Here is a 57,671-nt window from a genome sequence, read left to right as displayed (position 1 = left end):
CGTTCGAGGCGTAGGTACCGGCCCCAATTACCGGCGAGTCGCCGACCCGCCCGTAGCGTTTATTAGTGCGCCCGCCGGTGGAAGTGCCGGCCGAGATATTGCCGGCACGGTCGAGCACCACCGCACCGACAGTGCCGAAGGCGGTTTCCGGCTGCTCAACAGCGGCGACCTGGCCGGGGTTTTCGGCGCGTTTTTTCAACAGCGCCGCGCGCCGCGCCGGGGTCTGGTAATAGAGGGGGTCGGCCAGTGCCAGACCCTGTTCGGCGGCAAACCAATCGGCACCTTCACCGTGAATCAGCACATTCTCCGTGCGCTCCATCACCGCACGGGCGGCAGTGATGGGATTGCGGATACGCGAGGAGCCGGCAACGGCACCGGCATCCATAGTATCACCGCGCATAATGGACGCATCGTGGCGGGCATTGCCGTGAGTGTCGAGCGCGGCACCGCGACCGGCGTTAAACAGCGGCGAATCCTCCAGCACCTTCAGCGCCGCCTCTATCGCCTCGGGCCCGTCGCCGCCGCGACTGAGCACCGCGGCACCGGCCTCCAGCGCGGCACTGAGCCCGGCGCGATACTGCGCCTCCAGCGACGCCGGCAACTCCACTCGCGGCTTGACTCCCGCCCCGCCGTGCACGGCGATTACCCAGTCGGGCTGTTTGCCTACTGCCGGTGTCTGGACGGCACCCTTGGCGGCCGGTGCGGCGCTGGCGGTAAAGACCGGGGCCGCGCTAACGACGCCGACAACACACAGAACAAACGCTCGAAAAAAGCGCATGATTTCTCTCCTCTGGTTTATTCGATCCTCGGATTTATTCGACTAACTGCCCTGCCGCGACGGCCATCTGCCGGTTACTGTGCTCGGCACCGGGTACGATATCGAGCTGCCAGCCGAAGGCGACACCGAGTTCATCGGCCTTGGCGCGGGCGCGCTCAAAAAACACATGCCCGCGTTCAAAGCGATTCTCTCCCTGGCGCATGGCCTCCGGCGTGCGGCGCAGACTGCTGTGGGCGATATCGATATCGCGATCGCCGAGCAGTACGGTCACATCTCTTTGCAACGCCGCCTTCAGGGCCGCTTCACTGACACCCGCGCCCAGCAGACCATAAGGGTAAGGTTCTTGGGTATCCGGTAGAGTGTACCAGCCGGCGTTGGCGGGAATAAACCGTTTTACCCGCGCCTCGGGTTTGTAAAACAGAAACCGGTGCACAAATTGCGAACCGGCGGAATGCCCGTAGAGAGTGTAGTGGGTCTGATCGCTATTCAGTGCGTCGACCACCCGGGTAAACAGCGGCTCAATGGCCGAGAATGACCACAGCGCCTCATCCCGGCGCCGCTGCCGGGTCTCGTCGCTGAATACATAGCCGAGATTGTAACCGGTGGCGCCGTCAAAATGCTGCCGGGAAAACTCCGGTACTATGGCGATAAAACGGTTTGCCTCGGCAACCGGCGCCCACTCCTCCATATAGCGATCGCCGTCGCGGCCGGTGCCGTGCATGACAATGGCAATGGGCAGTGTCGCGGCCTCGGCCCCGGTGGGGATATAAGTCCAGACCGGGATCGCCGGTCCCTTCCACTCGGTAAATGTAAAGCGGCCCTTGCCGCCGTCGAGCCAGTCGGTAAAGTGCCACGCCGGGGGTTCAACGGGGACAGCGGTGGACGGTTCAGTGGACAGCTGAGGGGAATGTTCTTTAGCAGTCTCGGCGACCGGCGCGCCGGTAACCGTCTCGCCGCTTTTTTCACAGCCGCTCAATACCAATATCAGGACCAGGACAACATACTGACAACGTTTAAACCGATGCATAAAAGACAAAATATCAGCTACCTCCATCAGCGAAATGCCCGCCGAAGGCGGGCGATCGGGGTTGTGTGTGTGGTGGTGTTAAAAATCAGTGCGTATCTGCAAGTAGAACTCTCGCCCCCGCAACGAGTGTACGGAGGTGTAAAAACCGCGCGACTGGTCGGCCAGCGGCGGCGCCTCATCGGTCAGGTTGTTGACGCCCAGGCGGATGCGCGTGGTGCGATCCTCTACTGTGCTGAAGCGCGCACGAAAGTCAACATAGGCATTGAAACGAGTCTGGCTGTCGACTTCGAAGAAGTCAATTTCACCGTCGCCGTCGATATCGGTATCGTCAACGCTGGTATCGAAGAAACCGGACACATAGCGCGCGCTGGCGGCAGCGCTCCAGGGCCCTTTGCGCCAGGTGAGCGAGGCGGAGCCGCGCCACTCCGGATTGCCGTCGACCTCGACCTGATCCACCGACAACGAGGAAAACTCAGCGGCAAAGCGCGGGTCGTTAACCAGATCCACCAGTTCCTCACTGCGAAAAACATCCAGCTTCTCAAGCTTCGACACATCGACCCGAAAGTTAAACGAGCCCGCCCGCTCGGTCTCGATACGCGCCGCCAGACCGATATCGATACCCTCGGCCTCCTGGCGGTCGAGGTTGATAAACGGATTATTGACGAACAATACCTGGCCGGCAACGGGCACCTGTGCATTGGGGTTGGCAGCGTTGTATTCATCGAACCGCACTTGATCATCGGCGGTAACTGGGGCGCGAATCACATTGGGATTGCTGCCGCCTTCCAGGCGGCGCACAAAATCCACCGCCAGGCCCTCCTGTACACCGAAGACATCGATCACGTCAGTCTGTTCGAAACGCCAGAAGTCGAGCGTAAAATCCAGTTTGTCCAGCCACTCGGGCTCAAACCACGCGGTCGCGTCCAGCGCCAGTCCGAACACCAAGGTCTCGGTATCCTCGGGCTTGAGGTCCGGATTGGAAATCCGCACCGAGCGCAAATTGGCGTTGCCGGTGTCCTCGGGATTACCGATCGCCTCGTCGCGTACGAAATCCACAAAACCGTCGTCGAGACGACTGGTATCGCCGCGGTTGAGCTGAATCAAATTGGGAGCACGGAAACCTTCAGAGTAGGCCGCCCGCAGGTTTAAACCGCGGATGGGAAAATACGACAGCGCGATTTTCGGCGTCGCCACCGACTCGTCGATATCGTCAAAATGCTCGGCGCGCACCGCCAATTGCAGATTGACTTCATTGCTGACCAGCCCGCCCGACGGCGCCACCAGCGGTATCAGGGTCTCGGCAAAGGCCGCCAGCACATTGCGATCGGCATCGGAGTCGGCCGTGGGGCTGACACCGACAATATCGGAGACGCCGCTGCCGTTGCCGTCGAACTGCAAGGTGCCGTCAATACGCGGGTCGCGGTCTTCGTCATAGGCTTCGTTGCGAAAATCCACCCCGAAGGCCGCGCCCGCATCGCCGGCCCAAGTGCTGAAAAGGTTGGCGTTGCTGACCCGGAAATCCGCTGTCAACAGCGACGTCATACCCTCGCCTTGCACAGTCACCTGCACCGCCCGCAACTGTTCGGCGGTGTTGGCATTGGAGCCGAACGGATTCAGCGCATCCGGAGTGGAGCGCGCCAGCGCCTCGTTCAGCAGCGTTTTGGACATGCGGTTTTCGCGATCTTCGGTTCTGTTTTCGCTGTAGCCGAGCGCACTCTCCCAATCCCAGTCGCCAAAATCGCCGCGGGCGCCGCCGAGTACCCGAAAGGTATCGGACTTCGTTTCAATAATACGCGGGCCGCCGGCCTGGGGGCGCCAGTTGCGGATCAACAGCTCATAACCCTCATCGGGCACATCACCGTCTGCGAGTTCGTCCAGGCGCCGCTCGGTACCGAGCGCACCGAACGGATTATAAAAATTAGTGCGCGGCACCACGATACCGTCGGACAGGCTCACCGGGCTGGCCGCGCGCTGGGCTTCGGTCTCGGAGCGGTAATACAACACCTCGGCGAACCCCTGAACGCCGTTGTCGAAATCGTGCTCGACCATGGTATAGAGATTGAGGCGATCGGCATCGGAGATCAACTGGCGCCCGCGGGCCGTGCGGGAATCGACGGCGATCTCCAACCCGCGACCGAAGCTGTCCAGCGGCTGCAGGCCGTTGAAATCATAGCGCAGTTGAGTCGGCAGGCTGCGTTCACCGATGGCCATGCAACCGTCGACCGTCTCGCCGATTGCTATCCGCGAGCGCCCGTTAAAATCGCAGGGTTGAATATGGAAGGTGCCGCCCCTGGTGAGATTTACCTCATCCGGGTCCAATCCCAGCTCTGCAGCCCTGACGGGATCGAGATTGACATCCACGTCTTCAAATATGCCCGACTCGCGGTCGAACGAACTGATTACCTCGAAAGTGCCAAGCGGTGAATTGCTTGACGTATTCCTGAAGTCTGATGACTCCGCATAGGGCGAATCGCCCAACAGCGCGCGCTTATCGACATTGCTGAACTGGGGGCCGAGTTCATTGGCGTAAACACCGTCGCGGGTATAGAAAGAACCCACCGTAATGGCCCGGGTGCGGCCGCCGTTAAAATCGAAGCCGAACGCAAAGTCCATCGATAACTCATCGGAATTGGTGCCCTCGAGTTGGTCATACCTGACGGTAAAGCGCGATTGTTCGAGGTCCGGCGAGAGAATCGTGTTGACCACCCCCGCGGTGGCGTCGGCGCCGTAGAGCGCCGAGGCGCCGTCCCTGAGCACCTCCACCCGCTCGATAGCGGCGGCGGGAAACGCATTGACGTTAGTGACCTGGCGCGGCACCGAACCGACATCCTGATTGATACCGTGGGCGGTAATGCGGCGGCCGTTCAACAGAATCAGCGTATTGCCGGTGCCCAGGCCGCGCAGATTGACGGTGGCGACATCGCCGCGCGCATCGTTGGGCCCGTCGGAGGAATCGTTGATTTCAAACGAACCGGCTTGCGGCAGATTCGACAGAATATCACCGGTGCCGTTTTCGCCCAGTGCGGCCAGGTCGTCGCGCGACAACGTCGTCACGGCGATGGCGCCGGAGTCGGAAGCGCCTTCAATACGGCTGCCGGTCACCGTGATCTGCTCCATCACCTCCAGCGCCTGGGTGCTGTCGCCATCATCATCGATGACGACCGGGATGGAGCGCAGTTCAGTCGCCGGTGCGGCGGCACCATCGCGTGTCGAGGTGATGGTCAGGGCGCCGCTGGCATCGCGGGAAGACTTCAGGCCGGTGCCGCCGAGCAGTTTGGCCAGCGCCTCTTCCGGCGCCATAGCGCCTTGCACCGCCGGTGCGGTTTTACCGTCGACCAGTTCCGCCGGCACCACCAACACAATGCGCGATTGCTCGGAATACAGCACCAGCGCCCTCGCCAGCGACTGCGCCTTGATATCGAAGGTCGTTGTTTGTGCCTCCCCCGCACTGCTGCTCTGCGCCTGCGCCTGCGCCTGCGCCGGCAGGCCGAACACCGATGTTGCAACAACCGCCGCAACAATCCCGGATGCCCCCAATGCTTTTCTCAGACTCATACCGCTAGGTTCGTTCATATCGCTCCCCGTATCTCATTGTTGTGGTAGCCGGGCACGCCTCTCAGAACGCCGGCTTTTTACGGGTATGACGTGCAGAAACGCGGATTATCCAGAATCGCGGTATTTTTTATTTTTTTCGATTGGGCGGCGGGCGACCGGCCACTAGCGAACCCGGTGCAACACGACCCGATCGTCATCGGAGTAGTCGGCGCGGATCGGTTGCGAGGCGGTGAGACCGGCAATAAACCGGTCGACAGCGTCGGCGCCGAAGGAGGCGGTCACGCGGATATGTTCGAGATCGGACGAGGCGAAGACAATCTGCCGGTCATTGTAGCGGTTGGCATCGGCGGCGATCTCCGCCAGGCTCGCGTTCTCGTAGCTGAGCCAGCCCCGCCGCCAGGCGGCGGCGGTATCCGGCTCGACAGCGGTCCGGGTCTGCTCGGCGGTGCCGATCAACGCCACCACCTGCTCTCCGGCCCGCAGTACCTGCGCCGCCGACACCGGCTCAACCGGTTGTGTGGCCGATTTTGTGGTAGGGGGCCGCAGTACCTCGACCACACCTTCCAACACCGCCACCCGCACCTGCTGCGGTCCGTGCCGGACATCAAACTTGGTACCCACCACCCGCACCAGGCGATCGCCGACGACCACCAGGAACGGCCGCTCGGGATCGGCAACCACATCGAAGAACGCCTCGCCCTCCAACAGCGTGACACGCCGCGTTGTCTCGGAAAAATCCGTCTCGATCTTGGAGCGACCGCCGAGAACCACAGTGCTGCCGTCGGGCAACTGCAGGTCGCGCGTCTGTGCCACCCGGGTCTCAAATGCCGGCGTCGCCTCCAGCGGCCACTGCGTCGTCAGCAACAGCGCAACCATCAGGACGGCAGCCAGCGCCGCCACCGGTGCCAGCGCCGGGGTGCGCAGGCGCCGGGCTGCAGGCGGCGGCACGGCAGGCGCTGCAGTATTGATATCAGTGCTGGCATCCATACCGATATCAACGCCGGCATCAGCGCCGGCATCAATCTCGATATCGGCAAGCGCCTCGACCAGGGTCAGGTCCCCCATCAGTTGCTCGTAATCGCGATAGGCCTTGGCGTGCGCCGGATCGGCGCTCACCCAGGCCTCAAAATCCACCAGGCGCACCGGATCGACAGCACCGGAGTGCAGGTAGAGGACCCAACCGCGGGCTATTGCTTCAATGCTGTCACTATCTTCCATAACACCACCCATATCGTCTCTATACTGTCAATCGGACGTTTATGAAATTTGTTTTAGCGCCCTGGCCAGAGTTGCCAGTGCGGTGTCCAGTTGTCGGTAAACATCACCGTAAGACCAGCCCGTCTCCTCGGTGATCTGCTTGAAGGTGTAACCGCGATAGCGGTGCAGGCTGAGCACCACCTTCTGTTTGTGCGGCAGCCGGTCAATGGCGCGCCGAACCCGGTCGAAACGCCGCTTCTCTAGTAAGACGCGTTCAGGGGACAACTCATCCAATTTTAGCTCGGAAGACTGCGCCAGTACCGACTGGGCATACTTCAGGTGACTTTTGTCCTTGCGCTTCTGGTCGAGCACGATATTGCGCGCGGTAGTAAACAAAAACGCGCGCGGGTTGAGCACCGCATCCGGATCGTCCAGACTCACGTAACGGGTGAAGGCCGCCTGGGCGACATCTTCCGGGTCCGGGGGACCCGGCCCGAAAGTGCGGCGCACGTGTGCGCAGAGTTCCTGCCAGAAATGGCGATACAGCTCGTCGAAAGTGAGAACCTCCGGCGCGGCAGTGCAGGCACCCGCAGGCAGTTTCCCCTTCGACGATACTTTAGTCATGGTAAGCTACTCGACACGCTCTACTCGATGCACCCAAGCGCAACGGCTTTTGTTATGCGCTGGTTCTCTTCAATTATCGGGCTTGTTCGGTCACCGGCTTATTCAATTGCCGGGCTTCTCGAATAGACCACTGCGCTTCTCAGCCAATTAACCTCTCAATCAATTAATGCCCCAACCATTGGGCTTTTCGTTTATTGAGCTGTTCAATTGCTGGGCTGTTCAACCGGTGATCTTAACGATTGCAAAGCTCTTCGTTCACTAACTTACTGTAATTTTTAGTAAGTGGTATCACTTGGGTCACGCGCTCGACCCACGGTCCGGCGGACCGACTGGCACGTCTAGCTGAATATATGGTATAGACGCCATTGCCGATCTGCAATAGCGGCTATAAATTCAACACCCGTTTGACAAAGGGAATGGTGAGGCGGCGCTGCTCCGCCAGGGAGGCGTCATCCAGGCGGTTGAGGCAATAGAACAACTCATTGGTATCCCGGGGGGCGCGGTGCAGAATGTACTGGGCCACCTCATCGCTCAAATCCAGCCCGCGGGCGGCGGCGCGTGCCTGCAGCGCTGCCTGCTTGTCGTCATCGCTCATCCCCGTCACCTGGAACGCCACGCCGGAACGCAAACGCGAGGCCAGGTCCGCCAGTTCCACCGGCAACTCGGCAAGACTGCAATGCGCCGCCGCCAGCAGACAGTTGCGCTGGTCGTGCAGGCGATTGAACAAATGGAACAGCGCCCGCTCCCACTGGGCTTGACCGGCCACCGCCTGCAAACCGTCGAGACACAGCAAATCCACACTTTCGAGGCCCTCGAGCAGAGCTTGCGGCGTAAAGCCGACCATCTCGCGCAGAGGTAAATACTGGGCCGTCAGCCCCCGGAAGTGACAGGCGTGACAGGCAGCCTGCAGAAGGTGGGTAAGGCCGACCCCCGCACCACCCCAAAGATAGACATAAGTCTCCCCGCCCTCACCCTGTGCCTGGCCCCTTAAGGTTTTGACCACCTGGGCGTTGCCGGTATTGGGGCGGGTATAGAAATTATCGAAGGTGGCATCGTCGTTTAGCGACACCCCCAGGGACAATTGTCGTGGCGGACAATTTTTCACCTCCGTTGCCGTCACCGGGCACCGGGCCCCGCCCAGCGGTAGCGCAAGGGGTTGTGGATGCTGCCCCGCGGCCCCAGTTGCCAGGGCATCGCCGTGCCGGGCTCGGCGGTGCCGGGCTGGGCGGTGCCGGCACCTGGCGTGATAACAGCATCGCTCGGTACCAGTTGCCGGTCCAGTGCCAGCGCATTGAGCAACAGCCCCAGATCGCCGTCGGTGTAGAGGTGCAGCAACAGGTCGTCACCGCGCACTGCCGCCAGGTGCGCGCGGCGCACCACGGCGAGCTTCTGCAGATAATCCAACACCCGCACGTAGCGGGTGAAATCGGCAACCCCGGTCAACTGCATGACTACAGCGCCCGAGTCGTCGTCGCCCGGCACTATCGCATACATGCCGGCCAGGTGATCCGCCACTTGGTTGACGCCTGCGGCGATCACGGTGTCGAGCGCAAAACCGACGCTGTCGAACAGCCGGCTCTGCCCTTTGTGCAGCAACAGCCAGGTAGCCCGCCATTCACCCTGGGAGGTGCGACTGTAACGCCCCACCAGCACCGCATCGGACTGGTAGCGCCGGGAGGCGGCCAGAATCCTGTCCTCCGCCAGGCGCCAGGCCGCCTCGCCGGGCAGCGCTACGCGGTCTTCGAGGTCCAGCAACGGCGCCAGCAGCGGTAAACCGCGCCGCGCGGCCGCGGCGTTGAGCGCATCCAGGGCCTGCGGATCATCCGCAGGGCCCGCCAGGTGGCGGCCCTGGCCCGCACCATCCACCACCATCCACACCAGCAGGCTGGGCCGGTTGGCCGGCCACACCGGCAGGCTCGCCTGCCGCAACAGTCGCTCCACACCCTGGGGTGAAAATTTCAGGATCAGGCGGCTGGCCGGCACCTCCTTATCGTCAATCGTCAAGGTCTCATCGGTGGAGGCGTATTGAAACTGGTAGACATACTTTTGCGCCCGGCGCATGCCGTCAATCACCGCCTGCGCCTGCAATGCGCTCAGCGTGCCGGATATACGTACGACCACCTCGGCCAGACCGTCGGTAGCGGCTTGCGCCCGCTCGCGGGAACTTTGCGAGGCAACCAGCGTTTCCGTCTGGTAGAGGTCGACGAGTTGCTCCGCCCGCCCGAAAGCACTCGCCAGGCACGCCACCAGCGCGACAGCAGCCAGCCACCGGCGCCGCCAACCCTCTGCCTTTTCAAAACTGGCCTTTTTGTTAAAACCAGCCTTTTTGTTAAAACCAGCCTTTGTGCTAAAACCGGCCTTTGCAAAAACGTATGTGTAGAACAAATTGATTCCGAAACGGGCGGGCAGGTGCCGCCGCGTTCATTCCCCCAGTGGTATCGCCGTAAGGCCGGACATTGTAAACAGGCTGGCCGCCAGACACTAGTGCGCTGCCTCACACTTGCGTGCGCCGGACCGGATATGGCACGGATCGCCGGCCCCTCCCCGCCGGGCTAATAGGGCCTGTCTACACTAACTGAGTTAGTGTAGACAGGCCCTAGTTCGCTGTGCGCGACCTTGGTAGAATACGCGCCTTTGCCGACCCACCCACCCCCGCAACGAGTTCACTTATGACCGATTCCAAGCCGTCGCTGAGCTACAAGGACGCCGGTGTCGATATCGACGCCGGCAACGCCCTGGTAGACCGTATCAAAGACGTCGCCAAACGCACCCGCCGCCCGGAGGTGCTGGCCGGACTGGGTGGCTTTGGCGCCCTCTGTGCCCTGCCCGGCGGCTACCGGGAACCGGTGCTGGTGTCCGGTACCGACGGGGTCGGCACTAAGCTGCGCCTGGCCATGGACCTTAATCTGCACGCCACCATCGGCATCGACCTGGTGGCCATGTGCGTTAACGACCTGGTGGTGGCCGGCGCCGAGCCGCTGTTCTTCCTCGACTATTACGCCACCGGCCAGCTCAATGTCGAAGTCGCCGCCGCGGTGGTGAGCGGTATCGGTGCGGGCTGCGAGCAGGCGGGCTGCGCCCTGGTGGGCGGCGAGACGGCCGAAATGCCGGGGATGTACACGGGCGAGGACTACGATCTGGCCGGCTTCTGCGTGGGCGTGGTGGAAAAGTCCGAGATTCTCGACGGCAGCCGGGTGGCAGCCGGCGACGCGCTGATCGGCCTGGCCTCGAGCGGTCCCCACTCCAACGGCTACTCACTGGTTCGCAAAATCATCGAGGTCAGCGGCGCCGACCTGAACCAGCCACTGGCCGGCCGGACCCTGGGCCAGACCCTGCTGGAACCGACCCGAATTTACGTCAAACCGCTGCTGCAACTGCTGCAACACAGCCAAGTCAATGCCCTCTCCCATATCACCGGCGGCGGCCTGCTGGAGAACCTGCCGCGGGTGCTGCCCGCCGGTACCAAGGCGGTAATCGATACCCGCGCCTGGGCGCAGCCGGCGGTTTTCGACTGGCTGCAGCAACAGGGCAATGTGGCCGCGCGGGAGATGTACCGCACCTTTAACTGCGGTATCGGCATGGTGGTGTGCGTGCCGGCCGACACCGTCGAACAGGCCCTCGACTTGCTAAATGACGCTGGTGAGACCGCGCTGCTGATCGGCAGTGTCGCCACCGCCGCGCCCGCTGACGAACAGGTGGAATTGATCGGGGCGCAGGCACGCCTATGACCGCGATGACCGCCGGCACCACCAACGTCGTGGTGCTGATTTCCGGCAGCGGCACCAACCTGCAAGCACTGATTGACGCCCGCGACCGGGGCGTCCTCAACGCCGAACTCTGCGCCGTTATCAGCAACAGACCTGACGCCTATGGATTGCAGCGGGCCGAGCGCGCCGCTATTGCAACCGAGGTGCTGGACCACACGGCCTTTGCCAGCCGCGACGCCTTCGACGCCGCCATGGCGGCCCTGATCGACGGCTACCGGCCGGATCTGGTGGTACTGGCCGGGTTTATGCGCATCCTGACCCCCGCTTTCGTTCAGCGCTACGCGGGCCGCATGCTCAATATTCACCCATCGCTGCTGCCCAAATACCAGGGTCTGCACACCCACCGCCGGGCCCTGGAGGCCGGCGACCGGGAGCACGGCGTCACCGTGCATTTCGTCACCGAAGAACTGGACGGCGGGCCGGCGGTGATTCAGGCCCGGGTGCCGGTGCGCCCGGGCGACACCGTGGAGACCCTCGCCAACCGGGTCCGGCAGCAGGAACATATTATCTACCCGATGGCGGTGCAGTGGTTCAGCGCTGCCCGCCTGCGCATGGCAGACAACCGAAGTTGGCTGGACGGTGAACCTTTACCCCGGCATGGCTATCTAATCGATAACACGGGATAATGGTCGCGCAGGCTCCCGGCCACACAGGCGCGGCCGGCTTTACGGGACGAGACGGTATTAATGATTGATATTGGACTACCCAGCTTTGAACGTTTAATCAGGTGCGCGGGCCTCGCCTGCCTGGGTCTCGCCGTTATGTGGCCCGCCGCGACCGGCGCCACCACCGGCCTGCTACCGAAAAATTTCACGGCCAAATATGAAGCCAGCTTCAAAGGCGTGCCGATTACCGCGGTGCGCTCGCTGAAAACCCTGGACAACGGCTTGCAGGAATTGCGGTTTTCCGCCGATTCCTGGCTCGCCAATATCGACGAATTCAGCCACTTCCGCTGGAATGAACAGGGCCAGGTGGTGCCGAAGAACTACGAATATCACCGCGAAGGTCTGGGCCGCGACCGCCACGCCATCCTCAGCTTCAACTGGGAGGACAAACGGGTCGTCAACAACGTACAGAACAAACCCTGGACCATGGACCTGCCGGCAGAGGCACTGGACAAACTCAGCTACCAGATTCAATTGCGCCGCGATCTGTTGAATAACAAACAGTCCGGACGCTATATCGTAGCCGACGGCGGCAAGATCAAACACTACCTGTTCGAAGTGGTCGGCGAAGAGGTATTACAGACACCGGTCGGGCGGCTGCACACCATAAAAGTAAAACGCGTACGAGAAAAGAGCAACAAACGCATCACGCATCTGTGGCTTGCCAAAGACTGGAATCTGTTGGTGGTGCGCATCAGCCAACAGGAAAAAGACGGTAAACCCTACGAAATTATTCTTGCCAAGGCCAAGATCGACGGCGAAGCGGTAAAAGGATTTTAGTGCCTTTAACGACTGCATCAACTACATCAACTACAGACGCAGACCTCCCAACGCCTGCATAAAAACAAAAACGCTCGGCCACACACAGGCCTAACAGTTCACTCAACCCGGGAAAATACCCATGAATATCAGTGCAAAAAAAGTGGCCAGCATCCACTACACCTTAACCAATGATGCCGGTGAGGTGCTGGACACCTCCAAAGACCAGGAACCGCTCGCCTACCTCCACGGCGCACAAAACCTGGTGCCTGGCCTGGAAAAAGAACTGGAGGGCAAAGCAGTCGGCGACAAGCTGGATGTGGTGGTGGAACCCGCGGAAGGCTACGGCGAAAAAGACCCGCAGTTGATTCAGGCGGTGCCGCGCACCATGTTCGGCGGCACTGACAATATCGAAGTGGGTATGGCGTTTCACGCCGAAACGCAACACGGCCGGCAGACGGTTGAAGTGGTCGAGGTCGACGGCGACAACGTCACCGTTGACGGCAATCACCCGCTGGCCGGCGTGCGGCTCAATTTTGCCGTGGAGGTGACCGATATCCGCGAGGCCACTGAGGAAGAACTACAACACGGCCATGTGCACAGCGCCGGTGGTTGCGGGCATTCCCATTAACCGATTCATTGCCATGAACATCAGCATAGACTGTTAAAAGGCGTGCCTTGTCGGAGCTGATCGAGCCCTTAAAGACCGAGCCCTTAAAGACATCGGGGCCGGTCGAAAAGACGCAGCAGGCATTCACAGCTGACGGCCTGTAACGCCGTATACTCGTCCTGGTTCAGGTGAAAGCGAGCGGCCCCAAAGCACAAAGAATGAGAGCACGCTGTGTCCGATGGTCTTAACACGACCGAACCCGCAGCGTGGTGTTCCGCTGGGTACACCATAATTCAATTACCAATCCCTCGCTCTCGATTGAACTCTGACTCCCACCAACTTTGAGACCGGGCCAAATGCCTCAGCCACCATAATATTGCCGCTAACAGCGTTATAGGTGATGCCATTCGGCGATTGTACACGCCGGCTGGCTTTGAGAATGCGCGAATTACCACTGGGACGAATCATGTGAAGAGTGCCTTCACCAATATTGGTTGCGTAAATTCTGTTCTTGCTGTATTCAAGATGCCCGATGGCGAAACCAGACGCCGCGGGCAAAGCGGTAATCAAGAGCTGATTTCCATGTTGATCAATCTTTACGACAGCACCATCAGAAGTGTTTGCCACGTACAAATTTTTATCTCCATCAATGGTAATACCCACTGGCGCATTCAAATAGACGCCGGCAGAAAACACCAGGGTATTTCCCTTTGAGTCAATTTTTAGAATAGTGTCCCCGCCACTGCCACCAACACCAAAATGCGCGACATAAAGATTACCTTCGGTATCGGATGTAATGCCGGACGGCCCTTCGAGTACTGTCGCAAAATCAGACACCTCACCGGCGGGTGATATTTTACTGACTTTCGCGGCAGAGTAGTTAGTGACATAAAGACTGCCGTCTGCGGTTTGAGTGATATCTATTGGTCCCTGAAAACCATCCGCAAAAGTGGTAACCACGCCACTATCGGAAATTCTGTAAATACGGGAGCCGCCGAATCCGGCTGCAGCGTATATTGTGCCGTCATCGACAGCGTGAATTCCATCAAAAGTTAGTACAGCAAGCGGCAGATCATTTTTTGCACCTGCACAAGTCGCCGCAGTGAATAAAAAGCATATAGCGGCAGCAAAAGACTTTGGTATAAACATGACAACCTCGACCTAAACACGATGAGAGGGCACTAAGCTTCCTTTGAACACAAACGCCTGCTCAAGCACTTTGTGTTAAAACCGGATATTGGTGGGATAAAACACCGGGATTCAGGGACGAAATGCCGCAGCTTCGGGAAACAGCTCTACCAGAGGGCTAATGACAACACCCTCGAGACATTAGATGAAGCCAACCGTGTCACCAGTCTGCCAGGGGTGGATCTCAACATCTGTAAACGGCAAAGTTTATATAGGTTAAGCAGGATAGGAAGTAATCGCTAGCACCACAATTATTATGCTACTATCAGCCGCCATGTTGTCTCTTAACGTAAAACGTCTCGCCATAATGTTTGGGCTTTGGGTTGGTTTCGGCGCCCTGCACTTAATGTTTGTTCGTTTTGATTACATACGAGCCGCCGCTTCTAACGCTGCACCATTACTCACGGATTTGCTGCACTATCTCCCAACCTATGCCAGTTGGTCGATTATCTGTTATTTCGTCTATAGCCTGAGCGAATGGTTGTTACTCAAGAAGAAACTGCATTACCTGACCATGACCTTTATTGTCGGTTTAGTTTTGTGGTTGCCTGCTTTCTTTTATATCGACGCCACCATCGCCTACTGGCTGGGCATCAGGGAACATGAAAGCATGGCAAACGTCCTGGCCACTTTGAGCTACCAGATGATATTTTTCTACACAACCATATACATCTTAATGTGTGGGTTTTGCCTGGCGGCATCTCTATATCACTACTCCAAAAGAATACTAATCGAAAAGCTAAAGGCGGAAAAAAGAGCAGCCGAGCAACAGTCTTATCTCTCCAACCTGCAGGTACGGGCCCTGCAATCACAATTGAGCCCTCATTTTCTTTTCAATTCGCTGGGTTCAATCAGTGCGTTGGCACGCATGGACAATAGAGAAGCTGTAGTCACCGCGATAGCGAGCCTGGGAGATTTGCTGCGCTTCGCTGTCGAAGCAAACAGCCGAACCACCATTACGTTACAGGAGGAAATCGCTTTTGTGAGAAACTATGTCGCCCTGCAAGCGCTGCGCTTCATCGATCGCTTTGAATTCGACATCACTGCCCCGAGCTTTGCTTTGAGCATACCTACCCCCCCTTTCGCCATACAACTACTGGTGGAGAATGCCTTTCTCCACAGCGTCAGTCTCGACGCAGACTTCGCCCGCATCCACGTGGACATTAGAGCTGCAGATGCTTTACACGTTAACATCAATGTGATCAATACACCCACAATCGGAGGCGGGTCGAAAAAAGGATTGGGGTCAGGCCTTAACAATCTCAAAGAACGCCTGACTGTACTTTACGGTGAATACGCCAGCTTGACACAACGCCATACCGCTCAATGCCATGAGGTGACCTTACGACTTCCTATGCGAGGTAACAATGACTAAATTGCGTGCCGTTATTATTGACGATGAACCTCTGGCAAGACTAAATATTAGCGACGCGCTCGGGGCGTTCCCCGAGATATCCGTTGTCGGCGAGTTTTCCAATGGCGACATACCCTCGGAGACACTGGCGATCTTAATGCCAGATATCCTGTTTCTTGATATCGAAATGCCAACAGTTAATGGTATTGAGTTAGCCTCCCGCATTCTGGCAACACACCAGCATACGGCTATCATTTTTGTCACCGCTTATGACAAGTATGCGGTTCAGGCATTTGATCTTCATGCCATCGACTACCTTCTCAAACCCTTTGATTCTCCACGCTTCGCGCAGGCGGTAGAGCGGGCAAAAACCAATCTGTCTCTGATTAGTCCGTATTTGGCCGCCGAGCAGCTAAAGCAGTTAACACACTCACCCTACATCACTCGACTGATTATCAAGACAACGGGGTCCGTAAGAGTCATTGCGGTTGATGATATTCGCTGGCTGCGCTCTTCAGGCAATTACGTCGAGGTACATCACCGGGAAGGCATGCATCTCCATCGTACAACACTGGCATTTATTGAAAAACACATCGACAACTCGATCTTTTGTAAAGTTCACCGCACTGCAATTGTCCGCCTGGGCGAAATAAAAGAGATTAAGGTCTCGGATCATAACAAATACAGCATTGTCCTGCACAGCGGCGACAATGTACCACTGAGCAAGGTTTACCGAGAGAAGCTTATGCTGAAACTAACCGGCATCAGTATGGTGTGACAGAGAGCTTACCCGCCAATTGAGAATCGTGATGTTCGAATTTCTGCGGTTACGACAGTTAACCCTTAATCCGGGCGTTGACGCTTATAGGCACTCAAAACCCGCCTGACGCCCTCGTCCATATCCATATTGGCCTTAAAGGCTGACAGTAGTGGAAAATTATCCAGCCCAAGCGAGGTTCTCGACAGCCAGCGCGTTAGCACATACAGATAGGGATCGGCAACACTACGACAAGGACCAAAGACATAGGGACCGGTAAAATGATCATCGGTGAGATCGAAAAGACGCAGCAGTCGCTCACAGCCGACGGCTTGCAATACCGCATGCTCGTCCTGGTCCGGATGAAAACGGGCGGGCCAAAAGTACGGGGCGAAGGCACCATGCAGCTCCGTAGCATAGAATGACAGTGTTTCCAACAGTTTGGCTCTGCCAAAATTGTCTCTCGCAGGCAAAGGAAAGTACTCCGGTCTTTGCGCGTCAACATAAGTCAATAGTGCGGTGGTCTCTGTCAGGACCTTGCCATCGTCAAATATCGCCGCCGGTACTTTTCCGAGTGGGCTCACCTGCAGATACTCCAGGCGGTTGTTATCGCCGCCGGCAAGTACCTTGACCTGGTAGCTGAATTCAGCCCACTCCAGGGCAATATGCACAGCCAGGGCACTGGTTTCTGACATCGAGTAAAGTGTCAGCACAGGTTTCTCCCAAAACAAAATTATCACTGTTACTAAGGTTATTCGATGATGTCAAAAAGCTCTTTCAAATCTCTGCACGTTTCAGATTCCAGCGTCTGGCAGAAAGTCGATATTTATAAAAATCAATAACTTAGCTTATCTATCGGCTCAAGAATTACTCTGCTTCCGGGCATATGAAAGACCTCCATCCATGAAACGACGACGATGGGCAACACCCAAGGCAACTGCGATGCTGTCCCATGACCAAAATCATCGAGCCGATCGCCCATCCGGATGACACTAAACCGTATCGCTTACGCTCGCGGTTGAACTACCCGTCCGGTTTTGATCGTGTCGATACGGCCTGTGTATCTGTCATTCGCGGTCGCGGCGAGGAATTGCTGCACACCGTCGAAGTCGATCATGAGTTATTGGTCATTCCGACCCGGCCCTTGCGGGTTTCCGTTTCGGCAATACCGGCTGATACTTTTATATTGCGGGTCTGCCCTTACACCGTGTGCCTGTTGCAATCGGGATTGAAGTTCGATTTCGATTATGCCCGATGCGAAGAGCTGCTACTGATCGAGGTGGAATCGAGCTGGTTTTCAAGCGTGAGGGCGCGCTGCGTATCCGGTGATCTGAACATAAGCGGACCCATAGACACCATTCTTCATCCGGATATCCCTCCGCTGATCCATTCCATTGAGCGGCATTTGACTTTTCCGCAATGTCCACATGAACCTTATGTGGAAATGCTGGCGGAGTTGTTAATCGCAAGAATCCTGTGGTATCTCCAAAATACCGGCCCGCAGATTATGTCGAGTAGCGGGCTGACTAATGGCAATCTCCACACTGTTTTGATGAGGATCGAAGATCAGTTGGACCAATGCATCCTGGTGAGTGACCTGGCGCGATCGGTGTCCATGCCCCCGGCCCGCTTTACCCGCGCCTTCAAGGCAACGCTCGGACTGTCGCCACAACGCTATATACTTCAACGGCGCGTGCTGCGCGTTCAGGACTTGCTTGAGGACACACAAATGACCCTGGCAGATGCGGCTTTGGAAGCGGGTTTCTCCAGCCAGGCGCATATGACTGCCATGTTTGCGCGCCAGTTTGGCATCACCCCCGGCGAGTACCGCAAACACCTGGGGTCAAAAGCGGGCTAGGACAGCACTAGTCTAAATTCAGCGGGTGTGGTCCCCATGCGTTGCGAAAACAACGTAGTCATATGCGCCTGGCTGGAAAACCCGGCTGCAAAAGCAATTTCCGCCAGCGACATTTTCGATTTTCTCAGCAGCATCTCGGCGCGAGTCAGACGCCGGTCGATGACCCACTGGTAGGGAGAACGCCCGGTGCGCGCTTTGAAGGCTCGCGAAAAGCTGTGTTCGCTCATATCGACCAGCCTGGCGAGTGATTTCATACGCAGATTGGTTTCGATATTGCTATCGACATACTGGCATATGAGATCGTAGTGTCGGTCGGATAGGAGAGCGGGTTTGACGGTCTTGGCCCGACTTCGACGACCGGCGGCGAGGGACAAGATGCGTGATGTCAATATCATCAGATTGGCATCGATAAAAAGCGAGCCGCGCAGGAGCCGGCGGTTGGCTTCCGCCCAGCACTCCTTGACGACTTGTTTGACAATGGCATCTGTGTGCGCATCACTCAACAGTGACTCAATTGACGGGCCAGACAGGCCGAGGTCGGTGGCAGCGTTATCGAAATAACTTGTCGGAATCCCAAGCCCCATGATTCGATGATCAAGATACACATCATAGTCGGCTTTGGTCTCGGGCGGCACGATAACAAACCCTCCCCGCGGCATAGGCATTTCGCGTTTGCCGACACCGAGGTCTGCACTGGCCAGCACGGGACTGCCAATATTGAGCTGTAAATTGTAGGTTGAGGTCGCCTCGTCCGGAAAACAACCTTCCGGTTGCTGAGTGAGAAACATGCCGATAGTGTCTTTTCCTTCTAACAGGCGTGCCTCGCGCAGATAAACCCCGTACACGCGTCGATAGAAGGCGAGGTAATCATCCAAGCCGCTTTTTTTTCCGCTCACGTTTAAATAGGCATAAAAAGATTAGGGAAAAGGCGTAAACAGCGCACCCGCTGATTACCACTACGCAATAACCCTGTTATTGGATCAGTGCCCGGACGCACGCCCGGTCGCACCGGCAGCCTAAATATGCGCCAGCAGCGTGTCGGTGACGATAAAACCCAGCGTCATACACACCACTAGCAGGGCTCCCGTGAGTCTGGGCGGCGCCGGCAGTGGCAGGTCCCACCACCGGCAGGCCGCGCCGATCGCCAGGCCCAGGGCGATGCCCAGCCCCGCCATCACGATGACTTTCCTCTGGTTTCACCGGTAGGACCGCCGCAATGGGCACGCTGAACATTTGCCCGGTGAACCGCCAGGCGATCGATCACCCCATAACCCAGGGTCATGGCCACCACCAACAGTGCCCCTATCAGCACCGGTGGCGCCGGCAGCGGTATCGCCGCGAGGCGGCAGACAATGCCGATAAGAAAAGCCAGTGCGAAGCCCAGAAGGGTCTTGGTGTTCATCGTGCAATCTCCTCAGTTTTCAGATTTTGGATCTGATGACGCTGGGACGGGTGCCAACCAATGCTCCACGTTTGGGGTATCATCGGTAATATGAAATTGTTTTATAACCTCTTGAATATCTTTGTCGTGATGAGACACGCGCTCATGCTGGCGCAGATGCTCAGCCCAACTCGGCACTAAAAACCACTCTATCCAACGCTGCGGCGACCCCGCGTCCTGGTACACGCCCCATTGGTAGGCGCCGTCCCGATAACGACCCTCGCCCAGTTGGTAAATGGTTTGGAGAAAGTCGGCCTGGGTGGCAGGATCAATCATATAGGTAATGGTCACCATCACCGGACCGCGATCAGGCACCGCATCCACAGCGGTATCGACCACCGGCGCCGGCCAGTGAGCCGACGGCGAGAGATCAAACTCTTCGGCCTGGCCCAGACGCACACGCCACGTCACAGCAATTGCCGCCAGCGCGCCGATCGCGGCGGCCAGCAATGCTGCGGGCACCGAAGTGAGATTCGCCACCTGGCCCCAGAGCGCCGAACCGGCAGCCATGGCGCCGAAAAACACCATCAGGTATATCGCCAGGCCCCGCGCGCGAACCCAATTCGGCAGCGCCGTCTGCGCTGAGACATTCAAGCTGGTCAGCACGATAATCCAGCCGAAACCACCCAGCAGCGCTGCGCCGGCCGCGGCTATAGGCAGAGTGACCGTGGCCAGCACCGCCATGGCAAACGCCGTTACGGCTGTGCCGAGAGCTGCGAGTTGATGAGAATTAAACGTCGACTTGACACCGGGCAGTAAAAGCGCGCCCGCCACCGCGCCCGTTCCGACAGCACCCAGTAATATGCCGTAGAGCTCAGCGCCCCCGCCCGGCAGTCCGCGCGCCACCAAAGGCAGCAGTGACCAGTACGCACTGGCAAACAGGAAGAAAGCCAGTGCTCGCACCAGCGTCGATTTCAGTGGCGCATTGTGGGCCGCGTGTCGAAGACCTGTGAGCATGGCCGCTATCATCGGTTCCGGCGGCAGAGTGCGCGCTGTGGCGGGTGCTGGCCGCCAAATGAAAAGCGCCAGGATAATCACCACATGGCTGGCGGCATTCAGCACAAAAGGCGCAGACAGGCCGATGCCGGTAATCAGAAAGCCCGCCAGTGCCGGGCCAATGGCGCGGCTGATATTGATGCCCATGGAATTGAGCGCAATTGCCGGTGTCAGGTGCCTGCGCGGCACCAGTTCCGGCACCACGGACTGCCAGGCGGGGCCGAGAAATGCCGCTCCGGTGCCGATCAGAAAGGTAAAAGCGATCAACAGACCTGGGCTCATGCGTTGCAGCGCTACCAGCGTCGCCAGCCCGACCGCTACCAGTAGCAGCAAGATATTGATCGTGATTAGCAAGGTGCGTTTGTCAAACCGGTCGGCCAGCGTGCCGGCCAGCAATGCGAACAGAAACACAGGCAGCGTGGTGGCGGTTTGCACCAGAGACACAGTTGCCGGTGAAGGGTCAAGCGTGGTCATAAGCCAACCGGCACCAACGTCATGCATCCATGTGCCGATATTGGAAACCAGCGTCGCTGTCCACAACAGGGCGAAGGCAGCGTGGCCAAAAGGCGCCCAGGCCGATACAGTCGGGCTGGGCGCCGGTGAGCTGGAAGCCTGATTCATAACGGCTTAACCCGATGGACTCTTAACCCGATGGACTCTCAACCCGATGGACCCTGCAGATGCGCTTCGAGCAACCACAGCGATTTATCCAGCAGGCGTGACGCTGCGGTAAACAAATCGGCGGTATCCGCGTCGCCAAGATCAGCACTCTGATCAATGGCGTCGCGCAAGCGATTGCCAAGTGCGGCGAAGCGCTCGGCAAGCGCCGCCAAGTGCGCGCCACCATCGGTGATATCCTTGGGGTAAGCCGACAAGGTGGTGCCGGCAACTACACTCTGTGCGATACCGTCGGGCGCGCCTCCCAGCGTCGCGATGCGTTCGGCAATAGTGTCGATTTCGTCGTCGAGCGGTGTCACAAAGCTGTCAAACAGCTCATGCAGTGCAATAAACTGCTCGCCCTTGACGTTCCAATGAGCCTGCTTGACTGCGAGTCTCACATCCAGCGCGTCGGTCAGCGCCGCCTGCAGAATGCGGATAACTTGCCGGCGGACATCCGCCGCCAGCCCGTGGCGGGTTTCGTAGATCATGATGGCTCTCCTTACAGGTTTATCACGGTGTCAGATTTAAGGGCGCTAAAACACGAAACAGGAACAACCGTGCGCCCCCCAAAACGCGTCGGCCGCGGTGGGTCGGGCCGGCGCGCCACTGCGATGACTGTGTAGCGCGCAAGCGTGATGCAGATCGGTACGGTGTGCCTGTGCATCGGTCTGCCGATAAGTGCCGCCCCGGAGACCCGCCGGTGACCAGTCCGGGGACACCGGCAACGGCGGCGGCGAAAGGCTGGAATAATCATCCGCCGCATAGACAATGCGACCATCGACAAGTGTCAGCACCGAGACTATGGAGCGAATATCCTCGGTGGCAACACCAAAGTAATCATCAGACAACACCGCTAAATCAGCGTAGCTGCCGGGACTCAGCCTGCCCTTGACACGCTGCTCGCCCGAGAACCAGGCCGAGCCGGCTGTCCACAGATACAAGGCCGTTTCGCGATCCAGGCGCCTGCTCTCGGGGTAGAGTGTCAGGCCGCCGAGGGTTTTGCCCGATACCAGCCAGTACAAGGAGACCCAGGGATCATAGCTGGCGACCCGCGTGGCGTCGGTACCAGCGCCAACCGGCACACCGCGCTCGAGCATGGCTGCGACCGGCGGCGTGGCCTCGGCTGCCGTTGCACCGTAGCGCTCGACAAAATACTCACCTTGAAAAGCCATACGGTGCTGAATCGCGATACCGCCGCCCAATGCCTGAATACGCTCGATATTGCGCACGCTGATGGTTTCAGCATGGTCAATAATGAAACGTGTCTGCAAGGGTTGCCGGCCATGCACGCGCTCGAATACCGTCAGGAAGCGCTCGATGCTTTCGTCATAGGTGGCATGGATACGAAATGGCCAGGCATTATCTGCAAGCAGGCTCACCACTTTTTCAAGTTCGTCTTCCATGGCGGGGCGCAAATCAGGCCGGGGCTGCAAAAAGTTTTCGAAATCAGCCGCCGACCAGACCAGGTTCTCACCCGCGCCGTTCATACGCAGGTAGGCATCGCCGGCGCCCGGCTCCGTCATTGCCACCCAGCGCTCATAGTCGGACAATTCGGTGCCGGCCTTTTGCGCAAACAGGTTGTAGGCGATGCGCACAGTTAATTCATCTCTATCGTGCAGCTGCTGAATGACCTCATAGTCCTGCGGGTAGTTCTGACCGCCGCCTCCCGCGTCAATAACACTGGTAATACCCAGCCTGTTCATCTCGCGCATATAGTGACGGGTGGAATTCAACTGGTCGGCCAGCGGTAAAGCCGGCGCCTGCCCGAGGGTGGAATAAAGAATCAGGGCGGACGGTTTTGCCAGTAGCAGGCCAGTGGGATTGCCGCTCGGATCCCGCTCTATGACACCCCCCGGCGGGTCAGGGGTGTCACGGTTGAATCCCAGGGCATGCAGTGCCGCGCGATTGAGCAAAGCGCGGCCGTATAGATGGAGGATAAACACCGGCGTTTCCGGCGCAGCGGTGTTGATTTCCTTGAGTGTTGGCATACGCCGTTCGGCAAACTGAAATTCCGACCAGCCGCCGACTACGCGCACCCACTGGGGTGGCGGTGTGCGTTGTGCCTGTTGTTTAAGGCGCGCCAGTGCATCGGCAAGAGAGGGGATGCCCTCCCAACGCAGTTCCATATTGAAAGACAAACCGCCGCGAATTAGATGTGTATGGCTGTCGTTTAATCCCGGAATCGCACGCCGCCCCTTGAGATCTATCCTGTTTGTACCCGGTGCTGCTGCGCCGAGGATCTCGGCATCGCTTCCCAGTTCGTCAATGCGACCAGCGGAGATGGCCAGCGCGCTGACCTCCGGTTGAGTGCGATCCAAGGTGGTGATCTTGCCGTTATATAGAATCAGGTCTGTCATGATAGTCCCCCGGACTGATAGCCGCCGTAAGTGCGTACCGGTGACCATTGCGGCTGGATGGGATCGGGCGGCGATATGAGATCGGCAAACTTACCGGCACCGTAAACGGATTTCCCGTTCATTACTGTCAGTTCGCTTTCGATATGGCGCAAATCCTCATCGGCCACCTCGAGATAGGGCGCATTCAAGATGGCGAAGTCAGCAAATTGACCGGGCTTGAGGCGCCCTTTCAGCACCTCTTCCTGGCTAAACCAGGCAGAACCGACGGTGTGATGAAACAAGGCCTCTTCTCGCGTCAGGCGCTGCTTGCGACCGTGCAATGCGGTTCCGCCCACGCTTTTACCGGTAGTGGCCCAGTACAGGGTCAACCAGGGGTTGTAGCTGGCGACGCGAGTGGCATCCGAACCCAGCCCCAGCGGCAAACCCGCTTCGATCACGTCGCGCAGCGGTGGCGTATTGCGAGTTATGTTCTTGCCGTAGCGATTCAGGAAATACTCCCCGGCATAAGCCATGCGTGCCTGCATCGCCATACCGCCGCCAAGGGCTTTGATGCGTTGCAAGGTCGGGCGTTGCAGGGTTTCACCGTGATCGATGGCCCAGCGGATACCGGCAAAACCGCGACGGCCGGCAGCGACCTCGCGGGCGTGTGCATCTTCAAACACGTTGAGGATATGGTTGATCGACTGATCATAGGTCGCATGAATACGCAACGGCCAGCGGTTCTCGAGCAGATGACGAGTCACAGCCAAAAGCTGTGGCCGCCAGCCCTCGCGCGTCGTGATATCGGGGCGATCGGCAAGAAAGTTTTCGTAGTCACCGGCCGACCACACCAGGAATTCGCCACCACCCTGTAATACGTAGGCATTCATAATCGACTGCGCGCGGTTGATTCCCACTTGCCACTGCCGTGTCCATTGCTGAAACTCTGCAAGCTCCCGACCCTTGTTCTGTGGAAACAGGTACTTGGAGATACGCACCGACAGTTCGCCGGTTTCCGCCAATATGTCGGAACCCTTGTAGTCAAGTGGGAATTTATGTCCGCCGCCGCCGGCGTCAATTACGCTGGTTAGCCCAAAGCGATTCAACTCACGGTAAAAATGCTTTGTAGACGTTGCCTGCTCTGCCGCCGACATCGACGGCAGAGCGCCGATGGTACCGTAGAGCAGGTCGGGATTGGGGCGGGCGTGAATGATAGCGCCGCCATCGGCGGTAAATTCATAGGCAGTGCCGGGTGGGGTCAGCGTATGCGGTCCCAGGCCCAGGCGCTCCACCGCCGCTTTGTTGAGAAAGCCCTGGCTGTACAGGTAAAGCACGTAAACGGGTGTACCGGGAGCCGCTCGGGTAAGCTCCTCCGGTGTCGGCATACGCCGTTCGGCAAACTGATACGGCGACCAGCCGCCAATAACGCGAACCCACTGATCCCGCGGCGTCCTGCCAGCTTGTTCGCGAATCATCCCAAGCCCGCGCTCGAGAGAGTCGACGCCATCCCAGCGCAGTTCCAGGGCATAGAAACGCCCGGCGCGGGTGGGATGCATATGGCTGTCGTTGAGACCGGGGATCACCGTCTTGCCGGCGGCGGACAGCACCTCGCTGCGCCGGCCTTTGAGTGCCAATATGTCACTATTGCTACCGACGGCCTGAATCAATCCGTTTTTGACCGCCAGCGCTTGTGCCCGCGGACGCGCCGGGTCGAGGGTGAGGATATTGGCGTCGGTCACGATCAGGTCGGCACCGTTATGAGCGTCGGCACCCACCGGCGGAACACCGAGTCCCGGTACCAGGGTTGTGGCAGCGGCCGCGCCGGAGTAAGAAAGAAGCTCGCGGCGCGAGAGACTGCGTTGTGGCAGGGGTTTGTCAGCCATAAGCACTCCTTCAAAAGGTGGGCTGCAACCTAAATTCAAAAAAAGATATCGTCAGACGGACAACGGTTCCATCGCGTGTCTCCCGCGATTGGCCTCGAACGCCGCGCAAAGTGACAGTGCCGGTATTTAACCCGCCGCAACCGGATCGAGTCGCGGGCCGTGTTCCACACGCTCCTTGGCTTTGTGCACCATGGTATAGGCGTAATCCACACCCATACCGTAAGCACCGCCGTGCTCGCGTATGATATCCAGTAAACCGTCGTAGCTACTGCGGCGTGCCCAGTCACGCTGCCACTCCAACATGGTCTGTATCGTCGTGGTTGATATCGCACCGGCCTGGTTCACCCGCTGCATGGCCAAGTCCTGCGCCAATGGCGATGTGTCACCCGAGGCGTCGGCCACCATATAAACCTCATAGCCGCCTTCGGCCATCGCCGAAAGTGCGAACATACAGTTGCAGATACCCGTCCACAGGCCGGAGACGACGACTTTTTTGCGGCCCGCCTTCGCCAACGCATCGCGCACTTTCTGGTCGTCCCAGGAGTTCATCGATGTACGTTCGAGAATCTCCTTATCGGGAAAAACCTCCAGCAGCTCCGGGTAGGTGTGTCCGGAAAACGCTTCCGTTTCCACAGTGCTTATCGTGGTGGGAATACTAAAAAGTTTGGCTGCTTTGGCAAGTGCCACAACATTGTTTTTGAGAATCTGGCGATCTATTGACTGCACGCCAAAGGCCATCTGTGGCTGGTGGTCGATAAATATCATTTGTGAGTTATCGGGGGTTAACAATTCAAGCTGGTTGTCCATGTTAGATCTCCATAACTTTGTAGTGTCATTGTCGCTGTTTGTGCAAACCCGATGCGTTCATGTCACCGGATTTGCAGCGTGTAGTGTCTATGCCCGGCATCGCCAAAGTCTTTCAGAAAAAAAACGGTTCTGTGATCTTGCCTGCCTGCCTGTCGATGTCTGTGGATCACCACTGGAAAAGTGCGGTTTTTTTTCAAAGACCTATTGCCTGCAGTTCTATTGACTAAGCATCGCCCGTTAGTCATTTTTTTGCTTCTCTAAAAAGGCCGCCATCAGCGGGTGTCAATGATTCGCTCCACACAAAACCTGTAACTGGCAAATGCATGTAAGACACCGGCAGTGACCTGGATAACAATTACGGTATATTGATCGGGCACTTTCCGGGACAGGGGAGTGTGTTGACGCCTGGATCGCTATTTGTTTGCAAGCGCAGAGAGGATCTGTTTGATGTCAGAAATGTTGCAAGGCTTGCCGGACTCTCTCATCTCCATGGCGAGTGACAATGTGTTGGTCGCCATCACCCGGGCCAAGCCCTTTGTCGTGGAGATGGGCATGCAGCACTGCGCACTGCTTATTCCACTCGCTTTGGGCAAATTATCGGTGACAGATCATCGCGGTAGTCGGTTGTGCCACAGCAGATGCCCATTTACTATGACGTTTCTGCCGCCGGGCAGCCACGTTAAAGTTCGACAAACGGCTGCCATCGAGCACATTTACATCTCGGTTGCCACATCACATCTTAAAGATCTCCGGCTATACAGTCTTTACAATCAGAAGGGGCATACCAGGCCTGTCATTGGCTACAGCGACCCGGATATTCCCATGACGGCCCAATCCCTTCGTCGTCATATGCTAGCGCCTCATTACACCGGGCCCATCTATCTCGAAGCACTGGCCAGCGTGCTGCTCACCCATGCAGTAACGGCGATAGATCAGCAGGGCGACAAAGATTGCCTTCCCCGCCGCCTAAGTGACGACACGTTAAAACAGATTATTGAACAGATCGATAACCGCCTGGGGGATGGAATTTCTATCCGCGATCTCGCTGCCGAAGTCAATATGCCTTTGTTTACCTTTACACGTTTGTTCAAGACCACGACGGGCCAGAGTCCTTACCAGTACATTTTGGAACGCCGCATCGGATTGGCGAGACGTTTATTGTCGCATAGCGAGTTATCACTGGCAGGTGTGGCCTACAGCAGCGGGTTCGCCTCGCAGAGCCATATGACGGATATTTTTCGTCAAAAGCTGGGGATCACGCCCGGTAGTTATCGACGGGGTTTCAATAAGTAAGTTAACCGAGCAGCACAGCCGGCCGCGGAACTCGCGCACAAAAATCTCGAACTCGTTGCATGCGGCAAAAATCGGAAAAGCCCGAGGGAAAAACTGTAACACGGCCACGTGCTATACGCCGGCGGTTGCGAGCATTCCCATTAACCAGTGTTCCCATTAGCCAACCCTAGAGCAAACTTTAGGCCATAAGTCTGCGCCTCAGACCGTGCAGAATGTTATGGGGCAAGTACATCTCGAATCTCCCGTAGGGGCTAAAGTGAAGTATCCAGGCCTTGCGGGTCTGCCTCGACAGGTTAGGCAGGCTGCTGTGCAGCGTGTTTGGCAGATGCACAACAATATCACCCATTTTTGCCGCGCACTTGCTGATCGGGGAATTACTCTCGACATCGGCATCGACAAACAAAGTTCCCGTATCTTTATGGCGCCGGTGCGCCTTTAGCGCCTGCAAGTGGCTGTAGGGCACATACTGCAGGGCCCCCGCTCGCAGTGGCACGTCGTGCAAAGGCACCCACATATGAATGCTTTGCATTTTCTTTACTGTGCTTTTATAAGCTTGATCCTGATGCCAGGAAACAGCCCCGCTCTTAGGGGGCTTGTAGATGGCATGGTCGAACGAATAGTATGCCCGCCGCCCCAAAAGTACACCGGCCAGTGCCCGACACTGGGCATATAGCGATGTTTGCTTCATTTTCGGAACCAGCGCCAGCACATGATTAATTTCCTGAATTTCAGCAGTTGCCTGCTCGAGGGACGAGGCGTGCCGGGTGGCATATTTAGCTGCAATACCACAGTGATCGGCAAACAGCCTATCGAGCAATACCCGACCATCCGCTACAGAAGCCTCCGGCAACACCTGGGCCAGATGCACGTAGCCTTTTTTATAGAGATCTTTTTTGGCTTCCTGCAAGCGTTCCATTTTATTCTCACATATTGAATATCATTGAATTCACCGGCGTTCGGTCGGCTGCCAAACCGTGAGTTTCTTTCTCCTCATCACATCGATGAGGGCGGCAAGCAAGGCGGTGTTATACGCAAAGAACAACCATGTATTTGTGCGCAGACGCTTAAGAAATACCATTGCGGTAATCGCAAGCAACGCCATCAATAGCACACCATAGCCGCCAGATGCCAGCCAACGTAAGTCCAGCCCTTCAAAAAATTTTACGCCCGACAAAAACAAGACCACCATAAATGCAACAGGTGATAACCAGCGCAGTATCTTATGACTCAATACCTGCCAGGAAAAAAATCCGTATTTGAACACAGACAAAACTTCTTTGTGCTTAATCACGGCGTTGATTCCGTGGACTATTGTCCTCTTCTTCCTCGAAAACTCCTGCTTTACCGAAGTTGTATTACTGTAGTAACCATAAGCGGATTTTTCCAAGACAGAGCGATAGTTATGCTTCACGCAAATAAAAGTGATGGCAAGATCAGAGCAACAATCGGTTGTTAATAGTTTGCACATGTCCATTCTAGCCAAAAACAATGATCCGCTGACACCAACACAGGATGAAATTTCGGATTCCAGTTTTCGAAGCAGGAATTCATACCACACATGAATACTCTCCAGTGTCGTTTCGACGCTCAGCGAGCGATCATATGAACTCACTGCCCCCACATCCGGGTCACTGAAATTAGTGGCCAGCTTCTCCAGGGCATCTACCTCCAAAAGCGTGCCGACATCCGAAAAGCAGAGCACTTCGCTGTCAGCACAGTTTATCGCCTGCCGCAGGGCCTGTTCCTTACCGAGGCGATTCCCGAGGCTGATCAAGTGTATGCTGGGGTACTTCTTTATAATATTGTCCGTCTCGTCAGTGCACCCATCAGATACAAAAATATACTCAATTTTATCTTCAGGATAGGCACACTGAAGCGTATTGAGAATTTTTTCCTCGATAGCGGCTTCGGCATTATGCGCCGCCACAATAAAAGTCAGTTTTGGAAGAGGGGCATCCCGTGTGGCGCGTGTTTTTCTGTGCGGCAGTCTGGCAACACCCAACAGCAGCAAGGGATATAAGAAGTAGGTATATAAAATTATTCCGGCAAATATAGACAGACATATAGTCATAACCCTATGACCTCTGTTATCGCCATGAACATCAGGACAGGTTGTCAGAGAGGGATATATTGTCAGGGCCGCTATTGATTTACCACGCCCACTTGGTTTCAACAGCAAAATATAGCTTTGATTTCAGGGCTTATAGGATAAGCTCTGACAGCGCTAAATAGTCAGCATCATACCGACATACCAAACAAGTATTTTCTACCCAAGTAAACAAGATGACCGGTACAGATAAGTGGTAAAAATGCGATTAATTTGTAATAACCAGGAAGCCCAAATTGAGCGGCAATCGATAATGAAATAACCCCTATGGCAAGTAACCCAAGGGTAATCCTGGGACTAACAACCGGATAGTGAGTGCGGTTAAATATATAGCTGACAAGGATAAACAATCCAACCAGACCAAACCACCCACCTAAAGTCAAGCTAACAGCTATAAGAGATGCAATTTCACCCAGCGTCACAAAAAAATAGATTCGCTGTGGTACAAAGAAAGTTCCGACAATCAAGAATATTGCAATGGGAAAAAAGCAAAAAACCACCCCCAACAATAGCAAAATTTTTTAACTAGTATCGAGACTTTGATGGCCTGGCCTAAGACGACAGAGTGAGAACCTGCCACTTGAGTCACCCAGGGCATCTCACCCAAGCCAGCTCAACAACAGTTCGATACTATGGCTGATTCTCCTCTCTGAACTTTATGTAGGGTATACAAGGCATAAGTAAAAGCCGCCATTTACTCACGCCCTGATTGCCAGGTTTAGATAATAACCGTTTAGACGTGCCGACGTTCAAATTGCCGGCTTTCAACGATCAGGTTTGCGCAAGCGCCTGCTCGATATCCGCAATGATGTCGTCAATATGCTCGATACCCACCGATATCCGCACCAGGTCTTCCGACACGCCGGCCGCGGCGAGTTCGTCAGGATTCAACTGCCGGTGGGTAGTAGATGCCGGGTGGCAGGCCAGGGACTTGGCATCGCCGATATTGACCAGACGCAGGATCATTTGCAGCGCATCAATAAACCGGGCGCCGGCCGCCTGGCCGCCTTTTATCCCAAAACTTAAAATACCGGACGCCCGTCCCCCGGTAGTGGACTTGGCAGTTGGGTAATAAGGGCTGTCAGGCAGGGCTCCGTAGTTTACCCACTCCACCTGTGGGTGCTTTTGCAAAAACTCGGCAACCTGCAAGGCATTTTCACAATGCCTGTCCATCCGCAACCCCAGGGTTTCCAAACCCTGCAGTATCAGAAACGCATTATGCGGAGACAGTGCGGCACCGGTATTGCGCAACGGCACCACCCGACAGCGGCCGATAAACGCGGCCGGACCCAAGGCTTCTGTGTAGACAACACCGTGGTATGAGGGGTCCGGCTCATTCAACATGGGGAAACGGTCTTTATGCGCCGCCCAGTCAAACTGCCCGGAATCGATAATAATCCCGCCCACCGCCACGCCGTGCCCGCCGATATATTTGGTCAGCGAGTGCACGACGATATCGGCACCAAAGTCAATCGCCCGGCACAGATAAGGAGTGGCGACGGTATTGTCGACGATCAGGGGTATACCGTGTCGATGGGCAATCTCCGCCAGTTTGGCGATATCCACGATGTTACCGGCGGGATTGCCGATGGATTCGCAGAAAATGGCCCGGGTTCGGGCATCGATATGCCCTTCTATTGCGGCATAGTCATCAAAGGGCGCCATACGCACCTCGAGACCCTGCTGCGGAAACGTATGGGCAAATAAATTATAGGTACCACCGTAAAGCTGGCTGCTGGATACAATATTGTCACCGGTGCGGGTGATGCACTGGATCGCATAAGTGATCGCCGCCATCCCCGAGGCCACCGCCAGCGCTCCGACACCGCCCTCCATTTCCGCCAGCCGCTGCTCCAGCACTGCCGTGGTGGGATTCATGATACGGGTGTAAATATTGCCGGCAACTTTCAGATCGAACAAATCCGCACCATGCTGGGTGTTGTCGAACGTGTAAGACGTGGTTTGGTAGATAGGCACGGCAGCGGCTTTGGTAGTCGCTTCCGATTCGTAACCATGGTGCAGCGCCAGTGATTCCAGTTTCATAATAGACCTCAATTCATCGAGTGCATGGGAGTGTTCGGCTGGTTGCTGTGCGCAGGCCTAACCCGGATAGTGCCGGCGTGTCGGACCAACCAGTCCGGGCTAACATTAATGTCTGGTACTTGTGGTGCATATCAAGCGACATTTCAGATTCCGTTGTCCTCTGCATCTGTACCGTTCCAGGCGATCTAACGGCCGTAGTTTTTCGGTAAATTCATATCCAGGTTTTTTAACAGGAAAGCCCAACGGTCGGCGTATTCTTCAATAATCTTACCCGTCGGTTTGCCGGCACCGTGACCGGCGCGGGTCTCGATACGCACCAGCACCGGGTCGGCGCCTGTGTGTTGCGCCTGTAATCGGGCGATATACTTGAAGCTGTGCCCGGGCACCACCCGGTCGTCGGTATCGGCGGTGGTCACCAGCACCGCCGGATAGTCGACCGGTTTGATATTGTGGTAAGGCGAATAGGCACGCAGCGCTTTGAATGCCTGCGGATCGGCCGCCGAGCCATAATCGTCCACCCAGAAGCGACCGGCGGTGAATTGGTCAAAGCGCAGCATATCCATCACCCCCACCGCCGGCATGGCGGCGGCAAACAGGTCCGGGCGCTGGTTGGTAACGGCGCCGACCAGCAGCCCCCCGTTGCTGCGACCATAAATTGCCAGCCTGTTGGGGTTGGTGTATTTGGTTTTGATAAGATATTCAGCCGCCGCAATAAAGTCATCAAACACATTTTGCTTTTGCAACCTGGTGCCGGCTTTATGCCAGGGCTCGCCGTACTCTCCGCCACCGCGCAGATTGGCCACCGCGTAGATACCGCCCATATCCATCCAGGCGAACCGGGCCGGGGAAAACTGTGGCTTCACTGAGATGTTGAAACCGCCATAGCCGTAGAGCAGGGTCGGCTGGCGCCCATTGCGTTGCAGGCCTTTTTTGGCGGCGATAAACATCGGCACCCGGGTGCCGTCTGCAGAGGGATAAAAGACCTGCTCTACCTGGTAATCATCGGGGTCGAAGGGTACTTTGGGACGCTTCCACACATGCCGCTGCCCCGTTTTCACATCGTAGCGGTAAACTGCCGGCGGTGTATTGAAACTCGAGTATTGAAAAAAGACTTCGGTGGTGTCGCGCTTGCCGTTAAACCCCGACGCGCTGCCGATACCGGGCAGCGCCAGTTCGGCGACGGCTTTGCCCTGGATATCGTAAATGCGCACCAGCGACCTGGCATCTTGCAGGTACTCGGCCAGCAGTCGGTCGCCGGCAAAGCTGACATTGATCAGCACATTGTCGGTTTGTGCAATCACCTCGCGGCGGGGGTTACCGGGTTTTCCCACATCGATGCCGAGCAAACGGCCCCGCGGCGCCTGCAGGTTGGTGCGGAACAACAGCTCACTGCCCCGATTACCGACAAAGGTGTAATCGTGCTCAAAGTTATCCACCAAATGCACCATGGGCGCATTTTTACGACGCAAATCCCGGTAGTAAATCTGATAGCGCTCGTCGGTACCCTTCCAGACGGTAACGACCAGATAAGCGCCGTCTTCGCTCACCTGCGGGGAGAAACCCCACTCGGGTTTATCCGGTCGCTCAAAGACCAGGCGGTCCTCGGATTGCGCAGTGCCGAGTTTGTGAAAATATACCCGCTGGTTCAGGTTCAGGCTTTGGAATTTTTCCTGCGCCTCAGGCGCGGGGTAGCGGCTGTAGTAAAAGCCGCTGCTGTCGTGAAGCCAGGACACATTGGTAAATTTCAACCACTGCAAGGTTTCGGGCAGCAATTTGCCGGTTTGCAGATCGAGAATGCGCCAACTGCGCCAATCGGAGCCGCCGTCCTGGATACCGTAGGCCAGGTGGCGGCCGTCCGGGCTCGGTTCAAAGATCGACAGTGCCACGGTACCGTCTTTCGACCAGGTATTGGGATCGATCACCGCCACCGGCTCGGACGCCAGCGATTCCTGCATATAGACAACATATTGATTTTGCAGGCCATCGTTTTTGCGGTAGAAATAGCGGCCACCCGCCTGCAGCGGCGGCCGGTATTTTTCATAGTTCCACAACCGGGTCATACGCTCGACAATTCGCGGGCGCTGGCCGATGGCCCCCAGATAACGGAAGGTGACTTCATTCTGAGCGCTCACCCAGTCGCGCACCGGCTTCGACTCCCGTACATCCTGCTCCAGCCAGCGGTAAGGATCGGAGATTTTGACCCCGTGAAAATCGTCAACCTGGTCGACGGTGGCAGTAGTGGGGTAAGAGATCGCTGTGCCCAGGACCGCGCCGGAGATCGAGGACATCAGTGCGGCCACCAGGGTCGGGGTAAAGGCCTTTTTGATAAGCATTGCCGGGTTCCGTCCTGCCTATGGGGTCAGCGGATGGTATCAGACCCCGGCATTACTTGACAAAGCCTGCGGGAATATAAGCCGGCAACCGGGTGCAGGAACACCCCGGTGCTTTTCTCGTTGGAGAAAGTGAGAGACATACTGCAGCCACACTGCCTGCTGAATCCGCCCGGGCCCGGTAAGGCCACATGAACCCTGTCAAATGCCTGGACAACTGTCTGTGTCCACCGGCAGGACCCCAGAGAGAAGTCGTGCCGCGTTCCCGGCCGTCGTTATGGTTAAAGGGCTAAAGGGAGAGAAAGAGAAGCTCGGTGGTAGACCCTTGTTGAGTGTTGGGGTTCGGGGACCTTACCAGCGCGACGCCATTGCAGCCTCCCGCTCTCAACACTAATGCGATGTTACCTTTTCGGCCTGGCAGCGACTGCAACGATAAACCGTCACCAGCTTGCCCCGCTTGACATCAAACTGTTTTTCCTTGACCACCTGCCACTTGTGAAAACCGGAACGACACAGGCTTTTGCCCTTGTGCTTTTCGGAAAGTTTCGGCTTTTTGAAAGGAACAACATCACCCATAATTGCGCAAACCGAACTTGTTTGGGACGGCCGCCGTTCGGCGGCCGTCTCGGTACATCCCTACCTATATCCCTAACCTACATCCCCACTTACATCCCCACCTACATTCTGCCACTCTGCAGCCCTAACCCTGCTGCATCGGCACCAGTTTCAGCTCCACCCGGCGATTGGCCGCCCGGCCCTCGGACGAGCTGTTGCTCATCACCGGATAGCGCGGACCATAGCCCTGCGACACAATGCGCGCATTGGCCACACCCTGCGCTGAAAGATAACTGGCCACACTGGCGGCACGGGCTTCGCTCAGACGCTGATTCAGATCGGCGCTACCGGTGGAATCGGTGTGGCCGGATATCTGGATTCGGGTTTTGTCGAACTCCTGCAACACCGTGCCAACCGAAGACAAGACAGAATGAAAATTGGATTTCAACTCCGAACGACCGGAATCAAAGGTAATATTACCGGGCATCACCAGGGTGATTTCATCGCCGTTGCGCGCCACCTGCACGCCGCTGCCGGCCAGTCGCTGGCGCAGTTTGGCCTCCTGCTGGTCCATATAGTAACCGACCCCCGCGCCTATGGCACCCCCGGCGGTGGCGCCGATCAATGCGCCTTTTTTGCGGTCGTCTTTACTGGAGGTGGCCGCGCCTACCACAGCCCCGCCTACGGCCCCGATAATCGCCCCCGTGGTGGCCTTGGAGGTTTTGGTTTCGCCGGTATAGGGGTCGATGGTCTGGCAGGCCACCAGCCCCGTGGACAGCAACACTAACACAGCAGTCTTCAACTTCATTACACAGTCTCCTTGCGGAATTAACACAAACAATTACCCAAAATAAGCCATAGCTGGCGCCCAGCCTACCACAAACGACAATCCCGCTTTGTGACCTGGGAAGGATAATGACTATAAAATAAGTACCGGTATTATTGACAGCACAACCGCCGGCATATTCCAATAGGGCGCCATTGCCGCCACCCTCGACCCGGGCCACTATGCCAAACACAACCCACCGCAGCACCGCCAGCACTGCCGTTTTCCTGTGGCTTAGCCTGTGCCTGTCGACTCCGGCGCCGGCGGCGGAGATTACAGTTGCGGTCGCCTCCAATTTCAGCCGCACCGCCAAGCAGATCGCCGCCGAATTTGAACGGACCACCGGTCACCGGGTGCTACTGGCCTTCGGCGCCACCGGTAAACACTATGCCCATATTCTCAACGGTGCCCCGTTTGATGCCTTCCTGGCCGCCGACACCCGGCGTCCGGCGCTGCTGGAAGAAAACGGCAAGACAGTGGCGGACACCCGCTTTACCTATGCCCGGGGCACCCTGGTGCTGTGGAGTGCGAGCCCCGATCTGGTAGATGCCGCGGGTGCTGTCCTGGCGGGCGGCGACTTCAAGCACCTGGCTATCGCCAACCCCAGGCTGGCGCCTTACGGGCGTGCCGCCAGCCAGGTGCTCGAAGCCAAACAACTGCTGGCACGGTTGCAACCGCGGTTGGTGCGCGGTGAAAACATCGGGCAAACCTACCAGTTCGTACACAGCGGGGCGGCGCAACTGGGCTTCGTCTCTCTTTCACAAATTATGCAGTCGACCCCACAGCGACCGCGGCCGAGTATGCAGCGTCTTCAGCCAACTGAACAACAGAGCCCTCAGCTAAATAAACAGAGCCCTCAGCTAAATAAACAGAGCCCTCAGCCAAATAAAGAGAGCCCTCAGCCAAATAAACAGAGCCCTCAGCCAAATAAAGAGAGCCCTCAGCCAAATAAAGAGAGCCCTCAGCCAAATAAACAGAGCCCTGAGCCAAATAAACAGAGCCCTGAGCCGGCCATAAAGATCCCCCAGCCGATGACACAAAACCCTCAGCCCAGACAAAACACAAACGCAGCCTCCCCGCCAATGCCCGGCTCTCACTGGCTGGTACCTCAGCATCTGTACGATCCCATCGACCAACAAGCGGTATTGTTAAAGGAGGTCGCAGCGGCTCGGCGGTTTCTCGACTATCTGAAAGGAGAGACAGCACAACGTATCATCCGCGCTCATGGCTACCAGCGACCGGAAACCGGTGCAAACCTGTCTCACTACACCTGGGGTCGCGATGTTGTCGGCCGCTGATCTCGCAGCTTTGTGGCTGACCCTGAAACTGGCGGGTATCAGCACGCTGATTCTGATTCTTGCCGGCACGCCGCTGGCCTGGTGGCTGGCCCGCAGTCGCTGGCGTTACAAAGCCGCCATCGAGGCCATTATCGCCCTGCCGCTGGTGCTGCCGCCCACGGTGTTGGGGTTTTACCTGCTGATTGCCCTGGGGCCACAGGGACCGGTCGGCGCCACGCTGCAGCAGTTCGGGCTGCCCGCCCTCAGCTTCACGTTTACCGGCCTGGTGATCGGTTCGATTATCTATTCCATGCCGTTCGTGGTGCAGCCGCTGCAGTATGCCTTTGCCGCCCAGGGCCGACGGCCCCTGGAAGTGGCGGCCACCCTCGGCGCCGCACCGCTGGACCGTTTTCTCAGTGTGGCCCTGCCCCTGGCCCGCAACGGTTATCTGACGGCGGCCGTCTTGGGTTTTGCCCACACGCTCGGGGAATTTGGCGTGGTGTTGATGATCGGCGGCAATATTCCCGGCCGCACCCAGGTGGTATCGATAGCGGTATACGACCATGTCGAGGCCCTGGAATACGCCCAGGCCCACTGGCTGTCGGCGGTACTCTTGCTGTTGTCGTTCCTGTTACTGCTGACGGTTTATAGCCTCAACCGGCGCTTTAGTTTTGTGCAACCATAAGCCAAAAATTATGGTGTCATGAGCCGAATAGCACTCGCCTCGGGCGCCTGCTGTCGCCTGAGGCTGTTACATTTTGATGGCACTTAACAGGATTTGTGCAATTTATCGCCCCTTACTCTATTTTTACTGACCTTGATTAAAAACACCGGAGGCAGACCGATCAAGTGGCACATATTTGCTAAAGTACCACCTGAAACAAGCGCCATTAAGCCATAAACCCCAAAAAAACAGCCATGAGTATCGATATCGAATTGCAATTGCGCCGCGGCGATTTTTCTCTGGACCTGTCCTTTTGCGCGCCGGGCTCCGGCATCACCGCCGTGTTCGGCCCTTCGGGCTGTGGCAAAACCACGCTGTTGCGTGCTATCGCCGGCCTCGAGCCCGACGCCATCGGTCGCGTCAGCGTCAATGACGATATCTGGCAGGCGCCCGGCACCTGGGTACCGACTCACCGGCGGGCAGTGGGTTATGTGTTTCAGGAAGCCAGCCTGTTTCCTCACCTCACCGTCCGCGGCAACCTCGACTATGCGCTCAAACGGCGGCGCGCGGCGGCTTTATCGTTTGAACAGGTGGTAAGTCTGCTCGGCGTAGAACCGCTGTTGCAGCGCAACACCCATAAATTGTCCGGCGGCGAGCGCCAGCGGGTGGCCATTGGCCGGGCGCTGCTCAGCAGTCCGCAGCTACTGCTGATGGATGAACCCCTGGCCGCCCTCGACAGCGCCAGCAAGGCGGAGATTCTCCCTTACCTGGAACGACTGCACGAATCCCTGGCGCTGCCCATTATCTACGTCAGTCACGCGGCCGCCGAAGTGGCGCGTCTGGCCGATCACCTGTTGCTGTTGAAAGACGGTCGCCTTGCCGCCGAGGGGCCCCTGGCCAAAGTACTCGGCGACATGGACACCCCGCTGGCTCGCACCGACGAAGCATTTTGCATCGTCGGCGGTGAAGTCGAGAGTACCCAACAGGCGCTGACCACCCTGCGCCTCGGCGATCAAACACTGCGCCTGCCGCCGCTCGACGTACAGCCAAAGCAGCGGGTAAGGCTAAGGGTCTATGCCCGGGATATCAGTCTCTGCCTCGACCGCCCGACCCGCTCCAGTATTTTGAATATCCTGCCGGCCCAGGTCCTCGATATCGATAGCGGCGATGGCCGCGGCCAATGCCTGGTGCGCCTGGCGGTGGCCGATGCCGTGCTGTTGGCGCGTATCTCCGAACACTCCCGCCGCCAGCTCGATTTGAAAACCGGCGACGCCGTCTATGCGCAGATCAAAGCCATGGCGCTGGCACGCTGAGCGATAGACATTTTCCGTCTGTCGATAGACGTTTTACTTATAAAACGGCTGCGGCTGAGCGCTAAAACCATACTTGAAACCAATAGTGACCCGGCTGGGGTATCAGGTCGCATTTAGGGGATGTCGGCATCGGCGCCGGTGCTATACTCTGCGCTAATAAGCGATGCCGTATGGCTAGGGGTCCGCGCCTGTGGGGACGGACCGAAAACGCTGTTTCCAGGCCATACTCGACACCGTGGTTGTTAAAGGCGGGTGTGGTTCGAAGACTGTGGCGGTCTTATCGAAGCAACGTCTAACAGCACAATTTTTTGCCGCACCCAATAATAAAGACATAGGAGATATGTCATGCAGCGGCATTACTTCATTAGCGATAACCTGGACGACCTCGAAGCCGTCGAGCAGGAGCTGGAAGCAGCCGGGGTAACCACCCCGCAAATCCACGTGCTCAGTGATAACGACGCCGAAGTTGAGAAACACCATTTGCACGAAGTGGAATCGGTCTTAAAAAAGGATGTGGTGCACTCCACCGAGATTGGCGCCCTTATCGGCGTGGTGGCGGCGGCCGTGGTTCTCGGCGGCGCCTACCTGTTCGGCTGGACCAACTCGCCGGCCGGCTGGATTCCGTTTATTTTTCTGGCCGTGGTGGTGCTCGGCTTTTGCACCTGGGAGGGCGGCCTGTTCGGTATCCAGGAACCGCACCACGATTTCAAACGCTTTGAGGATGTGTTGCAGGCGGGAAAACATATTTTCTTTGTCGACGTCGACCCCGAGCAGGAAGCCGTGCTCGAGAAAGTGGCAAAGGCACATCCGCAACTGCTGAAAGCCGGCACCGGGGACTCGGCGCCCCACTGGGTGGTCACGGCCCAGCAGAAGTTCCGGCAGTTCGTACGCTGGGCGCCTTAGGGGAACCTGCCGTCTTAAAATACTGCTCTATGCTGATTACGGGGCACTCAAGGTTGGGTCAGTCTTTCCCAGACTCGCCGTCAACCCTTCCCTGGGGGCTCGAGCGCGGCTCCCTGCCGCGCACGGCCTGGGAAAGACTGACCCAACCTTGAGCTTCGCATTAACCTCCGCACTGCTTGTCTGGCTTTTTTTAGAGTGACTTGCGGTAATTAGACATCAGTTACTCCTAACCTTCCTGCCCAAAGTAGATCACCCGACTCAAAAACGTATAATCAGCTTCCACCGCCATTAACCCCACCAGCACCAGCAGACACAACGGCGGCACCAAAATAGCGTAGATCAACGCCAGGCGCTCCCACAGCATATGCATAAAAACCGCTACGATCAGCCCGGCTTTCAGCAACATAAAGACAATGATCAGCGTCCAGCGCAGGTAGCCCTCAAGCTGGTAGTAATCCACCATATAAGAGAGGGTGCTGAGTACGAACAACAGCAGCCAGATTTTCAGATACAGACCGATCGGATGTTGCTGGCCTTCCCCATGTTCAGTATTCATAAATCACCACAAATAGAAAAAGGCAAAGATAAAAACCCAGACCAAGTCGACAAAGTGCCAATAGAGCCCGGTGATTTCGACAATGTCATACTTGCCCTGCCGGTCGTAGTCACCACGTTGCACTTTATGAGCCACCACCAGCAGATAAATCACCCCGATACTCACATGCAGGCCGTGAAAACCGGTAATCATAAAAAAGCTGGCACCAAATTGCGCCGCGCCCATGGGGTTGCCCCAGGGACGCACGCCGTCCTCGATCAATTTAGTCCACTCAAACGCCTGCATACCGACAAAAGAAGCACCCAACAACGCTGTGACCAACATCAGCAGTGCAGCCTTTTTCTTGTCGCGCCGGTAGCCGAAATTGACCGCCATCGCCATGGTGCCGCTAGAGGTGATCAGGATAAACGTCATAATCGCAATCAGAATCAGCGGAATACTTTGACCGGCAATCGTCAGCGCAAACACTTCGCTCGGAATCGGCCAGGGCTCGGTGGTGGTCATGCGCACTTTCATATAGCTGGTGAGAAAGCAGGTGAAGATAAACGTGTCGCTGAGCAGGAAGATCCACATCATCGCCTTGCCCCAGGGCACCCGCTTAAATGCATCTTTATCGGAGGACCAGTCGGCGCTGACGCTGTCCCACCCGGAAACGGCCTGCTGTTGTGTATTCATCGCTCGCTTGTTTCCTATAATGAAATACCGCAGAACGCGGCAATGGCTTTGTAGGTTTCCGGTGTGCTGACCAGCAGCGCAAACAGAAACAACCACAACCCCAGCAAGTAGTGCCAGTAGGTGGCACACAAGCCGATCCTGACCGGCAGGTTGGGCGGCGTGCGCCCGCACCACAGCGCCCGCGCCGTGCGGCTCCAGGCCACCACACCGCCCAATAAATGCAGGCCGTGCAAACCGGTCAGCAGATAGAAGAAACTGTTGGCCGGGTTGCCCGCTACGCCGTAACCCCAACTGCGCATCTGCGTCCACAGCCACAACTGACCGCCTAAAAAGGCCAGCGCAAACAGCCCCCCCAGGGAAAAACCGATCAGGGTGTGCGCCGCATCGCCGCGGCGGGCCGCCACTTTGGCCCACTGCAAAGCCAGGCTCCCCAACACGAGAAATGCCGTGTTGACCCACAGTTGCGACTGATCGAACAGCGGTTGCCACTGATCCGACAACGGCTGCCAGTCGGCGATTTGCGAACGCAATACGTAAGCCGTGGTAAACAGAAAAAACAGTGACGTCACCACCGCCAGGAACACCCGCAAGCCGACAACGGCAACGCGATCGGCGTCTCGCTCCAGCGCCGGGGCGCCGCCGCCCGGGCCGCTGAAATCGGTAACCTTCATGGCCGGCGGTATGTTCATGTGACCTCCGCCGGCACTTCCCGGTGAGAGACGGTCTGCGGCACAAAATCCGCCTCCACGCCGGGCACGCTGTAGTCATAGGCCCAGCGGTGTACCACCGGCAATTTCGGCCCCCAGTTGCCGTGCACCGGCGGCGTATCGGGGGTCAGCCACTCGAGCGTGGTGGCCTTCCACGGATTGGCGCCGGCCGGCTTGCCCTTTACTGCGCTGTGCGCCATGTTGTAGAGAAAAAGTAACTGGGCGACCCCGACGATCAGTGCCATAACCGTAATAAACGCATTCAGGTCGTGGGCCGATTGGGGAATAAACTCGTAGCCCTCGTAATCGTAATAGCGCCTCGGCATACCGAGAAAGCCGAGGTAGTGCATGGGAAAATAGATGGCATAGGTCCCGAGAAAAGTAATCCAGAAATGCAGTTTCCCCAGGGTATCGTTCAACATACGCCCGGTAATTTTCGGGTACCAGTGATAGATCGCACCGAACACCACCAGAATCGGTGCCACCCCCATCACCATATGAAAGTGCGCCACCACAAAATAGGTATCCGACAGCGGCAGGTCCACCACCACATTGCCCAAAAACAAACCGGTGAGGCCGCCGGCCATAAACGTCAGAATAAACGCCAGTGCAAACAACATCGGCACGGTCAGGTGAATATCGCCGCGCCACAGGGTCAGCACCCAGTTGTACACCTTCAGCGCCGTGGGCACGGCGATAATCAAGGTCGAGGTGGCGAAAAAGAACCCGAAATACGGGTTCATACCACTGACATACATATGGTGCGCCCAGACCACGAAACTCAGCACGCCGATGGCGACAATCGCCCACACCATCATTTTGTAACCGAAGATGTTTTTACGGGCGTGCACGCTGATAATGTCGGAAACCAACCCGAACGCCGGCAGCGCGACAATGTAGACTTCGGGGTGCCCGAAAAACCAGAACAGATGTTGAAACAAAATGGGACTGCCGCCCTCGTAATCCAGTTGCCTGCCCATGGACAGCATTTCCGGCATAAAAAAGCTGGTGCCCAGGGTTTTGTCGAACAGCATCATCACACCACTGACAAACAGCGCCGGAAACGCCAACAACGCCAGAATGGTAGCCATAAAAATTCCCCACACCGACAGCGGCATGCGAAACAGGGTCATACCGTGGGTGCGCGCCTGCAACACCGTGGTGACATAATTGAGACCGCCCATGGTCGCCGCGACGATAAAAATAATCAGCGACACCAGCATCAGGACAATGCCCCACTCGGTGCCCGGCGTGCCCTGGGTGATGGCCTGGGGCGGATAGAGTGTCCAGCCCGCGCCGGTGGGTCCGCCCGGTACGAAAAAACTGGCCACCAGCACGACGACCGACAGCAGGTAAAACCAGTAACTCAACATATTGACGTACGGGAACACCATATCGCGGGCGCCCACCATCAGCGGAATCAGGTAGTTGCCAAAGCCGCCGAGAAACAGCGCCGTGAGCAGATAGATCACCATGATCATGCCGTGCATGGTCATGGCCTGGTAGTACGCCGAGGAATCCATAAACTCGAGACTGCCGGGAAAACCGATCTGCATCCGCATCAGCCCCGACAACACCAGGGCCACAAGACCGATGGCGATGGCCGTCAGGGCGTACTGCACGGCGATCACTTTGTGATCCTGGCTCCAGATATATTTGGTCCAGTAGCTTTTAGGGTGGTGTAGCTGTTCTACTTCGGCATCTTCAGCGTAGGCCATTTATTCCTCCTCGCTAATCGCTTTCGTAAAGGCGATAAGATCGTCGAGTTGCGCGTCGCTCAGCGGGTAGGGCTGCATCACCGGCGGATAGCCATCCACCAGCTTGGCGTTGGGCTCTAGAATGGATTCCCGCAGATAAGCCTCGTCCACTACCACCGTAGAACCGTCGGCAAGGGTTTCGGTTTTACCGTACATTCCTTTCCAGGTGGGGCCGAGGCCGCGACTGCCGTCGAGACTGTGACAGACGAGACAACCCTGGGCCTGCGCCAGCGCCCGACCGCGGGCCGCAGCATCGCCCGGCGCCGGCTCCAGTGCGCCCTGAGGCGGTGGCGACGGCTCGTCACCGGGTTCGGCATCCGGGCCGGCACCGGCGAGTGAGCGGGTGTAGGCCACCAGCAGATTGAGTTCCGCCTCGCTCAGGTCGTAGGGCACCATCACCGCCGGATAGCCTTGCACCAGCTTGGCGTTGGGCGCCAGGATCGATTCTTTTAGATAAGCCTCATCCACGATGACGGTGGAGCCGTCGACGAGGGTTTCGGTTTTACCGTACAAGCCCAGCCAGCCGGGTCCCAGGCTCTGGCTGCCGTCGGTGCTGTGGCAGGCCAGACACCCCAGCCCTTCGGCCAGCTGTCGGCCCTGTTCCGCCAGGCTGCCACCGGTGTCCTTCACTACCGCCTCGGCCACAGTGGGCTGGCGCGACAACCAGTCCCTAAACGCCGCTTCGCTCTCCACCACCACCCGGCCGCGCATAGTGGCGTGGCCGACGCCGCAGTACTCCGCACAGAGCACCTCGTACTCGCCGACCTTGGTCGGCGTAAACCAGAAATAAGTCACCAGTCCCGGCACCGTATCCATCTTCACACGAAACTGGGGCACATAAAAATTGTGCAGGGTGTCTTTCGAACGCAGCAGCATTTTCACGGGTCGATCGAGTGGCAGGTGGACTTCGTTACTGCTGACAAGGATGTCGTCCTGGCCCTTGGGGTCGGAGAGGTCGATGCCGAACGGGTTGTCGAACGTGATGTGTTTGATATCGACGGTGCCCAGTTCACCGTCGTCGCCGGGAAAGCGATAGCTCCACTGCCACTGCTGCCCCACCGCCTCCACCACATGGGCGTCGTCGGGCACGTGGACAAAATCGCTGTAGACAAACAGGCCGGGGGCGAGCATACCGCAGATACCCACCGTGGTGATGCTGATCAGCCACCACTCGAGTTTTTTGTTTTCCGGTTCGTAGTGAGCGCGATGCCCCTCGCGGTGCCGGTAGCGAAAAATGGCGTAGGCCATAAACAACAGAATGCCGACAAAGAAAATGCCGCAGATAACAGCCGTAATCAGCAGGGTGTCATCGATCGTCCCCCAATTGGAGGCCAGCTCAGTCTGCTGCCAGGGGCTGAGTATATGGAACAAGACCGACGCAACAACAATCAAAGCCATGATAATTGCTACAGCCATAGCCCTTATCCTTTGCTTTATCTGTGCCGCCCACTTAAAAGATACTGCTCCCCTTCTTAGAACTGCCCGGTGCGGAGATGAATGGATGTGGAAGATTCAGGCAACGACATAACTACGCTAACCTGCGCCACCCGGTGTTAGCGTGAATTCTTGTTATTGCCGAAGCTTAGGCCGAATGCCGGCGTTTGGCTACCCCCTATATAGACTGATACGGCATGACTGGTCTTGCTTGATGAGGCTTCATCGTTATGAAAAGTCCTATTGGTTATAAAGGGGCTCCGTGTTATAAAAAGTCCCCAGGGTTAGGCCGATCTGGCGCTGGAGTGGCACGGGCGTCGTCGGCGCTAATTGCTTTTTACACCGGCACTTTGTCTGGACCAACTTTGATAAACTGCAGTTGTGCAGGCAGACTCCCACAGCAACCAGGGACGCCCAGCAACCAGGGACGCCTGGAATGGCACTGCCTTAAGCACGTACTAAGTTGCTAAGTTGCAGGCGTCCCATCCGATTTCTCTTAATGATCCGGCAACTCACAAGGACGATTTATTGGACAATCTGTTCGCCACCTGAAGAACGGTTGCTCCGTAAACGAAAACTCTAAATGCTCGGAAATATTTATTGTCACCGTATCAACATCGTAGAACAAGGGTCCGTAAAGGCCCACATAATAGACCGGCGTCTCTTCCAATGTAATTGTCAAACTCTCACCACTGACAATGTCCAGCAAGCCGTCTTTAACCTCTCTACCCAAGTCCCGACCCTCAAATACATAAACATTGTCAGGAATTTCCGTATCCAACCCGAAGACAACTGTCTCATAACCTGAGAGTGCATTGATTCGCTCATAGATTGCAGCTTCCGCTTCAGCCTCAAGGCTGTCTTCCAGTTTGTTCGTGACAATAGCGTTAAAAAGCGGAATAAGATCTAAAATGGAATCCACATCGACGTGGACGTCAACTCGCAAGCTGGGATCTGCATAGACGTTATAAATTGCGCCACTACTAATATCGTAACTGCCATTAAGCCAGATGGGAGTGGAACTGAAAGACACTTCTGCTTCTGCCAATATGTTTTTTCTTAATCGGGCGCTGGCATACACAGTGAATCCACCAAAGCGAACACTGATAGTACCATCTTGCTCGCCATACAGTGCCAGTGTGATTGGACCATTAATTCTGAAATTATAATTTCTAAGCGACAACTTGCCATTAATCTCCTCTTGTATGGCGGCTCGCAATTGTGCGCGCAACTCACCCTCCATAGCCTGCACATCCGCTGCCCGATTTACGATGCTAGCATAGTCGTTTGAAACATCGGTATAGGAAAAAAAACGCCCGGCGTTGGAATAACTAACCGTGCCACTGTACCGAACATAATCGACAACCTGGTAAGAATCGGCTTGCGCAATGTTTGCCAACGCAATAAGGAAAAGTAGGATAGCGACTTTTGTAGATTTACACATAAATCAACCTCGCTGCTCAAAGATTAAAAAACTATAAACCAGGGACGGTGTGATAGAAAAATTTAGACTATTTTTTCAGCTCATTTAATCAAAACAGCTTTTCTTTGTCGATCCAAATCTTAAAATATATAATTTATATAAAACCAACGCCATTTTTTTTGCGTTACGGAAGCCTACACACCATGCACCCTAAATAGGGGAAGAAACAACTGAACAGGCGCCGTTTTCTACAAGCAGTTTTTATATAATTTAAGCTTTTTTAAAATTGCTGCTGTGAGCTTTTTGGCTATAACTTAATGCATTTAGCCCAGCACGGTGAGGTTCCCCCACTTTAACGGAGACTTTAAATCGGCAGCAATGTCGCCTCAGGCGAGTTCTATAAACAGGGGAAGGTTCACTCCGTCTTAAAACTTATACCCAAACACTACTCCCCAAGAATCGCCTCAATCCGCTGCAACTCATCGGCAGAAAAATTCAGATTCTCCAACCCGGCCACACAGTCCTCTATCTGCTCCACCCGGCTGGCGCCGATAATCGCACTGGTGACCGTCTCATCGCGCAGTACCCAGGCCACCGCCATCTGCGCCAGGGTCTGGCCGCGCTCGCTGGCCACCACATCCAGCTCTCGCGCCCGCTCGATTTTTTCCGGCGTGACATGGTCGGCACCCAGATAGATCTGCTCGCTGCGCGCCGCCCGGGACCCCGCCGGCACCCCCTGCAGATATTTGTTGGTCAATAAACCCTGCGCCAAGGGTGAGAATACGATGGCACCGACCCGCTCGCGCTTCAGCACGGCAAGCAGCCCCTCCTCGATCGAGCGATCGAACATATTGTAACGGGGCTGGTGAATCAGGCACGGCGTGCCCAATTCACGCAACAGTGCCAGTGCCGTCTGTGTCTGCGCCGGACTGTAGGAGGATATACCGACATAAAGCGCGCGACCGGAGCGGACAATGTAGTCCAGCGCCGCCATGGTCTCCTCCATGGGCGTCTCGGGGTCCGGACAGTGGCTGTAGAAGATATCGAAATAATCGAGCCCGGTACGCTTCAGGCTTTGATCGATACTGGCCACCAGATACTTGCGCGAGCCGCCGATACCGTAGGGGCCCGGCCACATATCGTAACCGGCTTTGCTGGAGATAATCAGCTCGTCGCGGTAAGCCCCGAGCCCCTGGCGCAACACCGTGCCAAACGTGGACTCCGCCGAACCAAAGGGCGGGCCGTAGTTATTGGCCAAATCAAAATGCGTAATGCCCAGATCGAAAGCCCGGTGCAGCATGGCCCTGGCATTTTCCAGCGCGTCGACACCGCCGAAGTTCTGCCACAGGCCCAATGACAGCAACGGCAGTCGAATGCCGCTGTTGCCGCAGCGACGGTAAGGGATTGAGTCATAGCGGTCCGGGGATGGCGTATAGCGAGTGTGCAATTCTTCGGTCATGGTTTCAGGGGTCACTGTAATCGTTGATTAATCATTGAACGTCGATAGTTGTCAGCGGGCAGCTCCCGCCCGGCGCGTCAAGGTTACAAGATTGCCGGTCAGGTGGAAAGTCAGGCGGCCTTCAGAGGTCCGTAAATCGTGTGGCGAGAAAAACCTGGCCTAGACCACGGAACAAAAGATCACTTGCTACACTCTTATGTCACTGACATGCAGTGATCAGCCTTACTCTTAATCTCCTCGGGCAGTAACCAAGAGATGATCTTGTCAGTTAAATCCACTTCGACAATAACAACAAGGCACTGGTAATGGCAAAGTATCAATGGATAAATAAGCCGCCGATCATACAGGTCAAGAAAGAGAGTGTTCTCCTCGGCTACCGGAAACAACTACTGCGCAATATCGAGAACTGGCGTCTGGCTGAGCCCGACTATGACGTTCCCCCGGAGATAGAGGGATGGAACAGTCGTTGTGGCTACTCGGATTCCATCGCAACTCTGGTTAAAAACGAGGACTTTAACTTTGTTTACCTGCTCGAGGGCGTCCCAGTCGGCATCATGACGATGAGCGATTATCTGCTGCCTTATATCAATGACTTGGTTCTGCACCCCGGCTCCGAGGGTGGTGGCGCAATCATGATAGAGCACGCAGTCAATTTCTCTAGGGGCATGGGATATGGCGGTAAACTGGAACTTTGGTCTTACAATGGCGAGTCGACAAAATTTTACCTGAAAATGGGATTCACCGGTGTCGACTCAGGCAGCGGCAGTATGACCCTGGACCCGGCTACCAGCGATCTGTGGGATACCGCCGGCAATCGATACCACTTGAAGAAATACGCCGCCCAGACCGCTTATCTGTATTGTCTACCACCCCTCAAAAAACCGCTGCCGCCGATACCGAAGAAACCCTTGCCGCGCAAACCATTGCCACCCATCCCAACCGCATCGAGTCAGCCGCGTCCGACCAGGCCCTTGCCGCCGGTTCCCAACCGGTCGATACCGGCGGTTCCCAACCGGCCACCACCGCCAGTTCCAGACCATTAGATAGCACCAACAGGATCAAGGTAACGCGATCGCAGCCTGTCCCTGATTTCACTTAAGCAACTATGTGCTAATTGACCGGTCTGGCTTCAGCGAAAGCCAGACCGCCCCTCAGTACGCTAAATCGAGACCGATGTGGCTAGGGCAGCGACCGATGAAACGATGCAAATACGCTTAAGGAAGTGACATTAAGGACTGCCTCCCTCGAAGGTGCGTATGGGTGGTGTCAACCTAAATACGTACAATTGGCATGTCCAGTGCTATGGCTAGTGGGTTGATTTCCTCAATCTCATATTATTATTCGGGATATGAGATATATTTTTACCTATTGTTATTGCATATCGGCTGAAATATTTCCCCTCTGGGGAGCCTTAAGTCAATCAGCAAGGTGCTCGCCGCTATAATGCTCTTGTCTTTATCGGTCATTGAGGTGCGGATTTTTTGCGATGAATTGTTTTGTTTTAGGGAGTTATTTTTTAAGGTCTCGCATGGAAGGGATTCTGAGAGTGTACAACAATATAGGACTTTGGGTGTTGAATTTTTCTATCCGGCGGTTTAAGTTGCGACAACGAACTACAAGTGTGACAGGACGAACTTTGTATTGCTGGAAGCGTTGAAAGCTTTATCGGAATTAAACGCTGCCGCATACCAAAGACGGCCTTGCGCTTAAAACCCACAGGTTAAAATAATCCTATATTACACTTTTCTGTTTGCTAAACCTGTTAGGATTTGTGGTCTCGTAAGTAGCAGCTGCAACGGGATTAAAAATCTCGAACTCAACACCGCTCAAGGAATTTGAAGAAAATAAAATTAAGGACGCTGAAATACCAAGACATTGCAAGGAAGCCAGTCGTTCTAATAACGTTACAGCCTTTAAAAGCGCCAAGAATGGTTGTTGTCAGCAACTGACAATGCCCGCGTGAAGGAACTGTTCCTGTAAGAATAAGTCAATAGGCTAAAGGATTAAAAGGGGCCCCACATGGAAAAAGTCATAAAGCCTTTACTGCCACTGTTGATCACCGTGTTGTTGCCACTCCAGTCCTGGGCCATCAGCGGTCCGGCTACGGATAACGACGGCAATTACACGCTGCATTTCAGCCCACAGCAAATGTACAAGATTGTCGAATTCAAAAACGGTGTTTTTGTTAGAAACTTCTTCTACCCGTCCGGCCAAACGCTGCAGATAACCGGTAGAAACAACGGCACCTATCGCTACGAGCACTGGACGCGCTGGACCATCTGTGTATGGGAAGAGTGTGATGTTATCGACAACTTGGAAGGCTCGCACACTGTGGTTGTGGATATTCCCAGCATTCCACCGCAAATGACCCCACCCTCGTTAAATGCCACTCACGTTTCCAGCAGTATTCCGGTTTCCTGGTCGGCGAGCACAGGCCCTAATGTCACGCAGTATGAAGTAGAGCGCCGGGCGCAGGGTGCGTGGTCACGTGTCTATATCGGCGCTGCACGGAGTTTTACGGATTCAGTACCCGGGGACGGCATTTATCACTACCGGGTGCGCGCGCAAAATGCGCAAGGGTGGAGTGCGTTTTCAAGCGCCGTGCAAACGGTGGTGGCGATCACGCCCGGTGTGCCGGCGTCGATAACCGTGCCCGCAGCCAGTGACAGCGGCACCTATACTGTCGCTTGGGGCAGCGCCAGCGGCTCGGTGGATCGCTATGAGCTGTTTCAGCAAGCGGGCGGTGGCGGCTGGTCGCAGGTCTACGCCGGCACCGCGAGGACAAGCAGCGTCAGCGGCTTGGGCGATGGCGACTATCGTTACCGGGTCCGTGCCTGTAATGTCGAAAGCACCCTGACCACCTGCAGTGCCTATAAGACGTCGACCGTCAGCACCACGGCCATCAGACCCGGGGCACCCGCGCGCATTGATGTGCCGCCGAGCGATGATAACGGGACCTTCTCTGTCTCTTGGGCGAGTGTCAGCGCCCCTCTGGACCGCTATGAACTGTACCAGCAAACCAACGGCAGCCAATGGGGGCTTGTCTACGCCGGCAGTGGCACCGCCAAGACGGTGAGCGGTCTGGGCAACGGCAACTATATCTTCCGGGTACGCGCCTGTAACGTCCAGGGCAGTGTCACCCACTGTGGTCCTTATCAAACCTCCGGCCTGGTGTCGGTCTTTGTCGGCGGTCCGGGCACGGGCGAAATCGACCCCGCCAATGACCTGATGGCTGAACCTGAGTACAACGGCCTGCTCAAGGGCGAATACACCGTCAGCGACACCGGCAACTTCCGCTATCGCCTGCCCCTGGTGATCGCGCCGGGTATCAACGGCATGCAGCCCAACCTGAGTTTGACCTACCGCAGCAACCGAAAAAACGGGCTAGTCGGTTGGGGCTGGCGGATCGGCGGTCTATCCACCATTACGCGCTGTAAGGCGAGCGTTGCCCGGGATAAGGCCTTCAGTGGTCTCAATCCCGGTGATGACTACCGCTTCTGTCTGGATGGCGAGCGTTTGGTTGAAATTGCCAGCGGTGAATACCGTACCGAGGCGGATGACTTTGCCCGTATTACCCGCCTCGGCGGTACCGCAACGGCGCCGGCTGCCTGGACCGTTGAATACCCCAATGGGGAGGTTTTTACCTACGGCGCCACTAGCGATGCCGTGCGCTACGATAACCAGGCGCAGCCCTTAACCTGGCATCTCAATCGCCGGCAGGATATGGCGGGGAATTACCTGACCTATACGTATTTCCACGACGCCGCCCAAGGGATTCATCGTATCCAGGCCATCCATTACACCCACAATGATCTGGCAACCGGCACGGATAATGCCGTGTTGTTTACCTATGAAGACCGGGACGATGTGCTGGAGACCTACCGCGGCGGTGCCCGCTATTACATGCCCCAGCGGTTGAAAACCATCGAGACCCGCGCCGGCGGTGTCAACCTCAACACCTACACACTGCACTACCAGCGCTATGGCCAGCGTTACTTTGGCAAGGTGTTTGAAGACCCGGTGAGAACCAGCCACCTGGCGCAGATCGATCTGTGCTACGGCTATGGCGCCCAGTGTGTTGAACCTTTGCGCTTCGAATGGAACGACAGTGAGTCGGCCACGTTTGGCGTGGACACCGGGACCGCTCATAACCGTTTTCCCGCGCGTACGGGAGATTTTGATGGCGACGGCCTGTTGGAGCACTTCCGTGCCGACGTGGATAGCGTTAACGGGGACTTAACGCTCTCTGTCACCGCCATAGACCCCAGAGACAGCGGCGATGGATTTCCGGATGTCCGTTTTGACCACAGTTACCCCGTCCCCTCTCACGTCTATGATGTGAACCGGGATGGCAGGGACGATCTGGTGAGCTTCGATTTCAACGAGTTTGCACCGACTTACAGGGTCGTTGTCTACCGCTCCACGGGCAATGGGTTTGTCGCGGAAACCTGGGCCGATGGCCTCAGTGAACTCTCATCCGGTTGGTTGTTTACGGCCAGGCGGTTTTTGCGCGATATCAACAACGACGGTTTGCCCGACCTGCACTACTACAAGATTGACCATCAAAATCCCGCGGATTCTAAATGGTATGTGAAGATCAATACGGGCAGCGGATTCGAGCCTATCAGGCTATGGTTGGACAATCTCACCGACTACTTTGTCAAGCTCAGTGATTCCCCGCGTCACTTTGGTGACTTTAACGGCGACGGACTAACCGATCTTCTCATTTGCCGTTTTCCTCATACAGCCGCGTCGAATTGTCATCTCGAGGTGCTGATCAATACCGGACAAGGTTTTGTCTCGAGTGGTGTCTGGGGTAGCATCGCGAATAAAACCCACCTCCTGCGCGTCGGCGATGTCAATGGCGACGGTCTGATCGATGTCTATCATTCCCCGGGCAACAATGAACCGGGCTTTGTCGCCCTGTCTACAGGCGAGCGCTTCACGCCCTGGCAGCAGTGGCAGGCAAACGCTCAGGATGGAGGGCTGAGCCCCAGGCTGGCCTTCGCCCATCTGAATGACGACAAGTGTGCTGACCTGGTCAAATTCGGCCGAAGAAAAGGGAATGGGAAATTCGACACCTGGGTCGAATTGTCCTCTTGCGCCGGGTCCCAGGCCGGGGGACAGGGATTCTTACCGCCGGTAAAATGGCTTGCCGACTCACATGAACGCCCCATAGTCGCCGACTTCAACCTCGACGGCATGACAGACCTTTCCGCCGTTAGCTACGCTAGTGGGGAGCGAACGGTGAATAGCGTCACCCGAAAACTTCTACACGGTGTAGTCGATGGCCTGGAAGGTAAATTGTCCGTGCAGTATGGGCCGATGACCACCAGTGCGCATTACACGGTAACGGCGGCCACCCGGACGACCTCTTCGTTTACCCATGCCGGCGAAGGGTATGAAGGACGCGAGGAGGAAGAGGACGAAGCCAGGCTGCCCGTGCCCACACCGCGCCTTGTTGTGGAAACAGTCGTCGACACCCGCTCAGCAGGCGATCGCAAAAGCCTGAGTTATCACTATAACAACCATCGGCGCGATGACAGCGGTTGGGGATCGCTTGGGTTCGATACGGTGGCAGTGACCGATACGGACAGCACCGGTGCGGTGCGCAAAACCGTCAACCACTACCATCAACGGGTCGATGAGGCCTATGCGCTGATGGGCTACCCCCACCGGACGTTGGTCTATGCCACGGACAGCACCCAGTCGGGAAACACCTTGCGCCTGTTGAGTGATAAACGCTTTCAGTGGAAGGTGCGCCTCTATCGCGATGATATCGATGCCGGTCATAAGAGCCCGCACTATTTTCCCTACCTGCTGGAAACCCATGAGCAGTCGTGGGACTTGGTGGGCACCAAAGGCAGTCAGACGACCAAGAATTTCACCACCACCAGCTTTGCCTGTTCACCGGTCAGCACCGCCGTGGTGACGACCCTCGCAGGTTCATCGAGCGACAGGGATGTCAGTGCTTATGGTGTACCCCTATTCTCTCGCCAGGTGTTTTGCGATAACGTCGACGGGCAGGCGTTTATCTCGGCTGTCGATACGACGTATTCTGATATTACCGGTATCGACACCACAAACCGGTGGGTGCAAGGTTTGGTTCAGCGTCAACGTACGCAGGGGTGGATCGGTCATCCCGGCAGCCTGGATTCAGAGGTACGTACCGTGGCATTCCGTTACAACACGCTGGGCCAGCTTTCAGAGCGTGTGTCTGAACCGGATGACAGCACGAACAGTCCGCTGCGGCTGAAAACCCAGTATGACTATAACCCCTACGGCAGCGTGAACCGCACCACACAGAACTGGGGTACGGGTGCTGGAGCGGGATTGGGGTTTACCTCCACGGTCACTCGCGCTGACGAAACTTACGGTGTTGACGGCGTGCGCACGGTCACGCTGACCAATGCGGCAGGACTGACACAGACCACCCGCTACTCAGCCAAGTTCGGCTTGCCAGTGCGGGAAGTCGACGCCAACGCTCTGGTGACCGATACGGTGTACGACAATCTCGGCCGGGTGGATTTTGTCATCCACCCCGATGGCACCTTGACGGAATATGACGTCCGGGCGTGCCTGGGGTGTTTTGCTTACAGTGGGACGGCAGCCTCTTACGTGCAAGTGAAAACCACCGGGCGGTCTGCGGTGCGTACCTATTTGGACGCCGAGGGCAGAGAAGTGGGCACGCGCTCGAGAAACTTGGACGGGACGTTTGTCTACACACGTCGTGACTACAATCCGCAGGGTCAGTTGTCGACTCGCACGGCGCCCTTTTTCTCCACGCCAAGCGTCGATACACGCTACGAGTATGATGTATTGCGCCGGCTGACGAAAATCACCTTTGCCGACAACACCACAGAAACGATTGATTACGACGGCATCCAGGTCACCACCACCAATCGCCTGGGGCAGGCCAGCTTGCAACAGCTTACCGGTGGTAATCTGGTTGTGCTGAGCCGGGATGCTGCGGGCACGGCGGTAGCCTACCGTTACTCGCCCTTTGGCGATCTCACCTCGACAATCGTCGACGGCAATGCCGCCACCACGGTTGACATCCGTTACGACCGCCTGGGCCGTAAAATCCGGTTGGATGATCCGAATACGGGCGTGCGCGTTTACACCTATAACGCCCTGGGCCTGTTGGACTCAGAGACCGATGCCAAAAACCAGGTAACCCGATACCACTACGACAAGCTCGGTCGCGTCACCCAACGGGTCGACAATGCGACGGCTGCCGGTGCCGCGACGCGAACCCATATCTGGACTTACGATAACAAGCCTAAGGGTAAGGGGTTGTTGGGGTCCTTGGTGGGTTTTAATACCGATGGTTCCCCGTATGCTGAGCACTACACCTACACCTCGCTGTCCCAGCTCGGTAGTCAGCAGACGGCGATTGACGGCCAAGCCTTTACGTTCCAATGGCATTACGACGGCTTTAGCCGCCCCACCGGTATGACCTACCCCAGTGGGTACCGGACAATCGAAGACTATAATGACTACGGCTTCCGGCACGCTGTGAGGGCGGGCAGTGACGGCCGGGTGTTATGGTTGGCCAATGCCACAGATGCCCGGGGCAATCTGACGCAGTTCACCCTGGGCAACGGTGTGGTGACCGATCGACACTTTGAGGCGATTGATGGGCGTATTCAGTCCATCCACGCGTACAAAGGCCTCTTTGCGATCCAGGATCACAGCTATCAGTTTGATGCCTTGGGTAATGTCACTCAGCGGACTGATCATAAACACACGGTGACCCAGAATTTTTGCTATGACGATTTAAATCGCCTGACGGCGTCACGCACAGGTAGCTGCTCTGCCGCCAGTAGCGACTTTACCTACGATGCGTTGGGTAATATTACGCAGAAAACCGGCGTGGCAGGCCCCTATCGTTACGGTCAGAATGGCGCGGGTCCTCACGCGGTGACCCGCGCCAATCATCTGCAGTACACCTACGATGCCAACGGCAATATGATCGCGGCTAAGGCCGGCGCGCAGACGGTCAAGTCCGTCGCCTATACGGCTTTTGACAAGCCTTCGCGTATCAGTGACACTACGTCGGGGTCGGAAAAATGGTCGGACTTTGTCTATGGACCCACGAAAAGTCGCGTCAAGCACGGTGACAGCGGTGGCCGCACCACTGTTTATGCCGGCCTTGGCAGCTATGAAGAAATTACTAAGAGTGGAATAACCCGACAGGTTCATTATATCGGCGACTTTGCGCTGTATCTCAGTGACGCCGGTGTTGCCGGCGGCGGTACGTACCGTTACCAGCACCGTGACCATCTGGGGTCGCTGGTCGCCAAATCCGGTGAGCAGGCCACCAGTGCCAATGACGTGGAATGGCTGGCCAACGGCCCCTGGGGCGAGCGGCGACACCAGACGTGGGACGGCAGTATCGACGACACGTACCCGCCTGTTGATTCCGCGCGCGGTTTTACCGATCACGAGCACCTGGACCGCGTGGGTCTGATCCATATGAATGGGCGGGTATACGATCCACAGTTGGGACGTTTTCTGAGCCCGGACCCACTGGTGCAAGCGCCGCTGAACAGTCAGAGTTATAACCGCTACGGCTATGTGTTCAATAATCCGTTGAGTGTTGTCGATCCGACGGGTTATGCCTCTGAGACGATAGAGCAGATTGATGTTGTTGGTTACAAATTTGATAGTGAAGTGAAAAATGCGGGATCGGACTGGTTTCAGTCGGGGGTAAAACTTTACAATTACACTAATTCCAGTAGATCGATTGGTAGCGTTGCAGGGATTATTCATCCGGGGTTTTGGTTGGGTCGTGCAGCGACGGTTGATGCTCGGGTTGATACTGGGGTTGATGCGAGTGATGACGCGTCGGGGTATGATAGTGACGATGGTCATGGTGCACAGAAGGGTGCCGCCTTAGATGGGGCATCGAGATCATTTAGAAAAGGCTTTTCTGAGTTCTCCAGTGATTACCCGGAATTGACAAATGGATTATCTGTAATACCAGTTGAGGAATTAAAAAGAGCTAGAGCTTGTGTTACAGAACATTGTATTAAGATACCGATGGAAGAATTTGTCAATCCCGATATTTCTTGGGTTGATCACTATGAGCTAATCGCCCATGAATCGCTACATCGCTGGATGATCCAAAATTTCACTTATGCTGGTGTTCTAGTAATGGACATGCATACTTTCAAGCCCGGCCAATACGGTGGACAATGGAGAGGTTTAGCGCATCAATATGTTATCGATAAAAGTGCTGAAATGAAGCTTTGGGTAAATACGATGCGTCGTTTAGAAAAGCCAACTTATAGCGGGGCCGAGTTTGCGAGGTATTATCATGAAAATCTCTGACTTTAATAAGTTACAAGTAATCTTAAAGCCATTAAACCCATTTAGTAAAAAAGCTTTGATAGCCAGTCTGACTGTTTTCAGTGTAACTGTTGTAGTATTAGGTATTTTGACCTCACACGAGATCGACTACTACGGTGTTGACAATAATGAGAGAATTGAAACTGATTTGAAGATATTGAATGAGAGCCTAAAACAGTTTTATATGGAAAACGGTAGCTATCCTGAATCTCTTGATATATTAGTTGAGATGAACTATTTGGCAGTATTGCCGGTAAGAGAGTCAATTAGTTTCAATTACCAGTTAGAAAATAACGGAGTTGATTATACACTAAGCATCGTTAGATGATGTGCAGATTATTTTCATGCAACAGAAACTGCGAGGAGGTTAGCACAAAAATACCCTCAAACACTACCGCAGCTCTTGGCAACTTAAGCTATTAAAAGTTAGCTGACGCTGTAACAGACTGTGCGTTAAAAAGTGCGTTAAAAAGGACAGGCACCGTTAAAGGTCGATTGAGGGGAGGTCGATTGAGGGGTCAAATCTTGACTAATAGGATTTAGGCCAGCAACGATATTCTTTTCCTTTTTTATCAAGAAGAGAACAAAAGGCGAGAAAAGGCGAGTGAGGACGGCGAGGACAGGCACCGTTAATAGAGAGACGGCGAGGACAGGCACCGTTAAAAAAACAACGAGGAGTTGCAGCCAGAATATTCTCTCAAGTTAGCACTATCGTTTTGTTAGAGTAGCAGAG

Annotated in this window: 46 protein-coding genes (1 of these 46 running past the window's edge); 15 read left to right on the top strand and 31 right to left on the bottom strand. The window is 56.4% G+C overall.

Features of this window, described 5'->3' with window-relative positions; genetic code table 11:
• From FKG94_RS00230 to FKG94_RS00200, 7 genes are all read right to left on the bottom strand, one after another.
• Nucleotides 1-778: the 5' portion of an isoaspartyl peptidase/L-asparaginase family protein gene (locus tag FKG94_RS00230; protein WP_142902174.1), read on the bottom strand. It extends 287 nt beyond the left edge of the window; the window shows 778 of its 1,065 coding nt (coding positions 1-778); it begins with the start codon at nucleotides 776-778; its stop codon lies beyond the left edge, outside the window.
• Nucleotides 779-812: 34 nt separating this feature from the next.
• Nucleotides 813-1,832 (bottom strand): alpha/beta fold hydrolase, encoded by a 1,020-nt coding sequence (locus FKG94_RS00225; RefSeq protein ID WP_142902173.1) that lies wholly within the window; start codon nucleotides 1,830-1,832, stop codon nucleotides 813-815.
• Between the two features lie 51 nt (nucleotides 1,833-1,883).
• Entirely contained in the window at nucleotides 1,884-5,378 is a 3,495-nt protein-coding gene (locus tag FKG94_RS00220) for a TonB-dependent receptor (RefSeq protein ID WP_142902172.1), read from the bottom strand.
• 144 nt (nucleotides 5,379-5,522) lie between these two features.
• Nucleotides 5,523-6,578, bottom strand: a complete 1,056-nt coding sequence (locus tag FKG94_RS00215; protein WP_179957412.1) for a FecR family protein — start codon at nucleotides 6,576-6,578, stop codon at nucleotides 5,523-5,525.
• Nucleotides 6,579-6,617: 39 nt separating this feature from the next.
• Nucleotides 6,618-7,181 carry an RNA polymerase sigma factor gene (locus FKG94_RS00210; protein WP_142902170.1) on the bottom strand — a complete coding sequence of 188 codons (564 nt, stop codon included), beginning with the start codon at nucleotides 7,179-7,181 and terminating at the stop codon, nucleotides 6,618-6,620.
• 385 nt (nucleotides 7,182-7,566) lie between these two features.
• Nucleotides 7,567-8,286, bottom strand: a complete 720-nt coding sequence (gene hda / locus FKG94_RS00205) for a DnaA regulatory inactivator Hda (protein WP_218943377.1) — start codon at nucleotides 8,284-8,286, stop codon at nucleotides 7,567-7,569.
• A gap of 11 nt (nucleotides 8,287-8,297) precedes the next feature.
• Nucleotides 8,298-9,566, bottom strand: coding sequence for a DUF2066 domain-containing protein (locus FKG94_RS00200; protein WP_179957411.1), 1,269 nt, complete (start codon nucleotides 9,564-9,566; stop codon nucleotides 8,298-8,300).
• Nucleotides 9,567-9,850: 284 nt separating this feature from the next.
• Here FKG94_RS00200 and purM point away from each other — a divergent pair, with 284 nt between their 5' ends.
• The 4 genes from purM to FKG94_RS00180 all read left to right on the top strand — a co-directional run bounded on the left by purM (nucleotide 9,851) and on the right by FKG94_RS00180 (nucleotide 13,003).
• Complete coding sequence (purM, locus tag FKG94_RS00195) at nucleotides 9,851-10,909, top strand: phosphoribosylformylglycinamidine cyclo-ligase (protein WP_142902168.1); 1,059 nt, start codon at nucleotides 9,851-9,853, stop codon at nucleotides 10,907-10,909.
• Nucleotides 10,906-11,574 carry a phosphoribosylglycinamide formyltransferase gene (gene purN, locus FKG94_RS00190; protein ID WP_425460018.1) on the top strand — a complete coding sequence of 223 codons (669 nt, stop codon included), beginning with the start codon at nucleotides 10,906-10,908 and terminating at the stop codon, nucleotides 11,572-11,574. The genes purM and purN overlap by 4 nt, the downstream gene beginning before the upstream one ends.
• A 60-nt stretch (nucleotides 11,575-11,634) precedes the next feature.
• A complete protein-coding gene (locus FKG94_RS00185) occupies nucleotides 11,635-12,393 on the top strand; it encodes a DUF3108 domain-containing protein (RefSeq protein ID WP_142902167.1) in 759 nt (252 codons plus the stop codon).
• Nucleotides 12,394-12,514: 121 nt separating this feature from the next.
• Nucleotides 12,515-13,003 (top strand): FKBP-type peptidyl-prolyl cis-trans isomerase, encoded by a 489-nt coding sequence (locus FKG94_RS00180; RefSeq protein ID WP_142902166.1) that lies wholly within the window; start codon nucleotides 12,515-12,517, stop codon nucleotides 13,001-13,003.
• A gap of 276 nt (nucleotides 13,004-13,279) precedes the next feature.
• Here FKG94_RS00180 and FKG94_RS00175 read toward each other — a convergent pair whose 3' ends face one another.
• Nucleotides 13,280-14,131 (bottom strand): Vgb family protein, encoded by an 852-nt coding sequence (locus FKG94_RS00175; RefSeq protein WP_142902165.1) that lies wholly within the window; start codon nucleotides 14,129-14,131, stop codon nucleotides 13,280-13,282.
• A gap of 295 nt (nucleotides 14,132-14,426) precedes the next feature.
• On the opposite strand from FKG94_RS00175, the gene FKG94_RS00170 reads away from it, so the two are divergent.
• Nucleotides 14,427-15,545, top strand: a complete 1,119-nt coding sequence (locus FKG94_RS00170) for a sensor histidine kinase (RefSeq protein WP_142902164.1) — start codon at nucleotides 14,427-14,429, stop codon at nucleotides 15,543-15,545.
• Nucleotides 15,538-16,302 carry a LytR/AlgR family response regulator transcription factor gene (locus tag FKG94_RS00165; RefSeq protein ID WP_142902163.1) on the top strand — a complete coding sequence of 255 codons (765 nt, stop codon included), beginning with the start codon at nucleotides 15,538-15,540 and terminating at the stop codon, nucleotides 16,300-16,302. Before FKG94_RS00170 ends, FKG94_RS00165 begins: the two co-directional genes overlap by 8 nt.
• Nucleotides 16,303-16,367: 65 nt before the next feature.
• Here the strand turns inward: FKG94_RS00165 and FKG94_RS00160 are convergent, their stop codons facing one another.
• The gene (locus FKG94_RS00160; protein ID WP_142902162.1) at nucleotides 16,368-16,994 is read right to left on the bottom strand and encodes a glutathione S-transferase family protein; all 627 of its coding nucleotides are present in this window, start codon (nucleotides 16,992-16,994) and stop codon (nucleotides 16,368-16,370) included.
• A 239-nt stretch (nucleotides 16,995-17,233) separates the two neighbouring features.
• Here FKG94_RS00160 and FKG94_RS00155 point away from each other — a divergent pair, with 239 nt between their 5' ends.
• A complete protein-coding gene (locus FKG94_RS00155; protein ID WP_142902161.1) occupies nucleotides 17,234-18,139 on the top strand; it encodes a helix-turn-helix domain-containing protein in 906 nt (301 codons plus the stop codon).
• Here FKG94_RS00155 and FKG94_RS00150 read toward each other — a convergent pair.
• The 8 genes from FKG94_RS00150 to FKG94_RS00115 all read right to left on the bottom strand — a co-directional run bounded on the left by FKG94_RS00150 (nucleotide 18,136) and on the right by FKG94_RS00115 (nucleotide 26,262).
• Nucleotides 18,136-19,014: a helix-turn-helix transcriptional regulator gene (locus FKG94_RS00150; RefSeq protein WP_142902160.1), complete on the bottom strand. Its 879-nt coding sequence runs from the start codon at nucleotides 19,012-19,014 to the stop codon at nucleotides 18,136-18,138. The genes FKG94_RS00155 and FKG94_RS00150 overlap by 4 nt on opposite strands.
• A gap of 141 nt (nucleotides 19,015-19,155) precedes the next feature.
• Nucleotides 19,156-19,314: a DUF1427 family protein gene (locus tag FKG94_RS00145; RefSeq protein ID WP_142902608.1), complete on the bottom strand. Its 159-nt coding sequence runs from the start codon at nucleotides 19,312-19,314 to the stop codon at nucleotides 19,156-19,158.
• Entirely contained in the window at nucleotides 19,314-19,541 is a 228-nt protein-coding gene (locus FKG94_RS00140; protein ID WP_142902159.1) for a DUF1427 family protein, read from the bottom strand. Before FKG94_RS00140 ends, FKG94_RS00145 begins: the two co-directional genes overlap by 1 nt.
• 12 nt (nucleotides 19,542-19,553) lie before the next feature.
• Nucleotides 19,554-21,197, bottom strand: coding sequence for an MFS transporter (locus tag FKG94_RS00135; protein WP_142902158.1), 1,644 nt, complete (start codon nucleotides 21,195-21,197; stop codon nucleotides 19,554-19,556).
• A 38-nt stretch (nucleotides 21,198-21,235) separates the two neighbouring features.
• Nucleotides 21,236-21,724 carry a DNA starvation/stationary phase protection protein Dps gene (gene dps / locus FKG94_RS00130; protein WP_142902157.1) on the bottom strand — a complete coding sequence of 163 codons (489 nt, stop codon included), beginning with the start codon at nucleotides 21,722-21,724 and terminating at the stop codon, nucleotides 21,236-21,238.
• Between the two features lie 45 nt (nucleotides 21,725-21,769).
• Complete coding sequence (locus tag FKG94_RS00125; RefSeq protein WP_142902156.1) at nucleotides 21,770-23,593, bottom strand: amidohydrolase; 1,824 nt, start codon at nucleotides 23,591-23,593, stop codon at nucleotides 21,770-21,772.
• The gene (locus tag FKG94_RS00120; protein ID WP_142902155.1) at nucleotides 23,590-25,455 is read right to left on the bottom strand and encodes an amidohydrolase; all 1,866 of its coding nucleotides are present in this window, start codon (nucleotides 25,453-25,455) and stop codon (nucleotides 23,590-23,592) included. Before FKG94_RS00120 ends, FKG94_RS00125 begins: the two co-directional genes overlap by 4 nt.
• Before the next feature lie 126 nt (nucleotides 25,456-25,581).
• Nucleotides 25,582-26,262, bottom strand: a complete 681-nt coding sequence (locus tag FKG94_RS00115; protein ID WP_142902154.1) for a hydrolase — start codon at nucleotides 26,260-26,262, stop codon at nucleotides 25,582-25,584.
• Nucleotides 26,263-26,709: 447 nt separating this feature from the next.
• On the opposite strand from FKG94_RS00115, the gene FKG94_RS00110 reads away from it, so the two are divergent.
• Nucleotides 26,710-27,555, top strand: a complete 846-nt coding sequence (locus FKG94_RS00110) for an AraC family transcriptional regulator (RefSeq protein ID WP_142902153.1) — start codon at nucleotides 26,710-26,712, stop codon at nucleotides 27,553-27,555.
• Nucleotides 27,556-27,733: 178 nt separating this feature from the next.
• Here the strand turns inward: FKG94_RS00110 and FKG94_RS00105 are convergent, their stop codons facing one another.
• The 7 genes from FKG94_RS00105 to FKG94_RS00075 form a co-directional block, all read right to left on the bottom strand.
• Nucleotides 27,734-28,471, bottom strand: a complete 738-nt coding sequence (locus FKG94_RS00105) for a phytanoyl-CoA dioxygenase family protein (protein WP_142902152.1) — start codon at nucleotides 28,469-28,471, stop codon at nucleotides 27,734-27,736.
• Nucleotides 28,472-28,501: 30 nt separating this feature from the next.
• Nucleotides 28,502-29,626: a glycosyltransferase gene (locus FKG94_RS00100; RefSeq protein ID WP_142902151.1), complete on the bottom strand. Its 1,125-nt coding sequence runs from the start codon at nucleotides 29,624-29,626 to the stop codon at nucleotides 28,502-28,504.
• 167 nt (nucleotides 29,627-29,793) lie between these two features.
• Nucleotides 29,794-30,129 (bottom strand): hypothetical protein, encoded by a 336-nt coding sequence (locus FKG94_RS00095; RefSeq protein ID WP_142902150.1) that lies wholly within the window; start codon nucleotides 30,127-30,129, stop codon nucleotides 29,794-29,796.
• 304 nt (nucleotides 30,130-30,433) lie between these two features.
• Complete coding sequence (locus FKG94_RS00090; protein ID WP_142902149.1) at nucleotides 30,434-31,705, bottom strand: O-acetylhomoserine aminocarboxypropyltransferase/cysteine synthase family protein; 1,272 nt, start codon at nucleotides 31,703-31,705, stop codon at nucleotides 30,434-30,436.
• Nucleotides 31,706-31,890: 185 nt separating this feature from the next.
• On the bottom strand, nucleotides 31,891-34,038 hold the full coding sequence (locus tag FKG94_RS00085; RefSeq protein ID WP_218943375.1) for a prolyl oligopeptidase family serine peptidase: 2,148 nt from the start codon (nucleotides 34,036-34,038) through the stop codon (nucleotides 31,891-31,893).
• 387 nt (nucleotides 34,039-34,425) lie between these two features.
• Complete coding sequence (locus tag FKG94_RS00080) at nucleotides 34,426-34,611, bottom strand: hypothetical protein (protein WP_142902148.1); 186 nt, start codon at nucleotides 34,609-34,611, stop codon at nucleotides 34,426-34,428.
• Between the two features lie 124 nt (nucleotides 34,612-34,735).
• Nucleotides 34,736-35,392, bottom strand: a complete 657-nt coding sequence (locus FKG94_RS00075; protein ID WP_425460022.1) for a YiaD family glycine zipper/OmpA-like lipoprotein — start codon at nucleotides 35,390-35,392, stop codon at nucleotides 34,736-34,738.
• Between the two features lie 206 nt (nucleotides 35,393-35,598).
• Here FKG94_RS00075 and modA point away from each other — a divergent pair, with 206 nt between their 5' ends.
• The 4 genes from modA to FKG94_RS00055 all read left to right on the top strand — a co-directional run bounded on the left by modA (nucleotide 35,599) and on the right by FKG94_RS00055 (nucleotide 39,573).
• Complete coding sequence (gene modA, locus FKG94_RS00070) at nucleotides 35,599-36,714, top strand: molybdate ABC transporter substrate-binding protein (RefSeq protein WP_142902146.1); 1,116 nt, start codon at nucleotides 35,599-35,601, stop codon at nucleotides 36,712-36,714.
• On the top strand, nucleotides 36,698-37,378 hold the full coding sequence (gene modB / locus FKG94_RS00065; RefSeq protein WP_142902145.1) for a molybdate ABC transporter permease subunit: 681 nt from the start codon (nucleotides 36,698-36,700) through the stop codon (nucleotides 37,376-37,378). The genes modA and modB overlap by 17 nt, the downstream gene beginning before the upstream one ends.
• Before the next feature lie 233 nt (nucleotides 37,379-37,611).
• On the top strand, nucleotides 37,612-38,670 hold the full coding sequence (gene modC, locus FKG94_RS00060) for a molybdenum ABC transporter ATP-binding protein (RefSeq protein ID WP_142902144.1): 1,059 nt from the start codon (nucleotides 37,612-37,614) through the stop codon (nucleotides 38,668-38,670).
• Between the two features lie 345 nt (nucleotides 38,671-39,015).
• Complete coding sequence (locus FKG94_RS00055; protein ID WP_142902143.1) at nucleotides 39,016-39,573, top strand: NAD/FAD-utilizing enzyme; 558 nt, start codon at nucleotides 39,016-39,018, stop codon at nucleotides 39,571-39,573.
• Between the two features lie 226 nt (nucleotides 39,574-39,799).
• On the opposite strand, the gene FKG94_RS00050 is transcribed toward FKG94_RS00055, so the two are convergent.
• The 7 genes from FKG94_RS00050 to mgrA all read right to left on the bottom strand — a co-directional run bounded on the left by FKG94_RS00050 (nucleotide 39,800) and on the right by mgrA (nucleotide 47,584).
• Nucleotides 39,800-40,129, bottom strand: a complete 330-nt coding sequence (locus FKG94_RS00050) for a cytochrome C oxidase subunit IV family protein (protein WP_142902142.1) — start codon at nucleotides 40,127-40,129, stop codon at nucleotides 39,800-39,802.
• Nucleotides 40,130-40,132: 3 nt separating this feature from the next.
• Nucleotides 40,133-40,804 carry a heme-copper oxidase subunit III family protein gene (locus tag FKG94_RS00045; RefSeq protein ID WP_142902141.1) on the bottom strand — a complete coding sequence of 224 codons (672 nt, stop codon included), beginning with the start codon at nucleotides 40,802-40,804 and terminating at the stop codon, nucleotides 40,133-40,135.
• Between the two features lie 14 nt (nucleotides 40,805-40,818).
• The gene (locus FKG94_RS00040) at nucleotides 40,819-41,493 is read right to left on the bottom strand and encodes a cytochrome c oxidase subunit 3 (protein ID WP_142902140.1); all 675 of its coding nucleotides are present in this window, start codon (nucleotides 41,491-41,493) and stop codon (nucleotides 40,819-40,821) included.
• Nucleotides 41,490-43,229 carry a cytochrome c oxidase subunit I gene (gene ctaD / locus FKG94_RS00035; RefSeq protein ID WP_142902139.1) on the bottom strand — a complete coding sequence of 580 codons (1,740 nt, stop codon included), beginning with the start codon at nucleotides 43,227-43,229 and terminating at the stop codon, nucleotides 41,490-41,492. The genes FKG94_RS00040 and ctaD overlap by 4 nt, the downstream gene beginning before the upstream one ends.
• A complete protein-coding gene (locus FKG94_RS00030; protein ID WP_142902138.1) occupies nucleotides 43,230-44,684 on the bottom strand; it encodes a c-type cytochrome in 1,455 nt (484 codons plus the stop codon).
• Between the two features lie 514 nt (nucleotides 44,685-45,198).
• Nucleotides 45,199-46,146 carry a hypothetical protein gene (locus FKG94_RS00025; protein ID WP_142902137.1) on the bottom strand — a complete coding sequence of 316 codons (948 nt, stop codon included), beginning with the start codon at nucleotides 46,144-46,146 and terminating at the stop codon, nucleotides 45,199-45,201.
• Nucleotides 46,147-46,570: 424 nt separating this feature from the next.
• Nucleotides 46,571-47,584, bottom strand: a complete 1,014-nt coding sequence (gene mgrA / locus FKG94_RS00020) for an L-glyceraldehyde 3-phosphate reductase (RefSeq protein ID WP_142902136.1) — start codon at nucleotides 47,582-47,584, stop codon at nucleotides 46,571-46,573.
• Nucleotides 47,585-47,889: 305 nt separating this feature from the next.
• On the opposite strand from mgrA, the gene FKG94_RS00015 reads away from it, so the two are divergent.
• The 3 genes from FKG94_RS00015 to FKG94_RS00005 all read left to right on the top strand — a co-directional run bounded on the left by FKG94_RS00015 (nucleotide 47,890) and on the right by FKG94_RS00005 (nucleotide 57,266).
• Nucleotides 47,890-48,627 (top strand): GNAT family N-acetyltransferase, encoded by a 738-nt coding sequence (locus FKG94_RS00015; protein ID WP_142902135.1) that lies wholly within the window; start codon nucleotides 47,890-47,892, stop codon nucleotides 48,625-48,627.
• Between the two features lie 976 nt (nucleotides 48,628-49,603).
• The gene (locus tag FKG94_RS00010; protein ID WP_142902134.1) at nucleotides 49,604-56,920 is read left to right on the top strand and encodes an FG-GAP-like repeat-containing protein; all 7,317 of its coding nucleotides are present in this window, start codon (nucleotides 49,604-49,606) and stop codon (nucleotides 56,918-56,920) included.
• The gene (locus FKG94_RS00005; protein ID WP_142902133.1) at nucleotides 56,907-57,266 is read left to right on the top strand and encodes a hypothetical protein; all 360 of its coding nucleotides are present in this window, start codon (nucleotides 56,907-56,909) and stop codon (nucleotides 57,264-57,266) included. The genes FKG94_RS00010 and FKG94_RS00005 overlap by 14 nt, the downstream gene beginning before the upstream one ends.
• The last annotated feature ends 405 nt before the right edge of the window (nucleotides 57,267-57,671 follow it).

Source organism: Exilibacterium tricleocarpae (assembly GCF_007004655.1).
Classification (GTDB): domain Bacteria; phylum Pseudomonadota; class Gammaproteobacteria; order Pseudomonadales; family Cellvibrionaceae; genus Exilibacterium; species Exilibacterium tricleocarpae.
The sequence above is the reverse complement of the archived record's forward strand: the minus strand, read 5'-3'. Positions and strand labels throughout refer to the sequence as shown.

Excerpts from the sequence above, each read along its gene's own strand:
- FKG94_RS00225 (WP_142902173.1), bottom strand. The coding sequence starts at position 1,832 with ATGGAGGTAGCTGATATTTTGTCTTTTATGCATCGGTTTAAACGTTGT.
- FKG94_RS00220 (WP_142902172.1), bottom strand. The coding sequence starts at position 5,378 with ATGAACGAACCTAGCGGTATGAGTCTGAGAAAAGCATTGGGGGCATCC.
- FKG94_RS00215 (WP_179957412.1), bottom strand. The coding sequence starts at position 6,578 with ATGGAAGATAGTGACAGCATTGAAGCAATAGCCCGCGGTTGGGTCCTC.
- FKG94_RS00210 (WP_142902170.1), bottom strand. The coding sequence starts at position 7,181 with ATGACTAAAGTATCGTCGAAGGGGAAACTGCCTGCGGGTGCCTGCACT.
- purM (WP_142902168.1), top strand. The coding sequence starts at position 9,851 with ATGACCGATTCCAAGCCGTCGCTGAGCTACAAGGACGCCGGTGTCGAT.
- purN (WP_425460018.1), top strand. The coding sequence starts at position 10,906 with ATGACCGCGATGACCGCCGGCACCACCAACGTCGTGGTGCTGATTTCC.
- FKG94_RS00185 (WP_142902167.1), top strand. The coding sequence starts at position 11,635 with ATGATTGATATTGGACTACCCAGCTTTGAACGTTTAATCAGGTGCGCG.
- FKG94_RS00180 (WP_142902166.1), top strand. The coding sequence starts at position 12,515 with ATGAATATCAGTGCAAAAAAAGTGGCCAGCATCCACTACACCTTAACC.
- FKG94_RS00175 (WP_142902165.1), bottom strand. The coding sequence starts at position 14,131 with ATGTTTATACCAAAGTCTTTTGCTGCCGCTATATGCTTTTTATTCACT.
- FKG94_RS00170 (WP_142902164.1), top strand. The coding sequence starts at position 14,427 with ATGCTACTATCAGCCGCCATGTTGTCTCTTAACGTAAAACGTCTCGCC.
- FKG94_RS00165 (WP_142902163.1), top strand. The coding sequence starts at position 15,538 with ATGACTAAATTGCGTGCCGTTATTATTGACGATGAACCTCTGGCAAGA.
- FKG94_RS00155 (WP_142902161.1), top strand. The coding sequence starts at position 17,234 with ATGACCAAAATCATCGAGCCGATCGCCCATCCGGATGACACTAAACCG.
- FKG94_RS00145 (WP_142902608.1), bottom strand. The coding sequence starts at position 19,314 with ATGGCGGGGCTGGGCATCGCCCTGGGCCTGGCGATCGGCGCGGCCTGC.
- FKG94_RS00140 (WP_142902159.1), bottom strand. The coding sequence starts at position 19,541 with ATGAACACCAAGACCCTTCTGGGCTTCGCACTGGCTTTTCTTATCGGC.
- FKG94_RS00135 (WP_142902158.1), bottom strand. The coding sequence starts at position 21,197 with ATGAATCAGGCTTCCAGCTCACCGGCGCCCAGCCCGACTGTATCGGCC.
- dps (WP_142902157.1), bottom strand. The coding sequence starts at position 21,724 with ATGATCTACGAAACCCGCCACGGGCTGGCGGCGGATGTCCGCCGGCAA.
- FKG94_RS00125 (WP_142902156.1), bottom strand. The coding sequence starts at position 23,593 with ATGACAGACCTGATTCTATATAACGGCAAGATCACCACCTTGGATCGC.
- FKG94_RS00120 (WP_142902155.1), bottom strand. The coding sequence starts at position 25,455 with ATGGCTGACAAACCCCTGCCACAACGCAGTCTCTCGCGCCGCGAGCTT.
- FKG94_RS00115 (WP_142902154.1), bottom strand. The coding sequence starts at position 26,262 with ATGGACAACCAGCTTGAATTGTTAACCCCCGATAACTCACAAATGATA.
- FKG94_RS00110 (WP_142902153.1), top strand. The coding sequence starts at position 26,710 with ATGTCAGAAATGTTGCAAGGCTTGCCGGACTCTCTCATCTCCATGGCG.
- FKG94_RS00105 (WP_142902152.1), bottom strand. The coding sequence starts at position 28,471 with ATGGAACGCTTGCAGGAAGCCAAAAAAGATCTCTATAAAAAAGGCTAC.
- FKG94_RS00100 (WP_142902151.1), bottom strand. The coding sequence starts at position 29,626 with ATGACTATATGTCTGTCTATATTTGCCGGAATAATTTTATATACCTAC.
- FKG94_RS00090 (WP_142902149.1), bottom strand. The coding sequence starts at position 31,705 with ATGAAACTGGAATCACTGGCGCTGCACCATGGTTACGAATCGGAAGCG.
- FKG94_RS00085 (WP_218943375.1), bottom strand. The coding sequence starts at position 34,038 with ATGCTTATCAAAAAGGCCTTTACCCCGACCCTGGTGGCCGCACTGATG.
- FKG94_RS00080 (WP_142902148.1), bottom strand. The coding sequence starts at position 34,611 with ATGGGTGATGTTGTTCCTTTCAAAAAGCCGAAACTTTCCGAAAAGCAC.
- modA (WP_142902146.1), top strand. The coding sequence starts at position 35,599 with ATGCCAAACACAACCCACCGCAGCACCGCCAGCACTGCCGTTTTCCTG.
- modB (WP_142902145.1), top strand. The coding sequence starts at position 36,698 with ATGTTGTCGGCCGCTGATCTCGCAGCTTTGTGGCTGACCCTGAAACTG.
- modC (WP_142902144.1), top strand. The coding sequence starts at position 37,612 with ATGAGTATCGATATCGAATTGCAATTGCGCCGCGGCGATTTTTCTCTG.
- FKG94_RS00055 (WP_142902143.1), top strand. The coding sequence starts at position 39,016 with ATGCAGCGGCATTACTTCATTAGCGATAACCTGGACGACCTCGAAGCC.
- FKG94_RS00050 (WP_142902142.1), bottom strand. The coding sequence starts at position 40,129 with ATGAATACTGAACATGGGGAAGGCCAGCAACATCCGATCGGTCTGTAT.
- FKG94_RS00045 (WP_142902141.1), bottom strand. The coding sequence starts at position 40,804 with ATGAATACACAACAGCAGGCCGTTTCCGGGTGGGACAGCGTCAGCGCC.
- FKG94_RS00040 (WP_142902140.1), bottom strand. The coding sequence starts at position 41,493 with ATGAACATACCGCCGGCCATGAAGGTTACCGATTTCAGCGGCCCGGGC.
- ctaD (WP_142902139.1), bottom strand. The coding sequence starts at position 43,229 with ATGGCCTACGCTGAAGATGCCGAAGTAGAACAGCTACACCACCCTAAA.
- FKG94_RS00030 (WP_142902138.1), bottom strand. The coding sequence starts at position 44,684 with ATGGCTGTAGCAATTATCATGGCTTTGATTGTTGTTGCGTCGGTCTTG.
- FKG94_RS00025 (WP_142902137.1), bottom strand. The coding sequence starts at position 46,146 with ATGTGTAAATCTACAAAAGTCGCTATCCTACTTTTCCTTATTGCGTTG.
- mgrA (WP_142902136.1), bottom strand. The coding sequence starts at position 47,584 with ATGACCGAAGAATTGCACACTCGCTATACGCCATCCCCGGACCGCTAT.
- FKG94_RS00015 (WP_142902135.1), top strand. The coding sequence starts at position 47,890 with ATGGCAAAGTATCAATGGATAAATAAGCCGCCGATCATACAGGTCAAG.
- FKG94_RS00010 (WP_142902134.1), top strand. The coding sequence starts at position 49,604 with ATGGAAAAAGTCATAAAGCCTTTACTGCCACTGTTGATCACCGTGTTG.
- FKG94_RS00005 (WP_142902133.1), top strand. The coding sequence starts at position 56,907 with ATGAAAATCTCTGACTTTAATAAGTTACAAGTAATCTTAAAGCCATTA.